Below are 57,671 nucleotides of genomic sequence, written 5' to 3' on the forward strand. Positions count from 1 at the left end.
ACCCCCGGCTTCGTAAGCTCCTTTGTTGGCGGCTTCCATAATACCAGGACCGCCTCCTGATATAACCCCATATCCCTTTTCCGCCAGCAATCGGCTGATTTCAACGGTCATTTCATAATATTTATGATCTGATTTGGTGCGTGCCGATCCAAATATCGAAACGCAAGGTCCTATCTTCGCTAATTTTTCAAATCCATCAACAAATTCTGACATGATTTTAAAAATTTGCCAAGAGTCTTTAACCTTTATTTCTTGCCATGTCTTGTTAGCAAACGAACTTCTAATTCTATCCTCTTTCGCCATATATGTTTATATTGTTAACAGGTCCAAGATAGTAATTTTTTGGGTAAAAAAGTTAAGCCAATAGCTGCTGTACGACGGTTAAAAGATGGAAGAGAAACTACAGGCATAGCGATAGGTAGGCATCTATCACAAAAGCGTTGAGATAGAATAAGTTGTTATGGGCAAACACATTTTCTTTCTTTTGTCCAATTTTTACGTTCAGTTATTTCGTTCATAGGGCACGCGCGTGGCGATAGATCGACCGAGCGTCAATTCATCCACATATTCCAATTCACCACCAAATGCTATTCCACGTGCAATAGTACTGATCTGTACATTAAAATCTTTGAGCTTTCGATAAAGGTAAAAGATGGTGGTATCGCCCTCCATCGTCGCGCTAAGGGCTAGGATAACTTCTTTTACCTCGCCAGTACGTAGGCGCTCTAAGAGCGCATCAATTTTCAAATCCGTAGGTCCTACACCATCCATCGGCGATATCAAACCGCCAAGTACATGATAAACGCCCTGGTATTGATTGGTATTTTCTATAGCCATGACATCTCGCGTATCTTCAACCACACAAATCGTTTCATGATCGCGCTTTGATGCGCTGCAGATCTCGCAGGTATCTTGGTCAGCAATATTAAAGCAGGTTCTGCAATAACGGATATGTTCCTTCAAATCGTTAATGGATCCAGTGAATCGGGAAACCTCACCATCGGGCTGTTTTAATAAATGGAGGACTAAACGTAGGGCCGTTTTTTTTCCTACACCGGGCAGCCGCCCAAACTCATCCACCGCCTGTTCCAGTAATTTTGAAGAAAATTGCATATCGCAAAATTATAAAGTAAAATATGAAAAATGAAATCCTTATTTTTCGTGCCGCGGATCGTGCTACCTGCTTACATCTTCTTTAAAATCCAAGCAAAACCTGCGCTGGCAAAGAGGAGTACCGCCGCCGTGCCGAACCACAAGATTTCATAACCATAATGTGCTGCCACATACGTCCCGATATAGGGCGAAAAAATGTTTGCAGCAGCAAAAGCCAAAGAATTGAAGCCCATGTAGGCGCCTTGGGTCTTTAGGCTAGCGCGGGATGCACTGATTGTGGCTGTAAAAGGCAGTGTTAGCATTTCACCGATGGACAATATAAACATGGAAATATACAGCCAAGGTAGGCCGTAGGGGACATTCAACATCAAATAGGCAACGCCGGCAATGCCCGTACCGTAAATCATCACCTGTCGTGGCGTGAAGCGATGTTCTACCGCATGTACCAACAACATTTCAAAGACTACGATACAAAATCCACTAAAGCCCAATAAAATGCCTATCTCGCCTTCGCTCATCATTCTAGCTTCTTTATAAAAGAGCGGGAGGGTACTGAGCAATTGAAAGAAGGCCATCGAGAATAGGAAGCAAAACACGTTGAAAATAATAAAGGGTGTGTCGAGGTATGCATTTCGGTCACCTTCAGCTTTATTTCTTGCCCCTTTTAAGAGTCGGCCTATTTTATTGCGTGGTGCCCTATTTCGGAACACGATAATAAAAACTATGGCAGCGGCCAATGCTGCGATTGCATTGCCGTAAAATATCCAGTCGTAAGAAAAAGTTGCTAAAAAACCTGCCAGTGCGGGACCAATGGAAAATCCTAAATTCACCGCCATTCTGTTAAGGGAATAAGCCTTCGTGAGGTTCTCGGGCTTTGCGTAGCGCGCTACGGAAACCGAGTTTGCCGGGCGGAATGTATCGGCGATAAGGGTTAAAAGAAAAATCATCCCCGCCAGGCTTTCGAAGGTTTTAAAGTTGGGAAGCAGCAGGAAGATCGGGACCGTCAAGATCAGGCTATACGCTTGCACGCGGTAATTTCCCAGCCGATCGGTAAGCCAACCGCCCAACCAGGACCCGCACACCGATCCGAGACCAAAGCACCCTAATACCATTCCGACCTGTGGCTTGGTAAAATGCAAGGCAGAAGACATGTACATACCCAGAAAGGGTATGACCATTGACCCTGTCCGATTGATCAACATCACTACCGCCAACAACCAAGCTTCTGTGGATAAGCCGCGATAGGAATCGCCGTATATCGTAATTAATTTCTTCATCTGATATATACCCTATGCATTAACACCTTTGTCTAATTCATAGTCAATTTCGTAATGCTGTGCGATAAAGCGTTTTTTTCGGGTGGTTTTATTGAAAACAACATCCAGTCTTCCTAATCTGATGCCCGCAAAACCCATTTGGTTGATCCAAACCTCTTCGCCGAGTAGATTCTTTACACGTGTAGGCTCTTCTAAAAATGTGTGGGTATGTCCACCAAGGATAAGGTCTACACAGGCCGTATTGGCTGCTAAGCGGAGGTCAGATACCTTATCGTCGTCATAGGTATACCCCAAATGAGATAGCACGATAACCAAATCACACTTCTTTTCCACTTTCAGCATCCTTGCCACGCGATTGACCACAGGGATGGGATCAAGGTACCGCATGCCTTGGTAGTTGTTTGGATCGACTAAACCATTAATATCAACACCTACACCGGTTAAGCCGATACGCAAGTTGCCTTTTTCAAGGATAAGATATTCCTGTGTTTTGCCCTCCAATGCGGTCCCTTTGAAATCATAATTGGCGGTCAGAAAAGGGAAGCTCGCCTTATCCAAATGTTTTACAAGCCCCGGGATGCCATTATCAAATTCATGATTACCGAACGTTCCGGCTTCATACCCAAGTTTGGACATCAACTCCAGTTCGAGCCGTCCTTCGAACATGTTGAAGTAGGGGGTTCCTTGAAACATATCACCCGAGTCCACCAGCAAAACTTGCGACTCCTCCTGCCTAATTTTTTTGATCAGCGAACTCCGACGCGCCACACCAGCAAGACCTTGGTAGCGCGATCCATCCATTGGGAAGGGTTCGATACGACTGTGTACGTCGTTCGTATGCAATATCGTCAATCGCGTATCATTGTTAGCCGCTTTCGCAAAATTGGGTAGATTAGCCAAGGTAGCCATGCCACCTAGTACCAAGGACTGTTTCAAGAAACCTCTTCTATTTATTAATGCGAACTCTTCCATCGATTTCTGCTTGAATGTGTTTTCCTTGTTTAGTTAATGTAGAGACGTATTCCATCAAAGTCTCACGCACACGTTGTGTATAATCCTTGCGGTCAATTACTTGGTCTAGAAAGGTCACATAATCACCGCCATTGGCGAGGTAGTCGTAGGTCACAAGTTTGTAGGTAGCATGCGGATCTATAGACTTGCCTTGCACCAAAAATTCCTTCACTTGCCCATCTTCGATAAGGAGCTGTATGCCGCTAGCCGGCTGGCCGGAAGTTTTTGCCATAAAATCTGCCCAGCGTAGCATGTCTTTGCCGCTTAGGGTCACGATAGTCACGGCATTTTCAAAAGGCATCAACTCAAAGATATTGCCTACGCTGATGTCACCTGCTTTCAGCTCGGAGCGAATGCCGCCTTTTGTCGCAAAGCTCACTTGAACGGCGGGATCCAGCTGCTGTCCTTTCCACAGTAGCGCATCGGCGAAGAAATTACCCACCAAACTCTCCGGATCGCGGCTTTTGGTGAGCGCAACATCGGCATGGCCAATAACACGGTTCATCTCTGCCTCCAACTTTCCTTTATAAGGAAGGTAGTAATTAACAATTGCGGTATCGGCCAGCAATGTGCTATCGATAGAATAATATTGCTCCTTACTGATGGTATGCTGCAGTTGTGTCTTGCAGGATGCAAGCACGGCAGTAAGCGCCAGTAAGCTCATGCCACGCACAAAACGTTTCATAGTTTATGAATTTTTATCAAAGGTAAGGACTATAATCAAATATTATTTCTTGACGCAAAAATATTGTTGATAAAATAACCTTTCGCTTACTGATGTATACAGGACCAATCTTTTGCTCAGTGAAGTTCGGGATGTATGGGATCGCGCAACAATGCCCCATGTGCGCGCCTGAGAAGTTACGAGTTTTTGAAGGTAGTCAAAATTTTGACGATGGTCATCAGGCTACTTGGATGGAAGAGGATGTCGATCTTTTCATTATCTACTTCTTAACCTGAGGCGTATAGATGATACGTTTTCATATGCCAAAAAGCGGGGGAGTGAGGGGAAATATGGGACGGCATGCTGAGTTTCAGATGTCTGTAAACGAAAAAGAGGGCATCCTTTTGAACGCCCTCTTGATGTATAAACGATGCGATTTATTTTTTGTGTATGGTATAAAGGCGCCCAGCATCGGTGATGGCAAAAATTTCGCCATTCTTACCTTGCGCAACATCGCGGAAGCGCTGGCCTTCACGATCTAAAAGACGCTCTTCGCCCACTACTTTATTGTCTTTGATCACTATACGCGCAATATGCGTACTGCTTAGCCCAGCGATAAATAAGTTGTTTTTCCACTCGGGTATGGCATCGGCGGTATAGAATACAATGCCACTTGGCGACAACACCGGATCCCAATAGTATACTGGTTGCTCCAAGCCTTCTTTTTGTTGTATCGGTGGATTACCTATCTCTTTACCGCTATATTCCAGGCCATAAGTGATGATTGGCCATCCATAGTTCTTGCCTGCTTCGACACGGTTTAGCTCATCACCACCTCTTGGGCCAAACTCCGTTTCCCAAAGATCACCTGTTTCTGGATGTACGGCCAAGCCCTGCACATTACGATGGCCATAACTGTATACTTCGGGGCGTGCGTTGGCATCGCTCGCAAAAGGATTGCCCTCGGCAGGTTTTCCATCTTTAGTTATGCGTACAATCTTACCTAGCGCAGATTTTAGATCTTGTGATTGTGGACGTGTCTCCAAGTCGGAGCGCTCGCCCGTACTTACCAATAAATTGCCGGCCTTATCAAAGATTATACGGCCACCGTAGTGCAGCTTGCCATCGTAGGTCGGCAACGCCTGATAGATTACTTTGGCCGCTTCGATACTTTTTTCATCTTCAGCCAATCGCCCTTTTGCTACGGCAGTATGGTTGCCACCTGCTACGGGTTCCGAAAAAACCCAATATACCATACGATTTGTGGCAAAATCCGGATCTAGTGTGATGCCGAGCAACCCACCTTGCCCTTGTGCATCTACCTTCGGAAGTCCGCCGATAGCTTCACTGAGTGTTCCATCCGCTGAAACAATACGAAGGTCGCCTTCTTTCTCGGTAATCAGCAATCGGTTATCTGGTAATACGGCAATGCCCCATGGTGATTTCAACTTGTCGGTCACCACCTTGCTTTCGTATGGCGTGGCTGTTTTTGCACCAGCGGCACGTGTCTGCCCCTCAAAAGCGGGTTTGTATTCCGTATTTGCCTTGTTTTTCTCCACAGCTGGATAGATACTATCCGTTGAGCCAGCTTGCTCCGTATTTTTGGTTGCTGCGCTATTATTGCATGCTGCCACGAGTAGGGTTGCAGATGATAACAGGAAGACGGGAAATGTCTTTTTCATAAATCTCTTCTTTAGTTTGATTTCGTTTAGGAAATTTAATGCAAAATACGATTTTTTGTTTTGATTTTTTGCAAAAAAGCTGGCTAAGTTGCTGATTTATTGTTGAAATAGGTGGTTCTTTGGTCTTTAATGCGAAATATATACGTTACGCTTGTTTTTAAAGAGCATACTTTTCCACCCAATAATCCAAAGGCTCATCGCTGCTACACAAGGCGGTGTGAAACCCAAGCGTTGTTGCCGATTGAAGATGCTGTGGGCTATCGTCAATAAACAGGGTTTCATCGGGAGCCATACCTGTTTGGCGTATGACTTCTTGAAAGATGGCCACATCGGGTTTGCGTAGTCCCATCTCATGCGAATAGAAAGTCTTCTCGAAAAATACGCTGTTATCGGCAACGCCGTAAACATCTTGAATATGCTGCATACAATACCGATAGTGGATTTCGTTATTGTTGCTCAACAGGAACGTGCGGTACTTGACGTTAAGGTAGGAGAGGGTCTCATGTTTTCCGGGCGGCACGCCTATCAGTAGCGCGTTCCAGGCCGCATCGATGTCCGCATCGCTTAGCTCGGGTTGACCGGCACGTTGCCGGATGCCATCGCGGAAGGTGGAGGCGCTAATCAAGCCTTTATCAAAGTCATCAAAAAGTGCGTCTTGAGCCCTATGCCCGAAAAATTCATCTACATTTTTGATACCCAACGACATAAACGCAGCCTTCACAAGAGTAAAGTCTATCATGAAGATAACGTTGCCATAATCGAGAATAATATTTTTAATTTTTTGCATGTAAAATTTTGTTTTCTCACCGCAAATATCGATAATTGCATCGTCAAAACGACGTAATAGCGAACTTTTGATGACATAAAAATAACCGCGCCTATAGCTCAGTCGGTTAGAGTAGAAGACTCATAATCTTTTGGTCCCTGGTTCGAGCCCAGGTGGGCGCACAAAATAAAAGCCGCTTTTCTTTAAAGAATAGCGGCTTTTTCGCTTTTTAGGCCACTTTAGAACCACTTGCCCTACATCGGAAAGCAAACCGCGATTCGGTGTGATTTACATAGATTTTTTTGAACTTCACGTAAAAGTGTTACAACGCTTTTACGGGATCAACCTCGATGACAATTATACCTTCAAAACTTATTTATGACGCAAAAGATTGAGAAAGGACCTTGACACAGAACCCTATGTAGTCAAGAAATAATTAATTAAAAGTCTCCAAATTTAAGATCCCTTATTTCGTATAATTGAACGCAGTGCGTCGGGATAAGAATAAGTAAACTGATTCTACGAGATACCTGATCAATTAGTGATAATCAAACTTGCTGCTGTATGATAATAGCTACGCCTTTGCTGCTATCGTTTTCAATAGTTATTTATATCAGAATCGAAACGCAATGAATAACGCTCGTATGCTGCCTTGACGGGATTATAAATTTCGATTTTTCGTAGAAGTAGTTGCTATGACACTGGACCATTTGATACCCATAGCATGGCAATCTAGACTTAGTTCTTCCCAAATCGGGAAAAATTATTCCCAAAATGAATCGATTTATTAGCTAGTTAACCGTTGTTTATTTACGTAAAACCAAGTTGTTCAGTGTTTTATGAATTCATTCTTTTAATTGGTACGTCTTTGGCATCAACGGATTTCAAAATTGGTAAAATGAAAAATTATAAAGTCAATTGGAGGTGGGCGCAAGATCCGCCTTCGTACCCAAAATGGTTGAAGTCTTATCACCTACTGATCGTTGCGATTACCGTAATGATGGTTCTTGGAGCTTTTATTAAACACGTTTGCAATTGATATTTAGAAATTATGGTAACTATCGTATTGGTTTTGGTGGGCTTGGTAAGCTTCTGGTTGTTTTTTAAAGCAATAGATTTTTTTGACAAGATTTAAAATGAAAACTAAAATAGCGAAGACAATCCAGCTTTGGATTCCCGATGCCATGCAACGTATAAGTACGGAAGGAATAAAAGAGGAGTTTCTACTGAATTATCTTCTTCTGCACGAGTTGGCGGCGATGTGCTGTGAGGGTATCCGTGGAAATAAGGAAGAAGATCTGGAAAAGATCGAAGATATCGCCAAGGTGGTTAACCTTCTTTATCAGGAAGGGGATAAATACACCTGCAATGCGATCGAGAATGAGTTCCTAATTCCCATTGCATTAGAGGAAAGTCCCGGAAGCTTGGCTTTGCACATGACCCTATTTCCGGCCTGTCTGCGGGCGGGGTATTTGAGCACGATCGTGGATAAGCTGGGCAACCTGTCTATTCTATTTAAAAATTAAGCTTTTTGACACATGCCGCGCGCCTTACAGATATCAAACAGCGGTATTAACGAACATACTCTTAAAACAGATTAACAACATGATCGCATTATTTATTGTCGCAATACTAGTCTTTGTCTACATAGGCTATGTACTGATCAGACCAGAGAAATTTTAGTCCATGGAAAGGTCGGAAAGATTAAAGAAAATGAACATCAAATATTGGATGCGTATCCACCTTTTTTGGATTATTTCTGATCGCAATCATCATCGTTGTGACGGCAAAGTTTTACAGCATGATTTCCATTTCGGCTTACTAATGCCCAATTATTAATGAATTAAATAGTTATATTAACAATGAACACAGAAATTTTAGGAATTACACTTATGTATGTTCTTGTGGTGGCGCTAGCCATACCATTAGGACGTTACATTGGCAAAATTTTCAATTATGAGGCTACTTGGCTGGATAGATTATTCAATCCGCTGGATAAGCTTTTCTTTAAACTTGGCGGTATAGACCCGTCCAAAGAAATGGACTGGAAGCAACATTTGGGAGCTTTACTGACCATTAATTTACTTTGGTTTGTGATCTCCATGTTTGTGCTAACCAATATGAGCTGGTTGCCTCTTAACCCAGACAAGAACCCTTCCATGACTGCAGATCTGGCCTTCAATACGGCGACAAGTTTCGTATCCAATACCAACCTGCAGCACTACGCTGGTGAGACTGGGCTGTCTTATTTTGGACAGCTGACCCTTATGCTTTGGCAGTTCATTAGTGCGGCAACGGGCATTGCAATCTGTGGGGTAGTGTTTACCGCGATGAAAGAACGAACTTCTACCACCTTAGGTAACTTCTACAGCTACTTTGTGCGTTCCAGCACGCGTATATTGTTACCTATTGCCTTTATTGGTGCTGTGCTTTTATTGCTTAACGGTACACCGATGACCTTTGCAGGAAAAGACACGATCACCACGGTGGAAGGTGTAGAGCAACAGGTAAGCGGGGGGCCGGTCGCAGCGTTTGTCGCCATCAAGCAGTTGGGTACAAATGGAGGTGGCTTCTACGGTGCCAACTCTACCAATCCGATGGAAAACCCAAATTACTTTACCAATATCGTAGAAACAGTTTTTATCTTCCTGATTCCCATAGCTATGGTTTTTGCCCTAGGTTACGTACTTAAGCGCAAGAAGCTGTCGTGGATGATCTATGGGGTGATGACGGTTGGTTTTGTGCTGCTGTTACTGCCAACGGTAAGTTTGGAAATGCAGGGTAATCCGGCCATTGCGGATATGGGCATACAACATCCGCTAGGAAGCATGGAAGGCAAAGAAGTGCGTTTTGGTGCAGCGGCATCTGCCTATTGGGCGATCAATACTACCGTAACCAGTAATGGATCGGTGAACGCCATGCACGATAGTTTGACCCCACTTTCCGGTGCTTTCACCATGCTGGGCATGATGGTCAACGCCTTCTATGGCGGTGTGGGGGTAGGTTTCCTAAATTTCTATGTGTTCATTATCCTTGCTGTTTTCATTAGTGGGCTAATGGTAGGCAGGACACCGGAATTTCTAGGTAAAAAAATCGAGGCCAAGGAAATGAAGATTGCGATGATCGTTGCTCTCTTGCACCCACTTATGATTTTGGGCGGAACAGCACTGGCAAGCCATCTGTACGCAGGAGATCCCGCAACCTATGCCGGCTGGTTGAATAATCCAGGTTATCACGGATTTAGTGAGATGCTCTACGAGGTAACTTCTTCGGCGGGGAACAACGGTAGCGGTTTTGAAGGTTTAGGTGATAATACGCCATTCTGGAATATCCTATGTGGTGTTATCATGTTTATCTGTCGCTACCTTCCGATCATAGGTCCGGTTGCCATCGCGGGCAGTCTTGCTGCTAAGCGCTACGTGCCAGAAAGTGCCGGAACACTGAAAACCGATACGGCAACATTTGGTTTGATGACTTTTGCGGTTATTGCAATCGTTGCGGCGCTGTCCTTTTTCCCGGCATTGACCTTAGGGCCCATCGCCGAATATTTTTCCATGAAATAATTAAAATAGAAATCCAACATGAATACAAATAAATCCTTGTTTCAGCGAGATATGGTGCAGCTAGCGCTGAAACAATCCTTTGTCAAACTGGACCCTAAGATTATGTTCCGCAATCCCGTGATGTTCACGGTAGAAATTGGAACGCTGGTGATGCTTACGGTCAGTCTGTGGACCCTATCGGGCGATAGTTCCCAAGGTAGTTTCGGCTATAATTTTACGGTCTTCCTGATCCTTCTATTAACACTTTTATTCGCCAATTTTGCGGAAGCAATAGCGGAAGCACGTGGTAAGGCGCAGGCCGACAGTCTGCGCAAAACGCGCGAAGAAACACCTGCAAGATTGCGTGATGGTAGCACGGTTTCTTCTGCCCAGTTGAAAAAAGGTGATGTATTCGTGTGTGAGGCTGGCGAGATTATCCCTTCCGATGGAGAGATTGTCGAAGGTTTGGCTACAATCGACGAGAGCGCGATTACGGGCGAATCGGCACCGGTTATTCGGGAAGCCGGCGGGGATAAAAGCTCCGTTACGGGTGGTACAAAAGTACTTTCAGACCGTATCTTGGTACAGGTGACCACGCAGCCCGGGGAGAGTTTCCTTGACAAGATGATCGCCCTTGTGGAAGGTGCTAGCCGCCAGAAAACACCCAATGAAATCGCTTTGACGATATTATTGGCAGGCTTTACCCTGGTGTTTATCATCGTCTCGGTAACGCTAAAACCCTTTGCGGATTATGCTAAGGTGACCATCACGATCGCATCCTTTATTTCGCTCTTTGTCTGTTTGATCCCGACGACCATCGGTGGTTTGCTATCGGCGATTGGTATTGCGGGTATGGACAGGGCATTGCGCGCCAATGTGATTACAAAAAGCGGTCGTGCGGTAGAAACAGCGGGCGATATCGACGTGCTGCTATTGGATAAAACCGGGACGATCACCATCGGTAACCGGAAGGCTACGCATTTCCATCCTGCCCAGGGAGTGGATGTGGATAGATTGGTTCGCGCTGCCGTGCTAAGCTCGATGGCTGATGAAACGCCCGAAGGGAAGTCGGTGATCGAACTTGCCGGTGTCGATCCGCTTAGTTTTAATACGCCTGATCCCGTGTTTGTGAAGTTTACCGCCGAGACGCGCAGTTCTGGTATCAACTTTTCGGGAAGCAGCATCCGTAAAGGTGCAACCGATGCCATTCGTGCCATCGTGATAAACGCCGGTAACTCTTTCCCAGCAGAGCTTGAAGAACGGGTGAAAGCTGTTTCCCAAAATGGGGGTACGCCACTGGTGGTTTCCGAGAACAACGAGGCGCTGGGTGTTATTGAGCTACAGGACGTGATTAAGCCGGGCATCCATGAACGTTTCGAACGTCTTCGTAAAATGGGGATCAAAACAGTGATGGTTACCGGAGACAACCCCTTAACGGCGAGGTTTATCGCCGAAAAGGCAGGTGTGGATGATTTTATCGCCGAGGCCAAGCCAGAAGATAAAATGAACTACATTAAGAAGGAACAAGCAGCAGGCCGTTTGGTAGCGATGATGGGTGACGGTACGAACGATGCACCGGCACTGGCCCAGGCGGATGTGGGCGTTGCCATGAATAGTGGCACCCAGGCGGCCAAGGAAGCCGGAAATATGGTGGATCTGGATAATGACCCAACCAAACTGATCGAAGTGGTGGAGATCGGAAAGCAGCTGCTGATGACCCGTGGTACACTAACTACATTCAGTATCGCCAATGACGTAGCCAAATATTTCGCAATTATTCCGGCGCTGTTCATTACGGCTATTCCGGCCTTGCAAGGCCTGAACGTGATGAACCTGCACAGCCCGCAAAGTGCTATCCTGTCGGCTGTTATCTTCAACGCGATCATCATTCCGATGTTGATTCCACTGGCCTTAAAAGGGGTGGCCTACAAACCGATCGGTGCGAGTGCGCTATTGCGCAGAAACCTGTTCATCTATGGTCTCGGTGGCGTGCTGATTCCGTTCGTGGGTATAAAATTGATAGATATCGCGATTTCCGTATTTTTTTAAACGTACCATATAATGAAAACAAATATCACAAAGGCCCTGCGGTTGACACTCGTATGTTTGGTCTTCTTCAGTGGGGTGTATACTATGGCTGTTTGGGCCGTAGCACAACTTGTTCCCGGCCAAGGCAAAGGATTTACGATCGAGGAAAATGGTAAGAAATACCACGTCAACGTGGGACAGGCATTCACGCAGGACAAATATTTTTGGTCGCGTCCATCGGCGGTAGATTACAATGCAGCGGGTTCGGGCGGTAGTAACCTTGGACCTAGTAACCCGGAGCATTTGGCCGAAGTTCAAGCTCGCATAGAACATTTTCTGGAACACAACCCCGACGTTACCAAGCCGGAGATTCCGTCGGATCTGGTGACCAGCAGTGGTGGCGGCCTTGATCCGCATATATCGGTGCAAGGTGCTAAAGTGCAGGCGCAGCGTGTCGCAAAGATCCGTGGCTTGAACCTCGAGTCGGTCAACAAATTAATTGACCGGCACATCGAACCGCCGCTATGGGGTATCTTCGGAACGAAGCGTATCAACGTGCTGCAATTAAATCTTGCCTTGGACAAAATAAAGGGCTAGCCGGATAAATCAAGCTGGAAGCTGCGCAACCAGTAAGCAGCATGCTACAGGTGCGCAGCGATTCCCAGCGATGTCTATATACCATACGTACTAATTTTTTAAGAGAATGAAAAAAATCGCAATGCTCCTGGCAGTGATGTCCGGAGTAACAGGGAGTCTTTGTGCCCAAGAAACAGAAACCAATCCATTGACAATCTCGGGTTATGCAGAGCTGTATTACCAACAGGATTTTCGTAATCCGCAGAAAAACACCCGTCCGGGTTTTGTTTATAGCCACAACAGGAACAATGAGTTTAGCGTTAACTTGGGGCTACTAAAAGCAAATTTTCAGAAAGACAATGTTCGCGCCAATTTGGGTGTAGGTGTCGGTTCGTACATGAATGCTAACTATGCAGCCGAACCCGGCGTTTTAAAAAATATATATCAAGCCAACGTGGGTTTTAAATTATCAAAAAATCACAACCTGTGGTTGGATGCAGGTATCCTGCCTTCGCACATCGGTTTTGAGAGTGCCATCGCTGCGGATTGCTTTACCTTGACCCGCAGTATGCTGGCAGACAACTCGCCCTACTTTGAAACGGGAGCAAAGCTTTTCTATGGTTCGCCCGATGGTAAATGGGATATGGCATTGCTGATCCTGAACGGCTGGCAACGTATACAACGTGTGGATGGTAATTCGACACCGGCCTTCGGACACCAATTGACCTTCCGTCCGAGTGATCGTGTAACGCTAAACAGCAGTTCGTTCATTGGTAACGACATGCCCGATGAAAACCGCTTGATGCGCTATTTCCACAATTTCTACGGTCAGTTTACTTTGAGCAACCAGTTTGCGCTCGTCGCCGGGTTCGATATCGGTGCGCAGCAGAAAGAGAAAGGCAGTAGCGATTACAACAGCTGGTATTCCCCGGTATTGATTGCTAAATACTCACCGAGTAAACGTGTTCGTATCGCAGCACGTGGCGAATATTATCATGATAAAAGCCAGGTCATCGTGGCTACCGATTCGGAGAACGGTTTCCAGACTTTTGGAGGTTCGTTGAATCTGGACTACCAGATTATGCCGAATTTGGTATGGCGTACCGAAGTAAAAACATTACATAGTGAAGACCGGATCTTTATCGATCGGGATGGTGCACGGAATAGGGAAAATACCTTGGCCATTACATCCTTGGCGATACGTTTTTAATCGTATATTTATCCATACCCTCTCTGGTTTTGCCATGGAGGGTATTATTAATTGAAACAACAGCATGGACGAAAGAAGGAATCCCGAGCATTTTTTGGATCTTATCAAAAAGTCAAAGCGAGGAAAGTTCAAGCTTTATATCGGCATGAGTGCCGGGGTTGGTAAGACCTACCGCATGTTACAGGAGGCACATAGCCTTCTTCGCAATGGAATCGATATACGTATTGCCTACATCGAAACGCATAGGCGAAAAGATACACACGCTTTGCTGGACGGGCTTCCGAGCATACCCCGTCGCAAGCTTTTTTACAAAGGGAAGGAACTGGAGGAGCTTGATATGCAGGGCGTGATCCGGTTGCGTCCCGAAGTAGTTATCGTGGACGAGTTGGCGCACACCAATATTGAGGGCAGCAAGCATGAAAAGCGCTGGCAGGATGTCATGGAGATTTTGGATGCCGGTATCAATGTAATCAGTGCGGTCAACATCCAACATATCGAAAGTCTGAACGAGGAAGTTCGCGAAATTACCGGAGTCGTTGTTGCCGAACGCATTCCCGATAAGGTTGTCGATCAGGCCGATGAAGTGGTCAATATTGACCTTACGGCCGAAGAACTTATCGAAAGGCTCAAGCAGGGGAAAATCTATGAACAGTCCAAGATCGCCCAAGCGCTACAAAATTTCTTTAAGAATGAACATATCCTGCAGCTTCGGGAGCTTGCACTGAAGGAAGTAGCGTCGCAGGTACAGCGCAAAGTAGAGACAGAGGTCGTTCAACATCGATTCATGAAAAAGGAACGCTTCTTGGCTTGCATCAGTTCCAATGAAGTTACTGCAAAAACGGTTATCCGGAAAACGGCAAGACTCGCAGGTTATTATAATAGTAACTGGTATGTGCTTTATGTGCAGCAGCCGCAGGAAAGTGTCGATCGTATCGCACTAGATAAACAACGCCATTTAATAAATAATTTTAAACTGGCTACCGAACTGGGCGCAGAGATCATCAAGGTGGAGGGTAGAAAGGTGGCTCGAGAGATTATGCTGCAATGTGAGCTTAGGAAGATAACGACGGTATGTATTGGCAAACCCCACCTGAACCTGGCCAAGGTTATTATGGCTACCGATACCTTTCGGACGCTTCTGAACAAGCTGTCTAGTGACAATATAGATTTGGTAATTTTATCGTAATGAAAATAAAAACGAAGTTGACCATTGGCATCGGCATGCTGTTCTTGGTCATATTCATGCTGTCGGCACTGAGCGGCTGGTATTTTAACAGACTAAAGAAAGACACGGCTAACATTCTTGCCTCCAATTATAGTAGTCTAGAACATGTGCGCGGCATGCTTGGCGCTTTGGAAGATCTTTCGGAGGATCCGACGGCTTTTCCCCGGTTTGAGAAGTATTTGCAAAAGCAATTGTCCAATATCACTGAGGAAGGTGAACAGGAAACTACAGGTACGCTTGCACAACATTTTTTAGCGTTGCAGCAGGACAGTAGCAGCATAAAGGTAAAAACGGCTATACGCCGTGATCTAGGTGAGTTGTTGGATATTAACATGGAGTCTATAGGTCGTAAAGAAAAGATTGCCGAAAAGAATGCGAACACCGCAATCATTGTGATCTCTTTCGCAGGTACGCTGGGTTTTGTTGTAGCCTTTACATTGCTTATCAATTTGCCTCCCGCCATTGCTAATCCGATCAAAGAATTGACCGGCAGTATTCGAGAGATAGCCAACCAAAATTATCGCGAGCGTGTGCATTTTGAACGGCACGATGAGTTTGGAGAGCTTGCGCGTTCATTTAACAGCATGGCCGAAAAACTGGAGGAATATACAGAAAGCAAGTTGGATAAGCTTCTGCGCAGCAAAAAGCGTATCGAGGCTCTCATTGAGCAGATGCATGATCCTGTCTTTGGACTTGACGAGTGTGAGCAGGTTATTTTCGCCAACCATGAGGCATTAAAAATTTCAGGCCTGAAGATTGAAGAAATCTTAGGGAAGAAGGTGCAGGAGATCGCCATGGGCAATGATCTCGTTCGGAATGTTTTCCAAGACATCGTTGGAAAAGACAATGCGCAGCAGCTGGATCGTGCAGCAATGAAGATCTATGCGGATAATAAAGAAAGCTATTTTGAAAAGGAGATCATCGATATACATGTCGTACCCACCGGTGAACGAAACGCTCAGTCTATTGGGCATGTCGTGCTTCTGAAAAATATTACGCCCTTTAAGGAACTGGATTTGGCTAAGACCAATTTCATTGGAACGGTATCGCATGAGTTTAAGACACCGATCGCTTCCATTCAGATGGGTGTCACTTTGTTGGAGAATGAGCGTGTAGGTCCATTGAATCAGGAACAGCAGGATCTAGTAAACGGTATTCGCGAAGATACAGAACGTCTACTGGGTATCACCGGTGAGCTACTCCATATGGCGCAATTGGAAAGTGGATCGATCCAACTTAATCTGCACCCATCTGAAATTGTTCCGATCATAACATATGCGGTTAACGCAAATCGGTCGGCAGCTGTCCAGAAAAACATCGATCTGCTGGTCAATATCGAGCCGGGGCTAGACCAAGTATACGCAGATGATGAAAAGACAGCATGGGTGCTGACCAACTTTGTTTCTAATGCGATTCGCTATTCGTACGAAAATGCATCCGTAAACATAGAGGTTCGACGTGTAAACGAAAAGGTTATATTTTCGGTCATTGACCGAGGACAAGGTATTGAACCCAAATATCTGGACCGCGTATTCGAGCGATATTTCCGCATACCTGGAGCCAAAAAAGGGGGAACTGGCTTAGGACTGTCAATTAGCAAGGAATTTATAGAAGCGCAGGGAGGGATGATTGGCGTTAAGAGTGAATATGGTGCAGGGTGTGTCTTTTATTTTGCGTTGAAAGGCGTCGGTTAGTTAATTGATCTGATGAGGCACGATCGAGTAGCATCAAAGTAAAGATCGAGTTTTATTAAAAATAGAAAATTTGTTCGCATTTTTTAGACAATAATTCCTTTTCAATGATTACTTTTCACGACGTTTTCTAAGCTTGTTTTGGCATGTTGATGCACTTGCTCTTCTAGGAAACATTGGACGGGGCATAATTTTAATCGAATAAAAATAAAAGAATGAGCAAAATTCTTATTGTGGATGATGAGGATAAATTAAGGACGCTAGTGTCGCGAATTATTGCCGTGGAAGCCGATGGTTACGAGGTTTTTCAAGCTGGCTCTTTGGCGGAGGCTCGAAACAAAATCGCCCAGGTTGATGTTGACGTAATACTCTGCGATGTTAAATTGCCCGATGGTAATGGTGTCGACTTTATCGTGGAGATAAAAAAGAGCTTGCCATTGGCGGAGGTGATTCTTTTCACTGCGCATGGCAATATTCCGGATAGCGTTTCGGCGATAAAACATGGAGCTTTTGACTATCTTACCAAAGGGGATGACAACAATAAGATATTGCCCCTGATCGGTCGTGCAGCGGAAAAGGTCAAGTTGGCTAAACGCGTGGCTCACCTAGAGAATAGAGCTTTTAGAAAATATTCTTTTGATAACGTATTGGGCAGCTCGCCGGCAATAAAAAAAGCGATAGAACTAGCCGGCAAAGTGGCTCCTCTTGATACTTCGGTGCTGTTGTTAGGCGAAACAGGAACGGGAAAAGAGGTTTTCGCGAATGCCTTGCATTTCGCAAGTAAGCGTAGTGATGCGCAGTTTGTCGCCATTAACTGCTCGGCTTTTAGCAAGGAACTTTTGGAAAGTGAACTTTTTGGCTACCGTGCAGGATCCTTTACCGGAGCACAGGGGGATAAGAAAGGACTCATCGAGGAAGCACATAAAGGGACCTTGTTTCTTGATGAGATCGGTGAGATGGGGGGCGATTTACAGGCTAAGCTATTGCGGCTTTTAGAATCGGGTGAATATCTAAAGATCGGTGAGACAAAGCCTCGCAGAGTGGATATTCGCATTGTTGCTGCGACGAACAGGAATTTGGAACAGGAAATCCAGAAAGGTAGTTTTCGTATGGATCTTTTTTATCGATTATCGACCTTTCAACTTGTCTTGCCGCCATTACGCAATCGGGTGGAGGACATCGATGAGCTGGTGCGGTCTTTTGCAAGCGGATTCGCCGCGAAAATCGGCAAGAAAAGCCCCGCTATATCGGATGAATTCCTAAATTCCTTGAAAATGTATCAATGGAAAGGAAATATACGTGAATTGAAAAACGTAATCGAGCGCAGTCTGATCTTGGCAGATGATGATTTGTTGGATACGCGAGATCTTCCCATGGAAATCTTGGAAGAAGCGGGACAAATTGATGAAACATCTACCATGTTTGCACTTTCCACGGTCGAGAAGAAACATATAAAAAAGGTGCTTGGTCTTGTTTCCGGCAATAAAACCGAAGCAGCACGACTGTTGCAGATTGGTCTGTCCACGCTCTACCGTAAAATAGAGGAATATGGTTTGAATAAACTATAACCTGAAAAAAGAGAGAGACCATCTTGCATTGGGCCTATGAAATAATAAGGTTAGCTTTCGAGATTTTATTTGTTAATGGCGCCTATTTGCTTGACTTTCTCCTCAAAATTTTCGATCTCTGGCAGCACTTTGTTTTTCACTTTACTTTTGTAGTTGTAAATAGTTTGAATGGAATATTTCAAAAAAAGTGCTATCTGGTTTACGTCCGAAATTCCTAGCCGCATCAATGCAAAGATTCTTAACTCTGTGCTTAGCCGGTTTTTTTCTAGATGATATTGTTCACCGGGACGCAGTAAGGTATTAAATTCTTTTAGAAAATTGGGATACATCTGAAAGAATGATCGATCGAAGCTAGCATACAGTTCCTCTGCATCTCTTTGCTGCGCACGACTAGAGATGTTCATGCGTTGAAGGTCTTCAATCTGTCCAGCTTTGATTTTTCGTTGGACACTTTTTCTGAATTCATCAAGCTTATCTAGATAAATACCACATTGATTAATATAATGACCAAGATAATGCTCACGAATTAAGTTCGCTTCATCCAAATGAATATTGACAAGTGTAAGTTGTTCATTGGCTACTTTAAGATGTTGTCGAGCTTCAGAAACCTTTTTTATCTGTTTGTACAGAAAGTATAAGGTTAACATAAGCCCAAATACAAGGATACTCAAACCTATTGCAAATTGTCGTAAGTTTTCACTTTGTTGAGCAATCTTATGCAGGTACGTCGCTTGTATCAACGGCTGCGATCTAGCTATTACCGCATTTCTAAAGCGAGAATTGAAAAAGTTAGCATCCTCCAACGCTACATTGATATAGGTATAAGCGCGGTCAGTGTCACCGTGGTTTTTCAAGTATATTGCCAATTCCAGCAATGCTTCATTTTCTTTTACAGCTAATTTAACATCAGTAATTGCTGCCAATAATAGGTAATACTCTTTGAGGCGGTCGTTTCCAAGCTCCTCGTAAACGATAGAAAGGGCCATGGCCGACATGGCATAACCATGCGTGCCCGGCCGTTCATTCGCAAACAACTGCGATTGAATATCTGCGGCCTCTGCAAAGGAACCCTTTGCCAATAGCTGGAATGATTTTTCTTTTTTATACATATCCGATCCTTTACCAAGTAGATGGATCAGCGTATCTCGATACCGGTAATTCTCTTCCTTATAAAATGTAGTGTATTCATCATTTGCTGTGTATTTGATCAGGTTTTCATTATAGCGAATAATGCTCCAGCAATAAAATATTTTCAAATGCGTAGGCAAACTATTGTATGAAATAGAATCTAGCATATCCTGACTTTGTGTAAAAAGGCCGGACATTGCCAACACAAACACCGATTTCAATTTGCTTTCTAGCAATAAGTGATGATTGTTAACGGAGGCTGCTAGATCGATATTTCTCTGGATGTAAACCAATGCCGAGTCACATTTGAAAGACTGATATGCGGAGATGAGGTCATTTTGCAAACGTAAGCGTTCTGTGGCTGACATTGTTTTGGAAATGAGATTTTTCAAACTGTCGATTTGATCTTCCTTCTGCTTGGTGTATACGCTCCGATCTTTAATAGCTTGATCTAGAACATGAAGAAGCGAATCGATAGTCGGATCTTTCGCCGTACCTAAAATTGGCAAAGAGAATAGAAGAATAAGTGTATGGGTTAGCAGTCGCTTTTTCACGAAAAACAATCAAAAGGTTTACAATAGATCTGATTTGAAAGGTAGATAAAAAGCAGGAAATTTTCAATAACGCATCCATTTTATTGCTATTTTTTTGACGATCAAATCTCGGTTTTCTGGGTTTTAACCCCGAATGTACTGTTCAAATATGCTACAGAAAGTTTACCAAATCAACCATTTATAAAAATTGTAATATTTTGATAAATAGCATTTTGTGTGTTTTTTCTTTCTATAAAATTTTACTCTGGCTATTCCAACAGACAAATCCTTGCGCATCCTTCTTTACATTTGCCATACCAAGTTTCAGACAAAGGCCATAAGACCTTTTGCTTGTGCACCATATAAATCTATTTATTGTAATAACGTCCGTGGATATGTATCAATACATACTATTTTTTCTTGCTATGATGCTACCGATTATGCAAACCGCTGCGCAGACCGCTTATTTTATCGACGGCTACCACGGTGGTAAGTGGGGACATTATCCGAAAGATTATACCAGTTTTATAGTGGACCAATTGGATAAATATCCAAATTGGAGCATTAATTTAGAAATAGAACCAGAAACTTGGGATTGGGCTAGGGAAGTGGATGCGAGGGGTTATCAGCGATTTAAGGATATCATTTCCAATCAGTCCGAAAATAGTCGCGTAGAATTTGTGAATCCAACTTTCGGTCAGCCCTATCTTTATAACATATCTGGAGAGAGTATTATTCGGCAATTCGAATATGGCATAGCATTACTGAAGCAGCATTTTCCAAAAGTGAAATTAGACACCTACTCCTCCGAAGAGCCTTGCTTTACGAGCGCGTTGCCTGGCATCTTACGTTCTTTTGGCTTTCAATACGCGTCGTTAAAAACTCCCAATACCTGTTGGGGCGGATATGTTCGCGCGTATGGAGGCGAGTTGTTGGATTGGATAGGGCCAGATGAATCCGCTATTTTGACCGTGCCAAGGTATGGTATTGAAACGCTCAAAGAAAACTCTACTTGGGAGACTATTGGATACTTTAATAAAAATGATTTTATACACGCTGCTTTGAAGGACGGCATTCGTCATCCTTTGGGCATGTGCCTTCAGGACGCAGGATGGGAAAACGGGCCATGGCTAGGTAAGCATCTCGGCGAATACAAACCTACGGAGTACACGACGTGGGCCAATTATTTCAACACCGTACGGGCAGCGGGGAGCAACGCTACCGAGAAATGGCGATTTAGTCAGGAAGATTTGCAAGTGAGCTTGGTGTGGGGCGCACAGGTGCTGCAACGCATTGCACAGCAAGTACGCCAAACCGAAAAACGCATGGTTTATACGGAGAAATCCGCTGCATTTGACCATCTGAAAGGAATTGCAAGCTACCCGACAGCAGATTTTAAACGGGCATGGCGACCGCTCATGCTGGCACAGCATCATGATTGTTGGATAGTACCCTATAACCGGGTAGATAGCTTGTCATGGGCTGAAAAGGTAATGCAGTGGACCGAGGAAACCCACGCCATAGCAGATTCGATTGCGTCTTTGCCGAAAAATAACTACGACCCAAAATCAACATTAGTCGTACGGAATTTACAAGCTTATGATCGCACCGATATTGCACAAATTACATTCCCGAATACACAGATCATCGACACAAATCAAGTGGTCGTAGACCGAAAGGGCAAACCCGTTTTGACGCAATGGGAAGTGGGCCAACAGGCAACGAAATTGTTTTTTGAAGCGCGTGTCGCGGCACTTTCCGAAGCTGTTTTTCGCTTAAAACCTAGTCGAAAATCACAAAGAAAAGTCGCTCGAATTGAAAATATAGGTTCCAATATCCGCGTCGTGATGCCGCATCAAACATTTGTAATTGATGTGCAGCGAGGAGGTGTATTAAGTAGTTTCAAGAGTGATGGTGATGAGCTGATTCCCGAAAATACCGATGGAGGATGGAATGAATTAAAAGGCTTTTTTTATGATCAAGGAAAGTTTAGAGCAAATACGGAGAATAGCGCTCAGGTAGAGGTTATTGAGTTAGGTAGTTTACAAGGAAAAATCAGGATAACCGGCAAGTTGGATGATCATACAATCACGCAAGATATCCTGATTTCAAAAGATTTGCCAGGTTACAGAGCGAAATTGAAAATCGATTGGGTAGGGCAACCTTCAATTGGCAAATACGATAATACGGATATGAAGCTGGCTGATCGTGAAAAAGCTTTTTACAATGACAAATATAAACTTCAATTGCTTTTCCCCACTAATTTCAAGTGCCAAAGGATTGCGAAAGACGCACCTTTCGATGTTACTGAAAGTCGTTTAGATAATACCTTCTTCGATAGTTGGGATAGCATCAAAAATAATGTGATACTGAATTGGGTTGATTTGACCGATAGCGATTCCAAAAAGGGCCTAGCACTATTTACGGATCATACAACGAGCTATGCGCATGGCAGCGATCATCCGCTTGGCTTAACGGTGCAATATGTCGGAAAGGGCTTGTGGGGAATGGATTACAAAGTAGATGGCTCAACGACCATGGAATATCAGGTATTTCCGCATGACGGAAATTGGTTTGATGGAAAGGTATGGGCCGAAAACGACCGACGTGAAAATCCTTTACAAGTGACACTCGGGAACGCATCCCTTGACAAACATTCCAAGACAGCAATGTTAGCATCACTCATTCAATTTGAACAACCGGGCTATGTGTTGAGTGCACTGCGCATCGATAATGATGATTTGATTATGCGCGTCTACAATTCATCTGGTACTGACTCGCCTTTGACAGCTCGCCTGGGGTTTGATATGGAAAGCGTAGTTTTAGAGGAACTTGATCACCGCTTTATTAAACCTGTAAGCATTGATTTCAAGCGATCTAGCGTATCGCTCCATATTCCAAAGTTCGGATTTCAAAATATAAGAATTACACTTAAATAAGACCATCTATGAGACCATTAATTTTCATTGCTTTCCTCATTTTTTGTGCTCAAAATAATTTTGCGCAGCAAGCAATCAAACCTTTTAAAAAAGGAGACCGTATTGTATTTGCAGGAAATAGCATTACGGAGGCAGGCTTATACCACAATGATTTGTGGTTGTATTATATCACAAGATTTCCGAATCAAGAGATCACCGTATGCAATGGCGGCATTGGTGGTGATGTCGCAAAAAACATCAATGATCGTCTTGAAGTGGATCTTCTCGGCAAAAAGCCTAATGTCTTGGTTGTCACATTTGGTATGAATGATAGTAAATACTACGAATATGGTGATCGGACGAAAACAGCTGAAACACGCAAAATCGCGGTAGACACCTCACTTGCTTATTTTCAGAAGATCGAAGCGACATTAAAGCAGCATCCCGGTATGCGTAAGATCATCATGAGTTCTTCATTGTATGATGAGACCGTCGAAAATAAGGACAATTATTTCCCCGGTAAAGCTGCAACAATGGAGGCCATAGCAGCATTTCAGCAAGAAACAGCTGAGCGTAATACTTGGGATTTTGTTGATCTGATGGGACAAATGACTGCTATAACCTTACAAGAGCAAGCCAAAAACCCGGCATTTACACTGACGGGCCCGGATCGGATTCACCCAGGAAGCGCTGGTCATTTTGTAATGGCTTATTTATTCCTCAAAGCGCAGGGTATGTCCGGAAAACCAGTATCCGTTGTGCATATCGACGCGCAAAAGTCAAAGGATATAGAAACGCTAAATGCCCGTGTTTCTTCTTTAAAGACTTCTTCAAACGCGGTATCCTACGACTACCTAGCTGCTGCATTACCATTCCCAATCGATACCGTTCCCAGAGTTTGGCAAAACTGGCAAACGCAAGCGGAGGCGCTTCAAGTTATACCGTTTATGGAAGAGATGAATCAAGAGCGTTTAAAAGTCACAGGCTTAGCTGCTTCTACTGATTATGAACTACGGTTGGACAACAATCTGATCGGAAGATTTTCTTCTGCGCAGCTTTCCGAAGGTCTTAATTTGGCGAGTTTGACAAATACTCCACAATACAAGCAAGCCGAGAAGCTGATGCACATCTTGGGAGAATACCGCGATCTAGAGCGTAAGTTCCGAAATTACACCTGGGTAAACTACAATTTCCTCAAAGAAAAAGGCCTGTTGCTGGATGATTCGCAAGCAGCCCTAGATACCGTGATGGCTAATCAAGATAATGTTTGGTTAAAGTCTAAAACAGAGGACTATGAGGCGGTACGAAATCCAGTATCCAAAAAGCTTTTGGACAAAAAAATGGCTGCAATCCGGAAGCAGCTTTACACGTTAAACCGTCCGAAAAAAATGCGTGTTACGCTTACAGCTGTTCAATAAAATCGTTTAAAAGGATCCATGAAATTCCTCACATATATTTTATTAGTTGGCATACTATTGATCGGAAAATCTTGCAAGCAAGATTCGCTGGTAGATCATGTAAATCCTTTCATTGGAAGCAGCACGAGTGTTGGCGTCGCCGGAATTTATCACGGTTTGGGAAAGACTATTCCAGGAGCGACTACGCCTTTCGGTATGGTGCAGCTTAGCCCAAATACGGTTACTGGCGGTGACAATGGTTCGGGTTACAGTTACGAACACCAAACCATAGAAGGTTTTGCGATGACGCAAATGAGTGGTGTAGGTTGGTTTGGAGATTTGGGTAATTTTCTTGTTATGCCAACTACAGGCCCACTACAGCCGCAGGCAGGCAAGGAAAATGCTCGCGCTGGATATCGTAGTCGTTACGATAAGCAATCTGAAAAAGCTTCAGTAGGCTGGTATGAGGTGCACCTGACAGACTACAATATCGGTGTAGAGTTGACGGCAGCACCGCACAGTGGCATGATGCGATTTACTTTTCCACAACACCAAGAATCGCGTATTCAGATCGACCTAGCACGGCGCGTGGGCGGTACATCTACCGAACAAAAGATTGAAGTGCTTGATGCGCATCATATTTCTGGCTGGATGAAATGTACGCCCGAAGGTGGCGGATGGGGTGATGGGGAGGGAAAGTCTGACTACACGGTGTATTTCTACGCAGAATTTAGTAAACCACTCAAAGATTTTGGCATTTGGGAAGCCCAGATACCGGATACTGCAAAACGGAATCGCGAAAATGTTCAGGCTGCTTATTACCAAGATTGGGTTGCTCGTGCCAAGGTACAGTCGGGACGTAAGCAGGCACAGGGCAAACATATAGGCTTTTACACCAATTTTGATACGCGGGCCGGCGAGCAAGTGATGATGAAAGTAGGCATATCTTTCGTAGACGAAAAGGGTGCCCTACACAACCTTAAATCAGAAATAGCAGATTGGGACATGGAGGCGGTGCATCAACGAGCACGAGGACTGTGGGCGACGGCGTTGGATAAAATGAAAGTCAGTGGTGGAACAAGAGAGGATAAAACCATCTTTTATACGGCGTTGTATCGAACTATGATGGATCCTAGAACGTTGCAAGACGTGGATGGACGATATCCTACCGGAAATGGCCAAGTTGATACGGCATACGGAATGCATACGCGCCGTACTATTTTCAGTGGATGGGATGTATTTCGTAGTCAGTTTCCTTTGCAAACCATTATCAATCCGCGGGTAGTCAATGATGTTTTGCGATCGCTTATTGATCTAGCTAACGAAAAGCAATTAAACTATTTTGAACGCTGGGAGATGATGAATGCCTATTCGGGTTGTATGATCGGAAACCCAGCTGTAAATGTCTTGGCAGAAGCGTACGCCAAAAATATCCGAGATTTTGATGTAAATAAGGCATATCTGTTGGCTTTAGGTTCCGTCAATACGTTTGGTAATGGCGATCAGCTTTTCACCCCAGGGAAGTTGGGCATTTCACTGACCTTGGAATATGCATATAGCGATTGGTGTTTGGCCATGCTCGAAAAACAACTAGGTAAGGCTCGCGCTGCTGCGAAAAGTCTGCGTAGGGCTCAGGCATACAAAACTATTTTTGATTCGGAGAAGAAATGGTTTCGTCCCAAAGATGAAAATGGCGCATTTCTGCCATGGCCCGCTAATGGTCGAGAAGAACATTGGTATGGTACGATAGAAAGCAATCCGTACCAGCAAGGTTGGTTTGTGCCACACGATGTGAATGGGCTAGCGGCGCTATTAGGCGGTAAGGATAGGATGATTAATGATTTAAACGATTTTTTCGAACAAACACCCGTTAATTTTAGCTGGAACGATTATTATAATCACGCCAATGAGCCTGTACATCATGTGCCGTTCTTGTTCAACAAATTGGGCAGACCATCGCTAACCCAAAAGTGGAGCCAATTAATTTGCCGACGGGCCTATAGAAATGAAGTGGAAGAAGGCTTAGTAGGGAATGAAGATGTTGGCCAGATGTCGGCATGGTACGTGCTGGCAGCTAGCGGCTTGCATCCGATAGCACCAGCGGATGGTACCTACGAAATAACGAGTCCTATATTCGAAAAGATCCAAATACAAGTCGGTACGTTGGATGGGGCAAAGCGCGAATTTCGAATCATTGCAAAGAGGCATGACGCAGATAATATATACATCAGCGCTGCTCGTTTAAACGGTAAGCCACTTCATCAGATGACAATTACGCACGCAGATCTATTGGCTGGTGGCGAATTGATATTGGAGATGTCAGACAAGCCCAAGGATATTTATGAATAGTATACCCTATAAAACAATGTTATGAAAGATTGGCCTAAATGAGAAAAAGTTAATAATGATAATTTAACCATTAAACACTACAATTATGAGAACCATTTTACAGCTTCCTTTGGTAAGCATGGCTATACTTATATTCTATTCGTGTAGCAAACAAGGTTTTTTAGATCAAACTGTCACATCTGATCTCGATAAAGAGATGGTATTTTCAGATAGTCTATTTACTGTTCAATTTCTCAATGATATTTATCGAGACATTGGATTCTCTGAACACCCCAATAGATTCGGAAATGGAGGGTTGGATGCAGCGAGTGATGAGTCACGTCCGCAACGTTCGATCAACGTGACCACATCGGTACTATTTTCGTCGGGCACAATCACAGCGGCTAGCATTGCTAAAGATGCTTGGGAAATTCCTTACGCAAATATCCGAAAGGTAAATCAGCTGTTGGCCAATATTCCTAAAGCACCTATTGCTGATTATCAAAAATCCGTGATGGTAGCGGAAGCTCGCTTTCTTCGCGCATGGTACTACTTTATTTTGGTGAAGCACTATGGCGGTGTGCCGCTGGTGGGTGATACTATCTATAGTTTTACAGATCATATACCTGCTGAAAGAGCGACTTTTGAAGCGTGTATTAACTACATCGTGAGCGAGTGCGATGCCATTCGTACGCAACTTCCATACAGACAGATTAGAGGTGAGTATGGGCGTGCAGGAGGAGGGGCCTGCGATGCGCTCAAGATGCGTGCCTTACTTTACGCCGCCAGTCCGTTGTACAATAGGTCTAATGCCAATCCATTGTTAGGATATACTGCTGGAGATTTGGAGCGTTGGCGATTGGCAGCAGAGGCGGCCGAGCGGATTATTGCATCGTCAACCTATAGTCTCTATACCTCCGATAATAGTTCACCAGGAAGATCGTTTTATACCATTTTTACCCTGCGGGAAAATACAGAATACATTATTGCTCGGATGCAGCCTACAAATAAGGAACTTGAGGAAATTTGGCAACCGCCATCTCGTGGTGCTGCCAAAGGGGGATTTCCCTATCAAGAAACGGTAGATGCATTTGGTATGTCCAATGGCTTGCCCATAGATGATCCAAATAGTGGCTACGATCCGCAAAATCCTTACGCGGGTCGCGATCCGAGGCTTGCGTATAGTTTTATAAAAGATCAAACCGAAATCGCCAATAATCAAGGTGCGATTGTACCGGTTAATATTTACCTCAATGCCGATGGATCGCCTTCTAGCCAAGACGCTATTTACTCAGGTACGCCAACTGGTTACTATACCAACAAGATGTTGAATCCAGAGCACGCCGCTAATTTTATCCACGGTGGTACGAGGAATTTTCCATTGCTCCGCTATGCGGAGGTTTTGCTGTCATACGCAGAAGCAGTAAACGAGTATAGCGGGCCTAACGAAAATGTTTATCAGGCTATAGAAGCGATTCGAAGCAGAGCGGGCTTAAATCCCTACACTATTCCTAGAGGATTATCGCAAGAAGAGATGCGCACGATTATACGCGGTGAGCGTCGTGTCGAATTGGCTTTTGAAGGACATCGGTTTTGGGATGTGCGTCGTTGGCTGATGGGCGATACGCAAAATATGCAAATGCATGGCATGGAAGTGACCAGAAGAGCTAACGTTCCTACGTATAAGATCGTAGAAGTAGATAAACATAATTTTAGACCGGAGATGTATTACTGGCCTATTCCACTATTGGAAGTTGGTAAATCTCCAGAACTCGAACAAAATCCGGGGTACTAATTTCATGATAGCTAACCAATTAATCTACAAAAAATGAAGACCAACATAGATCTAACCATTGCGAGGGTATCGGTTTTACTGCTGATATGCTTGTTTTTCTCGTGCAAGAGCCAAGAAGAATTTATCCCTGAAACACCGAAAGAGATTACTGGTGTCTGGCGAATTAGCAAAGCCGTAAGAAATGGGGCCGATATCACCGAAAAATTCAATTTTAATGATTTTCGTGTGGATTTTAAGTCGGATGGGACTTATCAATTGTCACAACCTATTCCGTTCATTGTATCTACTAACGGTACCTATACACTAGACGACCCGCAGTATCCTTTCGAAATCAAATTCGATGAGACATCCACTGGCTACAGCGTCAGTTCATTATTCGAATATCCGATCGTTCAGGGCAAAAGACAATTGTCTTTGACCTTTCATACAGGTTGTAACACGAATAGTTATACCTATACCCTAATCGCCGATTAACGAAAAACTAGATCGACATGAAAATAGTTAGAAAAATTTGCTTGACTACCCAACGCTTGGCGCATTGGTTAATCATTGCGCTAAGTAGCACACTGATTGTATGTTGTGTATTTTTAGATTCAGTTGACCAAGCATCTAGTGTTCAAGCCGGCGAAGTATTCGAGGCAACTTTGACTGCTCATGTCAACGCAGCGCAAGAAAGAAGCAATGTACGTTTTGTGATTGGCATACTGTTGCCGCGAAGTTGGCGGGCTGCTGCGAACACGAAGATGACCTACACTTCCGACTTTGGAAGTGGTGAATTGGTTCAAATCCCCAGTAGCGTACGTGCACCCAATTCCGGAAACAATCTGGCTTGGTCCCCGGCATTGATGAATAAGTTTGGCATTGGTCCAAATCTTATCGATGATATGGAATGGGTAGTTTTTTGGACGCGCGAGCAGTACAATATCGTCAATGGAGATCAAGTAGAGATCGATGCTAAAATTTCGATCCGCACCGGTGAACAAAATATGCGTTTTAAAGTCGGATATTTTGTAGGATCTAGCGAGGATGGCCTCAATGACTTTCTTGGCGGCCCCGGTGCTTTGTATAAATCTATGTTTAGCAGCTGCTTTGAAGTGACAGATGGCGAGGGAGATATCATAGATTTTTGTAATCCACCGCAAACCTTTTTAACACCCTTTCGCTCTTCCGACAATGATATCTTGACGCTCACCTTTGATCGTGAAATATTGCCTGGTCCACTTGGCGACGATATATTCTTATGCGCCACAGCGGAATTGGCCGATGGTACATTCAAAGAGGTATGCCAACAGGATGCGCATAGCCGATTGACTTTGCTAACCGGTACGCGCGGCCGTTTTGAGATTACTTTTTGGCCGCGACAACATTTTGCGCTAACAGCAGGAGAGTCGATTATTCGTCTGACGTACTATTTTACCGACGCATCTGGCGCCATAAAAGTTGGATATGCAAATAGTCCGGATGAGCCTTTTACACATACGTTTCGATGTGATTAATACCTAAAACTATGAGACAGAAAGCAAGCGTAAAACAGATCGTGTCCTACATAAGGACGCTACTGTGTATAATAAGTTTGTTCCCGATAGAACATGCTACAGCACAATTAGAGGTGCAACAGCCGGATACTTTAATCGGGTATTATAATGAGATCCCGCTTAAAACTTTTGTGGGTGCAAGAACTACATTGCAGAGTAAGCAACTAAACACCACGCCTGCCAACAGCTATTTGCCCGCGATGACCGGCAGGTTACCTGGTTTTTATACCCAACAGCATAGTGGATTCAGAGAGACCAGTACAACACGCAACTATGAAAGTGGGATACTTGGCAACGTTCCTTTGGCAGGCCAAGGTGTGCCCAGCGAAAATACGGAATACAGCATCGCGCTTCGCCGACAAATACCAGTCGTGATCGTGGACGGTGTGCAGCGGGATATATTTTCGATAGATCCGGATAATATCGAATCCATCACTTTATTAAAAGACGCGTTATCCACCATTGAGTTGGGACAGCGTAGTTCGAGAGGGATTTTATTGGTCACCACAAAAAGACCAGAAATAGGTAAAACAAAAATCAACTTTCGGGCGCAATTAGCGCTTCAGGAACCGCTCGCTTGGCCCGAGCCTATACCGTCCTACCAATTTGCCTATTTGCTTAATGAAGCAATGACCAATGTTGGCAACCAACCTGTATATGCTGCGGATGACTTTAATGCTTTTCGAGCAGGTAACGATCCATATCGCTACCCGAATGTAAATTGGTACGATGAGGTATTTCGATCCAATGCGCCGATGATGCGGTACAATCTATCGGCTAAAGGTGGTAATGCGGTTAGCCAGTACGCCATCGCATTAAATTATACGGATCAGCAAGGCTTATTTAAAGAAGATCCTCATGTTGCCTATAATACCAACGCCTCGCTGAAGCGGTATATGTTAAATACTAACGTCAATATCAATATCACGCCGAAATTCAAATTGGGACTTCAGATGACTGGACGGATCCAGGATGGTAATGAGCCGGGTATTGGAACGCAAAATGTATTGGAGAACGTTAAAAAAACACCGAATGGGGCCTATCCTGTACGCAATGCAGATGGTAGTTGGGCTTCTACCAATTACTTTCAAACCAATGTCGTTGCGCTAGCGACGCATTCTGGCTATCGCCAAGATAATATGAAAGACATTATGGCTAATATAAACCTGAATTACGACCTGGGCAACTTGTTAAAAGGGCTCAAAGCGCGTGCAATGACTAATATTGCAGTGCAATCGCTCACCGGCATTGTAAGGCAACGCGGTGAACCTACTTACAATATGGGTATCACTCCGGCGGGAGATACGGTGTATAACATTATGGCCAAAGCATCTGCTCAGACCAATGATTTCAACACGGTTTTCAATGCCAGGTTTTGGTTTACACAGCTAGCACTTGATTACGATAAGTCATGGTCCAATAATCATATTGTGGCTACCGTGCAGGCTGATCAACGGAGGACATTGTACAACTTTGATCTACCAGCTGTCGCGACCAACGCTACCACCAAATTGGTTTATGATTACGAGGGAAAGTATTTGGCACATGCAGCCTTGAATGCCAGTGGTTTTAATCGGTATCGCCCGGGTTATCAATATGGACTTTTCTATGCGTTCGGCCTAGGATGGGTAGCTAGTGAAGAAGATTTTATCAAGCACAATGCACCATGGATTAATCATTTGAAGCTACGTGGGGTATTTGGCAAAACTGGAAGTGGTGTTGATAATGCTGGATATTACGACTACCGCGCAACATTCACCGCTAGCAATGGTGGAATCGGTAGTGGCGCTTATGCTGCGGGTTCTTCGCGATCGGAGCTACGCGGATTTTGGGAGAATGGATTTCTGCCTAATATAAGAACATGGGAGGGCGCTTATAAGCTCAATGTGGGTGTAGACTTGAGTTTATTCGATGGTAAAATTGACTTTACCGGTGATGTATACTATGACCAATATTATGATCTACTGCAGTCTCGTGGTAAAAGCATTGAGTTGATAGGTATAAGCTATCCAGACGAAAATATTGGTAGATCGGATGTAAAAGGAGCTGAATTTAATTTGGCGTACCGAGGTGGCAGAGGTGATTTCCAATATTTCATAGCACCAAATCTAACGATTGAGCAAACTAAATTGTCCTATTTTGACGAGCAACGTCAACGTTTTCCTTGGCAACAAATGACTGGCCTGCCACTAGGAGTTCGCATGGGATACGTAGCCGACGACATCATTCAAAATCAACAAGAAGCAGAAGCAGCAGCTTCCACCATCGGGTACGAACTTGCTCCCGGAGATATTCGCTATCGAGATCTGAACGGTGATGGCATCATCAACCAATTTGATCGTACTGCGATATCAACCACCAAACCATTGATTTATTATGGAATAAATCTAGGTTTTTCTTACAAAGGGTTAAGCTTTAGCACACTAATACAAGGCGTTGGAAATAGAGATCTTTATCTCGACGACAGAGCAATCCATGGTGGATTTTTAGGATTTGGTGGCTTTGAGCAAGCTTATCCTGCTATTTTAGATCGATGGACTCCTGAAACTGCTGCGACAGCCACCTATCCACGGCTCACCATTGGTAACTCGCACAACTATGCAGAATCGTCCTTTTGGATTCGTAGCGGCAATTATGTCCGGTTGAAGAACGTTCAACTTGCTTATAGCTTCTCGCCGCAATGGATGAATAAAATGCGATTGAGTGGATTGACGGTATTTGCCAATGCAATGAACTTAGCTACTTGGTCAGCATTTGATGGCCAAGATCCGGAGGTTGCTATCGGAGCTTATCCAATACAGCGAGTTATAAATTTTGGTTTGAACCTAAACTTATAAGTATGAAAGCCTTTATGATCAATAAAATAAAATATACCATGTTATGGGGAGGAGTAGCATTGGCAATACTAGGGACAGCCTCCTGTAAAAAGGATTACGAGGCCGAACCATTGGAAAATGTGACAATCGATTACGTATTTGATCGCCTCGATTCGTTGGGCATCAACGCAGGTCGTTATCTCAATGGACTTTATGCCGATATGTTTCCACGGGATGTATCGATGAACCGTATCAGTGGCAATTTGCTCGAAGCGGCGACGGACAATGCCATTCCATCCAATTTAGAAGATAATCCAGCCGTACGTCTATTACAAGGGCAATATTCCGCATTCGATCGCATTGAAAGCGATATGGTTTGGGGTCTATTGTACGAAAATATCAGGTCTGCCACCATTTTCATCAATAACATAGATGTCGTTCCGCTAAACGATAGCAAATTCGAAGCGCTACCTACTGGACTTACAGTTAAAAGAACTTGGAAAGCTGAAGCACGTTTTCTGCGTGCACTAGCTTATTTTGAATTATTGAAGCGTTATGGAGGGATACCACTCATGGGTGATGAAGTACGTAGCCTAAACGATAAAATAGAGCTGCCTCGCAGCAGCTACAGCGATTGCGTAAATTACATCGTAAGCGAAATGGATGCTATCCGTGACAGCCTTTTGTATTATCCCGTACCAAATCCTTCTAGAAACAGTCATCGCGTCACGAAAGGAGCAGCAATGGCACTGAAAGCACGCGTATTATTGTATGCTGCTAGTCCACTATTCAATGGCGGCAACATCGATGGTGGTAATCCAGTAACAGGATATGCTTCATTCGACAATAATCGCTGGCAAAGGGCTGCCGATGCCGCCAAAGAAATTATGGACTTAGGTACTTACGCTTTGGTGGATGATGTGCGGAAAGTGTTTACGGAACAATACAATGCAGAAATCCTGTTTTTTAAACAATGGGGCAATAATCGTGATATCGAAAACACAAATGGACCTTTTGGTTTCGGGACGCAGATCGGTGGGCAAGGGCAAACTAGCCCGACGCAAGAATTAGTCGATGCATTTCCAATGGCCGATGGCGTGCCCATAGACCAGAGTAGCAACTACGATCTGAATAATCCGTATACCGGAAGAGATCCAAGATTCTACCAGACTATTCTGTACAATGGAGCACGCTGGTTAGGTACGAATTTGCAAACCTACATCGGTGGTCAAAATCGTCCAGGCGGTAGTGAGCTGCAAACGCGCACCAGTTACTACATGAAAAAGCTGATGGGAGATTTTGAAGAAGCTGCTCAGTACAGCGAGAGCCAGCGAGATTATATCTTGTTCAGATATACCGAAGTCGTATTGAATTACATCGAAGCGCTAAATGAGGCACAAGGATCAGTTCCTGAAGTGTTAGCACAATTGAAAGATTTGCGTAGAAGAGCTGGTGTGGATGCGGGCGATGATGGAAACTTCGGCTTACCAACGAATGCCGACAAAGCGACGATGAGACAACTTATTCAAAATGAGCGACGGATCGAATTGGCCTTTGAAGAGCATCGTTATTGGGATATACGCCGTTGGAAAATCGCGGAAAATAAGTTAAATCTTCCATTGCATGATATGCAGATTTTAGAAAATGGCGGACAATTTACGTACAGCCGAGAGGAGGTTTTTCAACCGCGTTTCACAACCGCTATGTATCTGTATCCGATTCCAGACAGTGAAGTTTTAAAAAACAACAATATGGAACAAAATCCAGGGTGGAATTGAGCAGTGTGTTTTACCAATTATCCGTTGAAAAATGAAAAATAGTATCATCATCATCATCATATACACCTGTCTGTGCGGTTGGTCGCAAGCCTTCGCGCAGAACCGTACTATCACAGGGACTGTGCGGGATCTTACGGGCGTGCTTCCCGGTGCAACAATACGGGAAAAGAATGTAGAAAATAATATGGCCTCTTCCGACCAACGTGGACGCTTTACACTTTCCCTTCAAGGGCAATCCAATACGGTAATCGTCAAATTATTAGGTTTTGCCGATTACGAGTTAGTTCTCGGTCGCGAAAACTATATTGATGTCACACTGCAACCTTCCAATCAAGGTTTGGATGAGGTCATCGTAGTCGGATTTGGTACCACCAAGAAGATTACAAATACTGGTGCGGTTAGTTCTGTCTCGGGTGCCGAAATACGAAATGTACCCACCGCCAATGTGCAAAATACACTGATGGGGCGGATGCCGGGATTTGTTTCGCAGCAAAGATCTGGTCAGCCTGGTAGAGATGCTTCTGACTTTTTTATTCGTGGTGTAAGCTCGTTGAATAGTGGCGGCAATAGACCTTTAATCTTGGTCGATGATATCGAATATTCTTACGATCAATTACAACAAATAAATGTAAATGAAATCGAGAATATAACCATTTTGAAAGACGCATCGACCACAGCCATATATGGTATCAAGGGCGCGAATGGCGTATTGATTGTCACCACCCGTCGCGGTAGCGCTGGGAAGCCACAAATCAATTTGAGGTTAGAGTCGGGAATTCAAAACCCCATCCGTACGCCGCAATTCCTCAATTCCTATGAATCAGCCAAACTGATTAATGAAGCCTTTGTCAACGATGGATTGCCAGAGCGCTTTTCAGAAAGACAGCTCCAGCTTTTTCAAGACGGTAGTGATCCGTACGGGCATCCCGATGTGAATTGGTATCGAGAGATATTTAAAAATGTGGCAGCGCAAACCAACGCAAATCTTGATTTGTCAGGTGGTTCTGAATCGTTGCGATACTTTATATCTGGTGGAGCACTCACGCAAGGCGGTCTGGTACGGGATTTTGATGATCCGTACAACGAAGTCAATACCAACTACTTTTTTCGTCGCTACAATTTTCGGTCAAACCTCGATCTTCGCGCAACGAAAACACTGCAACTACGCTTTGATTTAAGTACGCGTTTTGCCGATATTAACCAACCCAACTCGCTTAATGCTGTTGGAGAAATCTATGATTTTAGCAAGATAACACCATTTTCTGCGCCTTTTATAAATCCTAATGGTAGCTATGCCTACGCATTTTCTGAATTTAACCCTGATGCGCTGCCTACGCTCAACGCCCGGTTGGCCAACGGTGGATACAACCGTACTAAACGAAGCGATTACAATGCCTTATTGCAGGCTCGTCAACAATTGGATTTTATTACGCGTGGACTGGTATTGACAGCGCGTATTGCCTATGGAGGTATCGAAGAATATGCACGCGGCATTGCGCGCGGCGGATTGCCACCATCTTACCATTACAATAGTGCGAATGATTCCTACCAATTGGATCCGCGTGGACGTTACGTGTTAGAACCATATGGTGTATTTGGCAATACCAATCAGTATTACCGCAACTTGAATATCCAAGGATTTATCAACTATGATCGCGATTTTGGTGATCATCGGATTAGCTCCTTGTTATTAGTCAATCAGCAAAGTGTGTCTGCGCAAGCTAATGTACCCGAAAACTTTCGCGGTACATCCTTAAAATTGGGTTACAATTATAAAGAGAAATACCTACTGGACGTAAATACGGCATATAACGGTACGGATCGCTTTGCTAAAGATCAGCGATACGGTTGGTTTCCAGCGGTAGGTATTGGCTGGGTAGCCTCCAAAGAATCTTTTATTCAACAATGGCTTCCGAAAGTAAACCTGTTAAAGGTTAGAGCATCCTTTGGTTTGGTAGGCTCGGACGTGACCAGTGGTGGAAGATACTTGTATAACCAAATCTATGAAAATAGTGGTGGCTACGTTTTCGGAACGGGAGGAGCTGGTGTCGGTACCATCAGAGAAGGCGAACTGGGAAATATGAATGTGACCTGGGAAAAAGAATGGAAGAGAAACGTCGGCTTAGAGTTAAATCTGTTCAATCAGAAACTCAACCTGACTGTTGATTATTTCTATAATACCCGATTCGATCAATTGATTCGTCGTGGATCTGTTCCCGGAATTTTGGGTATTGGTTTTGCACCGACCAACGTAGCGCGTACGGTGAATCGCGGATTTGACGGTATTGTCAGTTACAGAAGTCAAATTGGTCAAGTCGGCATCAGCAGTGATCTTGTCTTTCAAGTATTTCGTAATAAGGTATTGTATCAAGATGAAGCTTCGCCAGCATTTCCTTGGTTGGCGCGTACAGGACAACCCATTGATCAACCATTTGGTTACCTCTTTGACGGCTTTTATACAAGCGAAGATATTGCTCAAATCTATACGGCCGATGGTATCGCACCGGTTGGTTCTCGTCCACCTATACCACTTTATGGATTATCGCCTACAGGTCAGGGTGGTATCCAAGAGGGCGATCTGAAGTACCGCGATCTTAATGGCGATGGTTTCATCGACGATCGGGACCAAGCGCCCATTGGGCGCCCAAATTTGCCCAGCACCGTGTTGGGATTGACCTTGGGAGCCAATTACAAAGGATTTAGCGCCAATATATTGCTACAGGGCTCGTTTGATTATAGTTTTGATGTCATTGGTACAGGTATCGAACCTTTTCAAAGTCAATTCCAACCTATACATCAGCAACGATATACGCCTGGAAACCCTCAAAGTGCAGCATTTCCTAGGTTGACGCAAAACCCCACTACCGTGAATAGTGCGCGTGCCTACCGGTCCGATTTTTGGCTGCTCAATGCGCAATACATTCGACTCAAGACCGTCGATCTTGGCTACCAATTCTCGGGTCGGAAGCTTCCTCTCGGCGTCAATAGCTTGAGACTCTATCTAAGTGCCTACAATCTATTGACATGGACTAACTACAATAAATATCAACAGGATCCAGAGATTTCGAGCAATACGAGCGGTGATGCTTATTTCAATCAACGGGCGGTTAATCTTGGTTTACAAATAGGCTTATAATATCAACTTCTACTAATCTTAAAATATGTATACTATGCTAAAAATAATCAATTTCTATATGTTAATCTTGCTATGCTTGGTCGGACAGATGCTTAGAGCGCAAGAGAAGAAGGATCCATTATCTTATGTGAATACGTTGCAGGGTACGTATTCCAATCCGCAATTATCCTACGGTAATACCTATCCAACGATTGCCCTGCCATTTGCACAAAATTTCTTCTCTGCACAAACGGGAAAAAATGGCGATGGCTGGAAGTATAAGTACACCGATTCTACCATACGAGGATTTCAACAAGTACATCAATGTAGCCCTTGGATGAATGATTATGCGGTATTCTCCCTGATGCCAGTAACTGGACAACTTAAGGTGTTGGAAGATGATCGAGCAAGTGCATTTAACCATGACCAAGAAATCGGTAAACCCAATTATTATCGTGTGAAATTTTACAACGGGATACAAACGGAGATATCGCCAACAGAGCGAGGTGCTTTCATGCGTTTTTCATTTCCGAAGAAAACAGAAGCTCACCTAGTTTTAGATGGCTACACCAAAGGAGCACAAATAGAGGTGCAACCCGAAAAACGACGTGTCATTGGTCGTGTCAGGAATGGTTATTTTATGCCAAATAAAATGTGGAGCCATTTTGTCATCGAGTTTGATCAAGACTTCACAACTTCTGGTACCTGGAGTGTAGCAAATCCTACACCCAACAGTGGCCAACGAACTATAGAAGGAGAGCAAGTAGGCGCGTATATCACCTTCAAGAAAGGTGCTATTGTGAATGCTAAAGTAGCCTCTTCCTATATCGATATTGAACAGGCGGAGCTTAATCTATCACGTGAACTTGGTACGCACAAAAATCTCGAGCAAGCGAGGAAAGCAGGTGCCGACGTGTGGAATGCCTTGCTCGGTCGTATCGAAATCGAGGGCGGTACAGAAGAAGAAAAAGCAACTTTCTACTCTTGTTTATTTCGCGCTAATCTGTTCTCACGGAAGATTTATGAAATCAACAAAGAGAATAAGCCTATTTATTTCAGTCCATACGACGAGAAGGTTCACGATGGCTATATGTATACAGACAATGGTTTTTGGGATACATTTAGGGCTCAATTTCCGCTAAACAATATTTTTCAGCGAGAATATCAAGGTCGTTATATGCAGTCTTTATTAGACGCATACGACCAATCAGGCTGGCTGCCGACTTGGTCCAATCCTGCTATGTCTGGCGTGATGTTGGGTAATCATGCGATTTCGTTGCTGACAGATGCTTGGATGAAAGGTGTTCGCTCCTTTGATCCAGAAAAAGCATTAGAAGCTTACCTGCACGAAGCGACTAACAAGGGCCCATACGGTGGATCCAACGGACGCGAAGGATGGGAAGATTACTTCACCAAAGGATATGTGCCATACGGCGGCAAGGTACACGAAACCACTGCTAAGACACTGGAGTATGCGTACAATGATTTTTGTGGTTATCAACTGGCTAAAGCAATTGGAAACGATTACTACGCCAATATTTTTAAGCGACAGATGTTCAACTACCGACACGTATGGGATAGTAAAGTTGGGTTTATGCGCGGTCGTTTGGCCGACGGAAGTTGGCGACCAGATTTTGATCCGATTGAGTGGGGTGGCCCATTCACCGAAGGCAATTCATGGCAATACACTTGGTCGGTATTTCACGATCTTGGTGCTTTAGGCAATATGCTGGGCGGCGCCGACAAGTTTGTGGCTAAGTTAGATACGTTCTTTACGATGCACTCTGATTTTAAAGTTGGAAGCTATGGTACGGAAATTCATGAAATGACCGAAATGGTCTTGGCCAATATGGGGCAGTATGCACATGGCAATCAACCGGTACAACACGTGGCTTATGCGTATAATTATGCCGGAGAACCTTGGAAAACGCAAGAACGTGTACGCAAAATCATGTCTCAACTGTACAACGCTACGCCAAAAGGTTTTCCAGGCGATGAAGATCAAGGTGGTATGTCGTCTTGGTATGTGTTGAGCGCCTTGGGATTGTATAGCGTATGTCCGGGTACTACCGAATACAATATAGGTAGCCCCGTATTCGAGAAAGCGACTATTCACTTAGAAAACGGAAAGAAATTTGTCATTGAAGCCGAAAACAATAGTGCAGCCAATGTTTATATCGAATCGGCATCCATCAATGGTAAATCGCTTGACAAAAACTATATCGATATCCAAGATATTCTGGAAGGCGGTACACTGAAATATAAAATGAGCAATCGTCCAAATACGAATCGCGGACGTACGAAAGAAGCTAGTCCATTCACCATTCACGAAATGAAACCCTAGTGTTATGAAATATACCTATTTTGCTCATTTCATTGCGGTTATATTGTTGTTGTTCTTCAAAGATGTATGCGCCTCGCCCAGCTCACTCAAGCTATCTTCTATGCTGCAATCTAAAATGGTTGTACAGCAGAATAGACCAATACGCGTCTGGGGAGAGGCTGCAAAGGGCGCCATGGTTTCGGTGAAGGCAGATTGGCTAACAACGCCCGTCATTGTGCAGGCTGATGATCAGGGAGCATTCCTCGCCATTCTGGATGTGCCAAGCGTTCAGGGTGATCCTTTTGCGGCACATTGGCTCCGTGTTGAATCTGGGGGAGAGCACATCCAGTTGGATTCTTTACTTATCGGCGATGTGTGGTTGTGCTCCGGGCAATCCAATATGCAATTCTCTTTGCAGGAGGATTACGATGCAGCGCAAGGTATTGCGAAGGCAGATCGGCCGGAGATTCGGCTGTTCAATGCATCATTAAATTTTTCAGATAGCCCACTCGATTCTCTTGGTGGTACTTGGGAGATTTGTTCACCTGAGTTCGCCAAAAAATTTAGTGCAGCAGGGTTTTATTTGGCGAGCCGTCTGTCCGATTCGCTACGTTACCCTATAGGCGTAATTTTTTCTGGGATAGGTGCTTCTGCCGCACAAGCCTACGTGCCGAAGTGGGAGCTGGCAAACAATCCGGTGCTCAACAAGCAGTATTTGGAACCTTACTTATCAAGCTCGCGATCCAAAGAAGTGATCGACGGTAGCTTTTCTTTTGAAAAGGTGACGCGACCGTATTTATTATACAACGCCATGATTCATCCGCTTCGTCATCTTGCTATCAAAGGTATTTGTTGGTATCAAGGTGAGAGCAATCACGAAGAACGGGAGCATTTTAGTCTATTGATGGAATCCTTAGTGCGAACATGGAGAACGTCGTTTAGACAAGGTGAATTACCATTTTACTTTATTCAAATTGCTCCGTATGGGCACGAAGGTAAGGATAAATCGAATCGGGTCGATGCATTTTTTAGAGAAGCGCAACAAAAGCTATGCGCCTTAAATAATGTAGAAATGGTGGTGAGCATGGATGTTGGTGACGCCAACGACTTGCACCCCAAACGAAAGAGATTATTGGGCGAAAGATTGGCAGATATCGCACTCAATCGTTTATATGGCCATCGCGATCAAACTTATCGCGGGCCTACGTATAATTTTGTGCAATTCAACAAAGGCAAAGCCATCGTCAATTACACGCCTACAGGTCTAGAAGGAGGGCTCAAAACCAATGATGGCTCGGTGCCAGCCTATTTTGAATTGGCCGGCGAAGACCGTGTCTTTCACGCTGCTACTGCGAAGATTACGGGAAATAGTGTCGAGGTATCCTCCAAGAAAGTCAGTAAACCCGTTGCTCTACGATATGCATTTACCAATGATGCCGTAACTAATCTGGAAAATGGGGCTGGATTCCCTGCCGTTCCTTTCCGGACGGATCAATGGCAAGAAGTTACCATAAAAGACAATTAATAGAAAACCGAAACAATTGTGGCTCTTAGATCTATGCTCATCGTGGGAATAGATCTGCTAGCTACAACAACCAAAAATATAAACTATTGAGATGAAAAAACATCTTGTATTGCTTACCCTCTTGATAGGTAATCTACTTGCCGTATCTGCACAATCTTTTGAATGGCTACTCACCGATGAAAATCCCGATATTGTTTGGCAAGTCAAGCCCAAGGCGGATGTGAAAGCATCGGGATTTGAAATATCCAAACCTGGTTACCAATTTGGCGAGGCAGTAAAGGCGCCTGTACCCGGTGTTGTATTTGCTGCATACGTGGCCGCTGGTCTTGTACCCGATCCAAATGTAGGCAACAATATTCATCAAGTAGACGAGGCGTTTTTTAATCGACCATTTTGGTATCGTACCACATTCAACACGCCAAAGAAATTGCAATCAGGCGAGCGGGTATGGCTTCACTTCGACAATACAAATCGATATGCTGATTTCTATTTTAACGGGCAAAAAATATCGGGCACGGACTCGTCTACACGTGATATTAGCGGACACATGATTCGTTCAAAATTTGATGTGACAGAGTGGATCAACCCCGATGGTTCGAATGCCGTTGCAGTGCTGATTACGGATGCGGATCAGAAAAAGACGAGGAATGCCGAAGACTCATTTGGCGTTGCTGCCAGTCCAACGTATCTGTCTGCTGCGAGTTGGGATTGGATGCCTTATGTACCGGGCCGTTTGGCTGGTATTACGGGCAAAGCTTATTTGCGTATCGTTCGCGATGTGCGGATGGAAGATCCGCACATTCGTTCGCAGCTCGAATCAAATGATATTGCTTATCTATCGGTCTCCAGTATGATCAGCAACGATGCCGATCAGGAACAGGAGGTGACCGTTTCTGGTACCATACAACCGGGAAATATTCAATTTTCCAAATCGATCAAGATTCCAGCTAATAGTTCTTCAATGATATATTTTGAGCGTAAAGATTTTGAAGAACTTATTGTGCACAAACCCAATCTATGGTGGCCTAATGGCTATGGTGAGCCTAATTTGTATACCTGTAAGTTGGTCTGCGAACAGGGAAACAAAGTATCGGATGAGAAGATTATCCAATTTGGTATTCGTGAATACAGTTATCAATTTGTGCCTAATGCGGCTGGATGGCCAGTGATGAATTTTTATATTAATGGCCAGAAAATCTTTCTTAAAGGTGGAAATTGGGGCATGAGCGAATACCTATTGCGTTGTTCGAAGGAGGAGTACGAACAAAAAATACAACTTCACAAGGATATGAATTATAACATGATTCGTTTGTGGACGGGTTGTGTGACAGATGATGTATTCTATGATTATTGCGATCAGTACGGGATGATGGTGTGGGATGATTTCTGGTTGTACGTCGCTTACAATGATATTGTAGATTATGACGATTTTAAAAGCAATGCGCTCGATAAAATTCGGAGACTGCGCAACCATCCAAGCATCGCACTTTGGTGTGGTGCCAATGAAACGCATCCAAAACCCGAGTTAGATGCCTATTTGCGCACAATTGTTGCTTCCGAAGATCATAATGATCGCATGTACAAATCCAGTTCCAATCAAGACGGTCTTTCGGGTAGCGGATGGTGGGGCAATCGATCACCAAAAGATCATTTTGAAAACTCCGGTAGCAATCTAGCTTGGAATAACCCACCTTATCCTTATGGATCTGATCGGGGTTATGGCTTACGCACAGAAATTGGTACAGCTACTTTCCCGACCTTCGAGAGTGTTCGAGAATTTATTCCAAAAAAAGATTGGTGGCCTTTACCTACTGATGAGGAATTAAAGGATGATGATAACCATGTTTGGAATAAACACTATTTCGGGAAAGAAGCTTCCAACGCAAATCCCACCGCTTACAAGGCGGCTGTCAACACGCAATACGGTGCATCAGATAATTTGGAAGAATTTTGTGCGAAGGCGCAATTTTTGAATATCGAGGTGATGAAAGGCATGTACGAGGCCTGGAATGACAAAATGTGGCATGATGCGAGCGGCCTTTTGATTTGGATGAGTCAATCCGCGTATCCATCATTTGTCTGGCAAACCTATGATTATTATCATGATGCTACTGGTGCGTATTGGGGAGCCAAAATGGCTTGTGAACCGTTGCATATTCAGTGGAATGCATCGACTAACAGTGTCAAAGTCATCAATACAACGGCGAAATCCTTGGAGAGCGCGTGGGCAAGCGTAAAAGTATATGATGTCAATGGACGAATTATCGAGAAATATAGTCAAGACGCGTCGATTAATGTTTTAGCCAGCAATCATGTAGAAGCCTTTCAAATACCTTTTTCGAAAGAAGTGAATGAAAGCGCTTTGCAATTTATCCGTCTTGAACTACGTGATGCCGATGGAGGTCTGATCGCTGAAAACTTCTACTGGCGAAATGCTGATCATGGTGATAATTATACCGACTTGCAAACTATTCCAGCTGCTGCGCTCGATGTGAAGTTATTACACAGGAAGCAATCCGGTCATCAATGTGCATTCCAATTCGAAGTAAAGAATAAAAGTAATAAACCTGTTTTTGGCAATAGATTACGGTTAGTATATACAAAGAGTAAAGAACGTGTTTTACCGATCATCGCATCCGATAATTATTTCACATTGATGCCAAATGAGTCGCGCTTAGTGACGGTGCAATTTAAGGCAGATGCTTCTGCCGAGGCTGTTGATCTATTACGGAAACAGTATGCATATGACGAAGAAACGATGCTTACAATTCAATTGGATAAGTCTCCCGTATCTGATACTAAAGTAGGGGCGGAGCGTGCTCTAGCGAAAAGGAAAGTGGCCGCTATGAATTGATGTGTTGTAACGAGGTTAAATCGTTCTGCTTTATCTGGAGCTTAATAAGTGAGTTTTAAGGTTAAATTAGGATGTGCAATCAGTATATTATTTTGCTTAGGTTTGATAAAGGTAGATGCCCCAATCTTAAAATGATGTATCAAGACATTTGTTTAGTGTAGTATGTATAGTGATTCCCTTTTTATCTAAAGAGTTTCGATGCATTTATATTGGATGGAAATAATGTAACATAAAATGATATTCGCAAAAAATAACTTTTCGGCAATAGCATCTAGATCCGATTGGTTTTTGACCTGTGCGATCCGTATCGTTTTGGGATTTTCGGCCGGGCTGCTGGTTTTGGCGCTTTTTGCTACGTCGGTATTGTTGTATAAGGATGAATCGATTTATGGCTTGGGAGCATTTTTGTTTTCGTATGTTATTATCCGTTGCTGATAGGCATGAGTGTTCTTGTAATCAAAACGATTAAGCGAAACAAACGGAAAGCGGTTAGAAAAATTATCGGCGACCGTCAAGGGATCCATTATGAACGGCAAGATGGTATAACCGATTCAATATTGTACACCCGGTTGGAAAGATCCGGCAGCACCGGAACTGGAGATATTTTCCTCCAATTTGTCGGGCATCGCTACAAACAAGCGGTGCTAAAAGCTATGGTGAATGGGATTGAAACCACTATGGCATTTGATAAAATAGATGTAGGATACAGCTATTAGGTAGCCAATAAGTAGGAGTTGCGAAGGCATTTCATACAAGGCGTTCATATTTTTCGGCCTGATTTAAGCATTTCGCCCGAAGTCTACGCCAACTTTTTTATTAATAAAATAACCTTTGAATTTAACAAGAACTCGTACTGGAGAATGATCGCAATTTCAGTAGTTATTATCACGTTGATTTTTTTGGCGATAATGTGGCATATTTGGTCTAGTTAAATAGATCTTTTAAGGAAAAAAAACTATGGTATTAACGCCGGTAATTAAGTATGTAATGTTGTCCTGTTCCTAAAGTTCGCATCATAGATGCATTTTTTTTCTACGCGATCCTTTTGGATACTAATGATATACAAAGTATCTTTGTCCAAATCAATGTGTCATGCGTAGGTTTAAAAAATTGATCAATGAGAAACTTTTGCTTTTGGTTTCCGATAACCAAGATGAAACATTTTATCTGATTTATGAAAGGTACAAAGCAGCTTTACTTATTTTTGCGATCAAACGGGTGGGTGAGCAGGTAGGCGAAGATCTGGTGCATGATGTGTTTATTCGTATGTGGAATAACAGGTATGCTATCGACTATCAAAATGATATCAAAGCCTATCTTTTTACGGCACTTCGGCGGCGCATTATAGATTATCTTGCTAAAGAAGACAACGCAAAGGACTATTTAGAAAATTTAAAATCCTACGCCAGTGAGTTTTCATTTGACCAGGCTGACGAGCATATCCGTGTGCAGACCTTTCGAGATGCTATCTTTGCTGTACTTCGTCGTTATGGTCCGCAATATCAAGCGATACTAAGATTGCGTCTGCAAGGTTATTCCAACCCTGAGATAGCGGCTCAGCTGGGCCTTTCTGAAAAGACAGTGCGCAACCAATATTCATCTACCTTAAAAATCCTTCGCTCTAAATTTTCCTCTATTTTCCTTTTTTTATTTTTCTGAGGACAATTGCGCAATAGGGCCGTTTACCTTATTATAGTGACATAGAGGTTGGGCTATACGTTATTTTTATGAAGATCAACGATTCTATTTTTGTAAACTACCAAGCTGGAAAATGCTCCGCAGCGGAAAAGCTTGTAGTCGAACGGTGGTTAGATCAATTGGATCGTTTTCCGGAACCAGAAGATAGATCAATGTTGATGTTTTTGGAGAATTTGGACGATAGCATGCCTTTTGTCAAAAGTAGGAAAAAGAAGCCTTCGTGGAAGTGGATGGTTGCTGCATGCATCTTTTTCGTGCTGTCGACCACGATCTACCTATATTGGATCGGGAGGGCTGATCGTTACAAGGATACTGCTATTGAAGCGATTAAGGCACCTATAAAATCTAATGCCATTGTTGTGCTGCAAGATGGTACGGAATACGACCTTGATAGATTAAAGCAGAATGATACCTTAGACGTTGCGGGATATCGTATCGTCCGGACGAGTGATGATCAAATTACTTACCTAACTGATTCTACCCAGAAATCAAAAACCATCTACAATACAATCCGCACGAAAACAGGTGGGGCGGCCCAAATATTGCTTGCCGACGGTACTAAAGTATGGCTGAATACCCATAGCGAATTACGATATCCGATTTGTTTTACAGATGGTATACGAGAGGTATCGCTACGGGGCGAGGGGTATTTTGAAGTTGCGAAACAAGAACTTGGGGGTAGAAGAATGCCATTCTTTGTACGCGGTAACGCACAGACGATCCAAGTTTTGGGTACAAAATTCAATGCGGATTTTAGCATTAAAAATCAAACAGCATTACTTGAAGGTGCAGTAGCTTTCTCTGATCGCGGATCAAGTTTGGAGGAGCGCGGAAACGAACAGTTTGCGGTGCGGATAGGGCCAAACCAAGTATATGATGGGCAGAAGATTATAGAAGCCAAAGATATTGCCCGTTACGTCGATTGGAAAGAAGGTTATTTTGATCTTAATGAACTGAATGTGGAGCAAATATCCGAAAAATTAAGTGATTGGTACGGAATAGAGATCAAAGTAGATGGTAGTTTGACGCAGGTAAAGCTATTCGGTCGTGTACGGCGCGACAAAAGCCTCAAAGAAGTACTGGACTTAATGGCGCAGGTACATCCTATGGACTACGCTATGAAGAATAATTACGTACATATATCAAATAGACGAAGGAAAAACTAACAAAACCAACTTCATGAAATGGAAATTTAACCACTTTGGAAAAAGGATGGCGGATACCTTTTTGCCTAAAGATTTCAGTAGCTGTCTGTCGATTTTGGCATTGTGCGGACTACTATTATCAGGATTTATCGGTACCGTTACGGCACAGCGCATTACCCTCCACGAGAAAAAAAGTTCCATGTACTCGATCTTGGAGAAGATCCGGAAACAGGCAAATGTTGATCTTATCGGTGACTTATCCCTATTAGAAAATAGCAAGCCAATTAATATTCAGGTGGAGGACATAGATATAGAGTTGGTGTTGCGCGAAATCGCTACCGGGCAAGATGTGGATTTAATTTTCCGCAATAATACAATCTTGGTGTGCAGGAAGAAACCATTGCCTAATTCCGCGAACAAAAATCAGCTTGAACCTGCAAAGCATCAAATAAAAGAGCAGCGGCAGCTGCGTGTAGAAGGGCGTGTTAGCGATGTCGTGGGAAACCCTTTAGTTGGTGTTTCCATAAAAATTATCGGAAGGGCACGTTACGACATCCTATCTGGTGAAAATGGCCAGTTTTATGTCACGGCTAATGAACCAGTGGAGCTACTTTTTTCGATGGTTGGTTATGAAAGCCAGCAATTCAAAGTTGTTAGGGAAGAATTAATACAGGTGACCATGCGGCAAGTCGAGCATAAGATTGATGAAGCCGTCGTAACGGGTTATACGCGCGTGAGACGCGATAATTTTACAGGTGCAGCAACGATGGTGACTCGACAAGAACTTGAAAAGTTCAATTCCACGAACATCTTTACGGTGCTTCAGGCTTTAGACCCTTCTTTTAAGGTTGACGAACGGGTAAATGCTGGTTCTAACCCCAATGTGATGCCACAGATCAATATTCGCGGTGTTTCCAGCGTGGGTGAATACGCCGTAAATGCGCCCTTAATTATCATGGATGGTTTTGAAGTACCGATCACCACGTTATACGATATTGATGTTAACCGTATCGAAACCATCTCCATTTTGAAAGATGCGAGCTCCACGAGTTTATATGGTTCTCGCGGCGGGAATGGGGTGGTGGTGATTGAAACCAGATTGCCCAAAGACGGTAAATTTACGGTAAATTATGATATGAAGCCATCAGTCTCTATGGTCGACCTTTCGGATTACAACCTAATGAATGCCGCTGAGAAATTGGCGTATGAAAAATTTGCTGATCTATATACATCAAAAAGCGGCGATGCCGCCTGGGATCTAATTCAACAAGAGCACTATGATAATCTATTGGCCAAACGTGAACAGAACTTGTTGAGTGGCGTGAATACCTATTGGCTGAAACAACCGATACGAAACACACTTTCTATCAATCACAGCCTGCGGATGGAAGGTGGGGAAAATGGAGTGCGTTATAGTCTTGAAGGTGGTTACTTTGATAATAGCGGTGTAATGAAAGAATCGGGTAGGACACGCGGAAATGCAGGCTTTACGTTAATCTATCGTATGCCTAACGCCTTGACATTCCGCAATGTAGCGACCTATCTATACACCAAGGCATACGATAGCCCCTATGGTAATTTTGAGAGCTATACCTTACTCAATCCCTATGAGAAGATTTATGATGATCAGGGAAAATACAACATCCGCTTTGGGGAACTGGGCCGGTGGTATAATTGGGGAACCACAATTTTCAACCCACTTTACAACGCGGGACTGGGTTTTCGTAGTGATCAAGCAAGCCAGACCTTGCAGAACAATATGTCGATTGAATGGTTTGCATGGCCCAAATTAACGATAAGGGCGTCTGGAACTGTCGTGAGAACTAGCTCCGACATAGATAAGTATAAGTCCCCATTTCACACGGACTATACAAATATTACCGAAGCCAGTCTGAAGGGGGGGTATACGTTTGGAAACCAAAATTTCACTAAATATGAAGGACGAGTAGATCTGCAATATTCCAACAATTTCGGCCGGCATCAATTCGTTGCAAATACCGTTGCCGAGATCCGCAAACAGAATGCCGTCGGGAATCTCCATACAGTGACAGGTTATGTCGACGATCGTTTTATGACACCACAAATGGCTTTGCAGTACGCCATCGGTTCGTTGCCTACGTCAACGTCATTGCCCGTAAGGTCTGTCGGCTTTTTGGGTTCCTTATTTTACACGTACCACAATAAATATAATGTCAGTAGCACGCTCCGTTCGGACGGAGCCTCGATCTATGGAACTCAAAATCGTTTCGGAACATTTTGGAGTGCTGGTTTTTCCTATAATATGCACAACGAGGAATGGTTTAAAAATAATATCCTGTCAAGATTACGCTGGTATCTGAACGCGGGTACCTCAAGTACGGTAAGTGAATTTAACGTGGGTATGGTAAGTACGTCGTACAACTTCTTATCGGGACGTAACTATTATAGTCAGTATGCTGCAATCTACAGTGGACAGGGAAATCCGGCAGTACGCTGGCCGGAACAGCAACAACGGAGCATTGGGGCGGAGCTTGGCGTTAAAGGTGACTTCCTGAAAGTTGATGTTTCTTTTTATGATCGGATTACTAACCGTATGATATCTACCGTGAATGTCGCCCCATCGTTCGGTTTTTACGATCATAAATTTTCTCAGAATTTGGGAAAGGTGCAGAACAAAGGATTTGAGGCGATGGCTAACATGCGGATTCTAAATAATTACGCAAAAGACTTCAGCTGGTACATTTCACTCGGTGCAGTACGGAACAGAAGCCAATTGAAGGAGATATCGAATGAACTTCGCACACTGAATGAATCGCTGGTCAAGAAGGACGAAAAGGGCCATGTCATCCAGCCTTCGCAGTTTTATCAGCAGGGGCAATCGCTTGGCGTTATACGCGCAGTGCCTTCTCTTGGGATAGATCCTGCCAATGGACGCGAATTGTTCCGCGATCGGAACGGTAACGTGACCTATGTTTGGGATGCCAATAATCAACAAGTTGTTGGCAATACGGAGGCAAGTGTATTTGGAAATGTTGGAACGTCGGTCAACTTTAAAGGGCTATCGATACAAATTATTGGTAATTATTCCTTGGGTGGGGATATCTACAATCAGACACTGATGAACAAGATTGAAAACAATATTGCTTATCAGAATGCTGATCGTCGTGTATTGGAAGAACGATGGCGGCAGCCTGGGGATAAGACGAGATACAAAGCTATCGATGATCAGTCTTTTACACAACCCTCGAGCCGCTTTATACAGACCGAGTCTTACCTCCGACTTTCGACAATCAATGTCAATTATTCATTTAGTAATGTCATCCTAAATAGGTTTGCGTTGGAAAGGTTGCGGCTTAACTTCTCCATGAACGATATGTTTCGTTGGAGCACGGTACGCATGGAGCGTGGGATAAGCTATCCCTATGCCCGGGAGTTTAATTTTGGTGTAATGGTTCAATTTTAGATTATGAGAAAGTTAATATTTGCATTCGTGATGCTCGGCACATTGCCGGGCTGCGAAAAGTTCTTAAATGTGAATCCAACGGATAAAGCATATGAGGAAGACCTCTTTACCGATCGCTCAGGTTTTAATGCGGCACTTGCCGGTGTATACGAAACGTTGAATACGGACACGCTGTATGGTCGGGAAATGAAATATGGTTTCATGGAAAGTCTGGTCGGATCATATAATGTGAGTAACTCGGCCCATAGGACTTGCTGAGCGCCGGAAAATACGCGGAAGAGGTTATTGACGAATTGAAAGCAACGCGAAGCATTAGGATGGCGCTTTCCAGTGAAAATGGATCCGTTGGTAACACACGTATGCCCATGGAAAATATTTTTGCCTTATTTTCCAGTAGATTAGGAGCAAAGGTCAGCCATGTTTTTCCGCAGGCGGATGCGTCAACCACAAGTTCGACTTCACCGTTTTTATTTCCGAATTACACTTGGCTGCGAACGAATCTCTACAACAACGCCATACATGGCTCGCTCAACGACGCGCGTCTAGCCGGCTGGTTTGTGCGACCCAATACATCGTATCCCTGGAAACTTTCCAAGTACCTATTTGAGCAAAACCGTCTGCCGTCAGATGCAAACTATAGGCCTTTGTATGAGAGCAAAGTCATTGGCTTGCACACGATTTATATGATTGCAGCGGAAAACTATGCATCCATCAACCCGGAAAAGGCAATGGATTATCTAAACTTTGTCCGGAATACTAGAAATATCACCATGGATCTTACGCTGAGCACTGATATGACCCCGCAGAACATCAAGGATCTGATATTTGACGAAATGCGTAAGGAAAATATAGGCGAAGGATATTTATTCACAGAATATAAGCGCCTTTTTCGACCCATAGATCGAGTTATTCCGGTGCAGCCAACGAAAGAAATCTTTAGGCTGCCGATCCCAGCAGATGAACTGCTGTATAATCCTCAAAACTAATCAATATGAAAAGCTATTTTCTTCTCTTTTTCACTTTGCTGATATGGAGTGCATGCGATACAAACAATGGCTTGCTTGAATTTGATACCGATCAAAGCTACATTTATTTTGCCTATCCAAATGCCAATACCCGAGCGGCAGAGAGATACATGGATAGTGTCTATTACAGTTTTGCGCTGGATGCCGATCTGCAACGCAAGCAAAAGACAATCGCGGTGCCTATTCGGGTGGGTGGCATGTCAAGTTCCTATAGTCGAACTTATGCTTACATCGTGGAAGATTATTCCCGGTATGACCCCCAGACAGTGGAATTCTCTTCCCCAGTGATCGGAGCAAATAAATTCGTGGATACTTTGTTTATCAAATTTCAGCGATCCAAGCAGATGGAATCTGAGCCAACTGTACTGTATCTGCGCATGCAAGGAAATAATGAATTTGTTCCAGGGAACGTTTATAATCAAAAGCTAAAAATTATCATTGATGACATCCTAAACGAACCCCTTTGGTGGAATACTTGGAAGAACTATTTTGGGCCATATCAAAAGGAGATATTTCAACAATGGATGCAGATTTACTACTTCGGAGCAGATCCATCGCCTGACCTTACAACAGCTGCTCCCGGGCCGGTATATTATTGGAATAATATGCCTACGTCAGCTTTTTCCAGTTGGTATCCGGTGACATTTAACTATATCCAAGTGCTCAAGCAATATTTTATCGACCATCCGGTCTATCCGGAAGGCGACCGGACAAAAGAACGAATTCAATTACCTTAACAGTTACGCTCATGAACTTAAAAAGTCTAATTTATATCCTGTGCCTATTCATTCCTTTAGTTGAAGGTTGCTCCACAGATTTGGGCAATTATGACTACAAAGACATAAATGCCATTGCGATAACCGGTTTGTTGGAAAATACTCATCCCACCGGTAGGATCTATGAAATTCCGTTTCATGATACCCTCCGATTAAACCCTACAGTCACAGGTTCTTTGTCAGGTAGTGATACCAGTTTGTTGACTTTTGAATGGAAGGTGGATGCGGTGACTGTAAGTAATACAAAAAATCTTTTTTATGTAGCGAACAAACGATACGGAAAGATTTCCGCAGAATTTCGGGTTACAGATAAATCGACGGGCACGAAGACCAGCTATAGTTGCTTCTTGAATATTGTGAATCCTTATAAATGGGGCTACTATGTATTGACGCAGAACAGAGCGAAAGAGGCCTCGCTCTATTGCTTATCCAGTATTGCTAAAAAAAACTCGTTTGATAAGGTTCTGCTATCCAACTTAAATAATTTGGGAAAAAATCCGCTTTCTATCTCCGGAACGAAAAAATACGGTGCCTCGTCTTCGGACTTTTTTAATGTTTTGACCATTGCTGTTGAGGATGCTGTAAATCCCGTAGTCGTTATCGATTCCCGCGAGTTCGTCCCCACTTTACTGTACAATTCGTCAAGTTACGTAGGCGGAGGGAATTTCGTGTTTCGGCCGACTCAGGTACAGGCCGATCTCTTCCATGAGGTTATCTATGCTGTTAATGAGGGTAAGTTCCATGTGTTAAGAAAAGGTACGATTGCACTGCCAGCGTTTATCAATGATCCTTCAGATTATAAAGTAGCTCCAAATGGGATTGCTACACCACTTGGAAACGCGCGTTTTTTTATGAGCATATACGACGAAAACAATAAAAGAGTGCGTGTCTGGGATAATGGCATAACCAGCAACGAATATAATTATGTAAATGACTATGAGGGAATTGCCGGAGAGGAATTGATGAACGGAAAAACTTTTATAGCCTGTAGCTACGCAAATATTCCATCGATCAACCAGATTTATCTCTTCAGTCAGGATCGTCAATTGTATTCCTATCGTTTGGATTATGGTGCAGATTATAAACCCATTGCTTTCAGTCAGTTGGGCACTGCAGTAGCGCCAACATCCAGCCGTATTGGTTATGTTTATTTTGACGGGCGCACAAGTAGATGGTACCTGGCAGCTGGCAAGACCATTTACATGGCTTCTTACTTGGGGCTTGCATTACAAAAATACGTGCAACTCCCATCGGATGCTATCGGCGATATTGTCAAGTTCAAGATTCTTGATGGAAAAGTAATGATTGCGACAAATGATACAGCAAACGGTAAACAGGGCTCCATCTATATCTACAATGCCAATACGATGGTGTTGGAACAAGCCCACAAACATGTTGTTGACGAAATTGTTGATGTGCATTTAGGTATACTGGTAGAGTGATCAGTTGAAGGGCAAGGTATGAGTATTTGCATGACCGATAAAAATCGAATTATTAAAAAAAATATGAACTGATGATCAATATTTTTACCCCCCTATGCAATGCCATGAGGAGAGTTGCTGATTTTCCAGCTGTAGGAAATGAGAGGCTAAACATTTACACCTCAAGGATTGTTTACTAGTGTCGGCCTATATCACGAATAGTCTATGCACAACAACCTATTTCGTTAGCGCTCGGCTTTAAAAGACATAATAATTTGTAGATTTGTTTCACTTTCATTCATCATGAAATTAAGTGATCTATGCACGACGAAAAAACCAGGGAGCAGCAACGGCTGGCTGCACTGAAGTCCTACAATATCTTAGATACCGAAATCGAGTCCGATTATGAGGAACTTACTGAATTAGCTGCTGCAATTTGCGGTACGCCTATTGCACTCATCAGTTTGGTGGACGAAAATCGGCAGTGGTTTAAATCCCATAAAGGGATTGATGCAAAAGAAACGGAAAGGTCCGCTTCATTTTGCGCACATGCAATCTTAAATCCGACGGAACTGATGCAAGTAGAGGACGCAAATCAAGATCCTCGTTTTTGGAACAATCCATTGGTTACCGGCGATCCGCATATTTCGTTCTATGCCGGTATGCCATTAGTTGATGATGATGGTTTCGCGTTAGGATCGCTGTGTGTAATCGATCAGCAGCCGAGAAAGCTTAATGATACACAGCGAAACGCGCTCCAAACACTATCCAAGCAGGTCGTCAACAAATTGTTGCTAAGAAAAAGATTACGGGAACTTGAAACAGCGAACCAAAACAACATACAGCTCCACGAAAAGAGTTTAGCGAGCGAACATAGCCTACGTTTGATCATCGAGCAATCGCCAACAGCTATCATTGTATTTCGAGGTAAAAACCTGAACATTGAGGCCGTTAATCCTGCAATGCTTACACTCCTCAATCAAAAGGCGGACATCACCGGCAAGGATTTGCTGACGGTTATTCCAGAGTTGGAAGGACAACCAGCTTACGAACTATTGCACCATATTTATAGAACCGGTGAGACCGTATACCGATATGATACGCCTGTTAGCTTGAATCGTAACGGTCGTCTTGAAACTGGTTATTTCAATTTTACCTACGCACCATTGATGGATGAGGGTAAAGTTGTCGGTATTGTCGATATGGCGGTCGAAGTAACCGAACAGGTAAGCGCGCGTTTGGCCATTGAGGAAAGTGCGCATCAGATGCGCGAGATGGTACAGAACGCTGCTATGGGCATGTGTATTATCCGGGGGCAGGAGTTGGTCATCGAAATAGCCAATGAGCCTATGCTCGCAATATGGACACGTACTGCCGAACAAGTATTAGGCAAGCGTCTTACGGATATTTTTCCCGAAGTAATAGACCAGCCCTTTCCGGAGATGCTACGCAACGTGCTTCGCACCGGCGAAACATTGTCCATACCCGAACTTAGTGCAGATATTGCCGACACCGATGGGAAAATCAATAGAATATACATCGATTTTACGTATAAACCGCTGCGAAATTCGGAGGGTAAGCCACAGGCGATAATCGCGACCGTAATCGATATTACCGAAACGGTTAATGCACGCAAAAGACTGGAGGAGAATCAAATCGAACTGACACAAACGAATAGGGAACTTGGTACCGTTAACGAGGAATACATCGCACTGAATGAGGAGCTGATGGCATCCAACGAGCAACTCCTATTAGCCGAAGAAAGTTTGATCGATTTAAATGAGCGAATCAGCATTGCCATCGATGCGGGCGGATTGGGATACACCGAAGTCGACTTAACTACGGGCAACATGCTCTGCAACGACACGTTTAAGAGCTTTTATGACCGTAAGCCCAGCGATGAGTTCACTTATCCCCAGATGTTTGAAATGATGCTCCCTTCTTATCGCGAGGAAGTTAGAGCGAAGGTAATGAAAGCGAGAGAGGAGGGGTCTTTATACCATGCTGTTTACCAGATACAATGGGCTGATGGATCTCTTCATTGGATAAGCGCATACGGGCGTGCGCGTTACGATAATAACGGGAATTCCGATCGCATGGTTGCTATGGTCTCTGATGTTACCGAGCAGAAGGAAGCACAGCAAGCCATAGAGAAATTAAATGAGGAGCTGCAGCAAGCATTAGCACATGCGAAGGCAAGTGAAGAGCGGATGAACACGGCAATCTCCGCCGCCGATATGGGGACTTGGTTTATCAATCTGGAGTCTAATGAAATGGTCGTCACAGAGCGTACAAAAGAACTCTTCGGTTTCCATGCACAGGATCGTATCACGCTTGAGGACTGTATGTCCCAAATTGCACAGACACATCGTCAAGATGTGATGGAGGCAATCCAAGCTACAATAACCGATGGCATACCCTATAATGTGGAATATCCAATTGTCGGATTTCACGATCAGCAGATACGATGGGTCAAGGCAATAGGGAAGCGATATACAACGATTGGTAGCAGTCCCGTCAGCCATTTTTCAGGTACAGTTATGGATATTACCGCTCGCAAGGCAAACGATCAACTGAAACAAGATTTTATCGGAATCGTAAGTCATGAAATGCGCTCACCATTGACTTCTTTAAAAGGTTACGTGCAGATTCTCGGCGCGAAATCCCAAAAAGCAAATGATGGCTTTTCTTCAGAAATGGCGACCAAGGCTGTTCGCCAGATAGATCGTATGGCCACACTGATCAGTGGCTTTTTAGATGTGGCCCGTGTGGAAGAAGGCAAGATCTACTTTAACAAAACCAGCTTTGACTTGCGCGAGTTGATCGTGCGAGTTGAAGAAGAATCGCAGGTGACCATTCAAACCCACCAAATTGTCTTCAGCGCGAGCGAAAGTGCATATGTGAAAGCCGACTACGACAAGATTGAACAAGTGGTTCTTAATTTTATCAATAACGCCGTAAAGTATTCCAGTAAAGATAGCACGATCCACGTTTCCTGTAGCAACCACGAGGGGAAAACGCGCGTGCGTGTCAAAGACCAAGGTATGGGAATATCATTGAAAGATCAAGCCCATGTATTTGAGCGATTTTATCGCGTAGTAGGAAGCCACACTGAAAATATAAGTGGCTTTGGCATCGGCCTTTATTTATGTCGGGAGATCATAGAAGGACATGGGGGCAAGATCGGTGTAGAAAGTGTGCCCGGCCAAGGGAGCGTATTTTGGTTCGAGTTAACGTTGCTAGCTGGTCAATCTTCACCCGAGTAGACCTTACCGCTCCCCACCGACGCCTTTGCTACTCATTTCGATTTTCTCAATCAACCCTGTATTGCCATAGGTAAGTGGTTCTACGCATACTGCCCTGCTGTAACTGCCTCCGTCGGGATTGATACTGCCGTTGTGGTAGAAAAAATACCAGTTATTCCGAAATTCCTGAATGGCAGGGTGGGTAGTATTGCTATTCCCAGCAATCTCGCTCAAAAGACCTTTGTAGTGATAGGGGCCTTCAAAAGCGTCGGCCATCGCGTATGCAATTTTTTCTGGAAATTCGGTAGCATAACTTAGGTAGTATTTGCCAGCCCGCTTGTGGATCCAAGGTGCTTCGGTGAACTCGAAGCCAGGGAAGTGGATTGTTTTTATCGGTCCTTCTATTTCCAGCATATTTTCTTTGAGCCGAGCGTAGTAGCACACTTTGTTCCCCCAGATAATCCAAGCCTGTTCATCATCATCTATAAATATGGCCGGATCTATGCAGCGCCAGGAATGCG

39 protein-coding genes and 1 tRNA gene (2 of these 40 only partly in view) are annotated in these 57,671 nt (G+C 43.9%); 31 read left to right on the forward strand and 9 right to left on the reverse strand.

Features of this window, described 5'->3' with window-relative positions:
- From IE165_RS09515 to IE165_RS09545, 7 genes are all read right to left on the reverse strand, one after another.
- A protein-coding gene (locus tag IE165_RS09515) for an LOG family protein (protein ID WP_189626380.1) crosses the window boundary here: on the reverse strand, nt 1-303 show its start. The gene continues 402 nt to the left of window position 1, outside the view; only the first 303 of its 705 coding nucleotides appear in the window; the start codon lies at nt 301-303; its stop codon lies beyond the left edge, outside the window.
- Between the two features lie 198 nt (nt 304-501).
- Nucleotides 502-1,113 (reverse strand): recombination mediator RecR, encoded by a 612-nt coding sequence (gene recR, locus IE165_RS09520; protein ID WP_189626381.1) that lies wholly within the window; start codon nt 1,111-1,113, stop codon nt 502-504.
- 71 nt (nt 1,114-1,184) lie between these two features.
- Nucleotides 1,185-2,390, reverse strand: a complete 1,206-nt coding sequence (locus tag IE165_RS09525) for an MFS transporter (RefSeq protein WP_189626382.1) — start codon at nt 2,388-2,390, stop codon at nt 1,185-1,187.
- Between the two features lie 12 nt (nt 2,391-2,402).
- Entirely contained in the window at nt 2,403-3,362 is a 960-nt protein-coding gene (locus tag IE165_RS09530; RefSeq protein WP_189626383.1) for a bifunctional metallophosphatase/5'-nucleotidase, read from the reverse strand.
- Complete coding sequence (locus tag IE165_RS09535; protein WP_229826486.1) at nt 3,337-4,086, reverse strand: 5'-nucleotidase C-terminal domain-containing protein; 750 nt, start codon at nt 4,084-4,086, stop codon at nt 3,337-3,339. Before IE165_RS09535 ends, IE165_RS09530 begins: the two co-directional genes overlap by 26 nt.
- A 416-nt stretch (nt 4,087-4,502) precedes the next feature.
- On the reverse strand, nt 4,503-5,747 hold the full coding sequence (locus IE165_RS09540; RefSeq protein WP_189626384.1) for a PQQ-dependent sugar dehydrogenase: 1,245 nt from the start codon (nt 5,745-5,747) through the stop codon (nt 4,503-4,505).
- Nucleotides 5,748-5,904: 157 nt separating this feature from the next.
- Entirely contained in the window at nt 5,905-6,534 is a 630-nt protein-coding gene (locus tag IE165_RS09545) for an HAD family hydrolase (RefSeq protein WP_189626385.1), read from the reverse strand.
- Between the two features lie 87 nt (nt 6,535-6,621).
- Between IE165_RS09545 and IE165_RS09550 the strand changes: the two genes are divergently transcribed.
- From IE165_RS09550 to IE165_RS09595, 10 genes are all read left to right on the forward strand, one after another.
- Nucleotides 6,622-6,695, forward strand: a tRNA-Ile gene (locus IE165_RS09550).
- Between the two features lie 954 nt (nt 6,696-7,649).
- Nucleotides 7,650-8,039, forward strand: a complete 390-nt coding sequence (locus IE165_RS09555; RefSeq protein WP_189626386.1) for a DUF7674 family protein — start codon at nt 7,650-7,652, stop codon at nt 8,037-8,039.
- 79 nt (nt 8,040-8,118) lie between these two features.
- Complete coding sequence (locus IE165_RS18640; protein ID WP_189626482.1) at nt 8,119-8,196, forward strand: potassium-transporting ATPase subunit F; 78 nt, start codon at nt 8,119-8,121, stop codon at nt 8,194-8,196.
- Between the two features lie 179 nt (nt 8,197-8,375).
- Nucleotides 8,376-10,076, forward strand: coding sequence for a potassium-transporting ATPase subunit KdpA (kdpA, locus tag IE165_RS09565; RefSeq protein WP_189626387.1), 1,701 nt, complete (start codon nt 8,376-8,378; stop codon nt 10,074-10,076).
- An 18-nt stretch (nt 10,077-10,094) separates the two neighbouring features.
- Entirely contained in the window at nt 10,095-12,104 is a 2,010-nt protein-coding gene (gene kdpB / locus IE165_RS09570; protein ID WP_189626388.1) for a potassium-transporting ATPase subunit KdpB, read from the forward strand.
- 12 nt (nt 12,105-12,116) lie between these two features.
- Nucleotides 12,117-12,680, forward strand: a complete 564-nt coding sequence (locus IE165_RS09575; protein ID WP_189626389.1) for a K(+)-transporting ATPase subunit C — start codon at nt 12,117-12,119, stop codon at nt 12,678-12,680.
- Between the two features lie 106 nt (nt 12,681-12,786).
- Entirely contained in the window at nt 12,787-13,869 is a 1,083-nt protein-coding gene (locus tag IE165_RS09580; protein WP_189626390.1) for a porin, read from the forward strand.
- A gap of 64 nt (nt 13,870-13,933) precedes the next feature.
- Nucleotides 13,934-15,055 carry a sensor protein KdpD gene (locus IE165_RS09585; protein ID WP_189626391.1) on the forward strand — a complete coding sequence of 374 codons (1,122 nt, stop codon included), beginning with the start codon at nt 13,934-13,936 and terminating at the stop codon, nt 15,053-15,055.
- Nucleotides 15,055-16,788: an ATP-binding protein gene (locus IE165_RS09590; RefSeq protein WP_189626392.1), complete on the forward strand. Its 1,734-nt coding sequence runs from the start codon at nt 15,055-15,057 to the stop codon at nt 16,786-16,788. The genes IE165_RS09585 and IE165_RS09590 overlap by 1 nt, the downstream gene beginning before the upstream one ends.
- Before the next feature lie 212 nt (nt 16,789-17,000).
- Nucleotides 17,001-18,353, forward strand: a complete 1,353-nt coding sequence (locus IE165_RS09595) for a sigma-54-dependent transcriptional regulator (RefSeq protein ID WP_189626393.1) — start codon at nt 17,001-17,003, stop codon at nt 18,351-18,353.
- A 65-nt stretch (nt 18,354-18,418) separates the two neighbouring features.
- Here IE165_RS09595 and susR read toward each other — a convergent pair whose 3' ends face one another.
- Entirely contained in the window at nt 18,419-20,035 is a 1,617-nt protein-coding gene (susR, locus tag IE165_RS09600) for a SusR family glycan utilization regulator (protein WP_229826487.1), read from the reverse strand.
- Nucleotides 20,036-20,409: 374 nt separating this feature from the next.
- On the opposite strand from susR, the gene IE165_RS09605 reads away from it, so the two are divergent.
- From IE165_RS09605 to IE165_RS09705, 21 genes are all read left to right on the forward strand, one after another.
- Complete coding sequence (locus tag IE165_RS09605; RefSeq protein WP_189626394.1) at nt 20,410-22,953, forward strand: glycoside hydrolase family 38 C-terminal domain-containing protein; 2,544 nt, start codon at nt 20,410-20,412, stop codon at nt 22,951-22,953.
- A gap of 8 nt (nt 22,954-22,961) precedes the next feature.
- Nucleotides 22,962-24,350 carry an SGNH/GDSL hydrolase family protein gene (locus tag IE165_RS09610; RefSeq protein ID WP_189626395.1) on the forward strand — a complete coding sequence of 463 codons (1,389 nt, stop codon included), beginning with the start codon at nt 22,962-22,964 and terminating at the stop codon, nt 24,348-24,350.
- An 18-nt stretch (nt 24,351-24,368) separates the two neighbouring features.
- Nucleotides 24,369-26,678, forward strand: a complete 2,310-nt coding sequence (locus IE165_RS09615; protein ID WP_189626396.1) for a GH92 family glycosyl hydrolase — start codon at nt 24,369-24,371, stop codon at nt 26,676-26,678.
- Nucleotides 26,679-26,763: 85 nt separating this feature from the next.
- The gene (locus IE165_RS09620; protein WP_189626397.1) at nt 26,764-28,452 is read left to right on the forward strand and encodes a RagB/SusD family nutrient uptake outer membrane protein; all 1,689 of its coding nucleotides are present in this window, start codon (nt 26,764-26,766) and stop codon (nt 28,450-28,452) included.
- A gap of 33 nt (nt 28,453-28,485) precedes the next feature.
- The gene (locus IE165_RS09625; protein WP_189626398.1) at nt 28,486-28,926 is read left to right on the forward strand and encodes a DUF5004 domain-containing protein; all 441 of its coding nucleotides are present in this window, start codon (nt 28,486-28,488) and stop codon (nt 28,924-28,926) included.
- A 17-nt stretch (nt 28,927-28,943) separates the two neighbouring features.
- Complete coding sequence (locus IE165_RS09630) at nt 28,944-29,948, forward strand: DUF4961 domain-containing protein (RefSeq protein WP_189626399.1); 1,005 nt, start codon at nt 28,944-28,946, stop codon at nt 29,946-29,948.
- Nucleotides 29,949-29,959: 11 nt separating this feature from the next.
- Nucleotides 29,960-32,824 carry a SusC/RagA family TonB-linked outer membrane protein gene (locus tag IE165_RS09635; protein ID WP_189626400.1) on the forward strand — a complete coding sequence of 955 codons (2,865 nt, stop codon included), beginning with the start codon at nt 29,960-29,962 and terminating at the stop codon, nt 32,822-32,824.
- Between the two features lie 2 nt (nt 32,825-32,826).
- Nucleotides 32,827-34,581 carry a RagB/SusD family nutrient uptake outer membrane protein gene (locus IE165_RS09640; RefSeq protein WP_229826488.1) on the forward strand — a complete coding sequence of 585 codons (1,755 nt, stop codon included), beginning with the start codon at nt 32,827-32,829 and terminating at the stop codon, nt 34,579-34,581.
- 31 nt (nt 34,582-34,612) lie between these two features.
- Nucleotides 34,613-37,717: a SusC/RagA family TonB-linked outer membrane protein gene (locus tag IE165_RS09645; protein ID WP_189626401.1), complete on the forward strand. Its 3,105-nt coding sequence runs from the start codon at nt 34,613-34,615 to the stop codon at nt 37,715-37,717.
- A 34-nt stretch (nt 37,718-37,751) separates the two neighbouring features.
- Nucleotides 37,752-40,040 (forward strand): GH92 family glycosyl hydrolase, encoded by a 2,289-nt coding sequence (locus tag IE165_RS09650; RefSeq protein ID WP_189626402.1) that lies wholly within the window; start codon nt 37,752-37,754, stop codon nt 40,038-40,040.
- A gap of 4 nt (nt 40,041-40,044) precedes the next feature.
- Nucleotides 40,045-41,544 carry a sialate O-acetylesterase gene (locus IE165_RS09655; protein ID WP_189626403.1) on the forward strand — a complete coding sequence of 500 codons (1,500 nt, stop codon included), beginning with the start codon at nt 40,045-40,047 and terminating at the stop codon, nt 41,542-41,544.
- Nucleotides 41,545-41,635: 91 nt separating this feature from the next.
- Entirely contained in the window at nt 41,636-44,398 is a 2,763-nt protein-coding gene (locus tag IE165_RS09660; protein WP_189626404.1) for a glycoside hydrolase family 2 protein, read from the forward strand.
- 440 nt (nt 44,399-44,838) lie between these two features.
- Nucleotides 44,839-45,114 carry a hypothetical protein gene (locus IE165_RS09665; RefSeq protein WP_189626405.1) on the forward strand — a complete coding sequence of 92 codons (276 nt, stop codon included), beginning with the start codon at nt 44,839-44,841 and terminating at the stop codon, nt 45,112-45,114.
- A gap of 376 nt (nt 45,115-45,490) precedes the next feature.
- Nucleotides 45,491-46,057 carry a sigma-70 family RNA polymerase sigma factor gene (locus IE165_RS09670; protein WP_189626406.1) on the forward strand — a complete coding sequence of 189 codons (567 nt, stop codon included), beginning with the start codon at nt 45,491-45,493 and terminating at the stop codon, nt 46,055-46,057.
- 68 nt (nt 46,058-46,125) lie between these two features.
- The gene (locus IE165_RS09675; RefSeq protein ID WP_189626407.1) at nt 46,126-47,262 is read left to right on the forward strand and encodes a FecR family protein; all 1,137 of its coding nucleotides are present in this window, start codon (nt 46,126-46,128) and stop codon (nt 47,260-47,262) included.
- A gap of 13 nt (nt 47,263-47,275) precedes the next feature.
- A complete protein-coding gene (locus tag IE165_RS09680) occupies nt 47,276-50,683 on the forward strand; it encodes a SusC/RagA family TonB-linked outer membrane protein (RefSeq protein ID WP_189626408.1) in 3,408 nt (1,135 codons plus the stop codon).
- Between the two features lie 3 nt (nt 50,684-50,686).
- Nucleotides 50,687-50,941 (forward strand): hypothetical protein, encoded by a 255-nt coding sequence (locus IE165_RS09685; protein ID WP_189626409.1) that lies wholly within the window; start codon nt 50,687-50,689, stop codon nt 50,939-50,941.
- Between the two features lie 107 nt (nt 50,942-51,048).
- Entirely contained in the window at nt 51,049-51,669 is a 621-nt protein-coding gene (locus IE165_RS09690) for a RagB/SusD family nutrient uptake outer membrane protein (RefSeq protein ID WP_189626410.1), read from the forward strand.
- 5 nt (nt 51,670-51,674) lie between these two features.
- Nucleotides 51,675-52,445 carry a DUF4843 domain-containing protein gene (locus tag IE165_RS09695; protein WP_189626411.1) on the forward strand — a complete coding sequence of 257 codons (771 nt, stop codon included), beginning with the start codon at nt 51,675-51,677 and terminating at the stop codon, nt 52,443-52,445.
- A gap of 11 nt (nt 52,446-52,456) precedes the next feature.
- Nucleotides 52,457-53,926, forward strand: a complete 1,470-nt coding sequence (locus IE165_RS09700; protein WP_189626412.1) for a PKD-like family lipoprotein — start codon at nt 52,457-52,459, stop codon at nt 53,924-53,926.
- Nucleotides 53,927-54,225: 299 nt separating this feature from the next.
- The gene (locus IE165_RS09705; protein WP_189626413.1) at nt 54,226-57,171 is read left to right on the forward strand and encodes a PAS domain S-box protein; all 2,946 of its coding nucleotides are present in this window, start codon (nt 54,226-54,228) and stop codon (nt 57,169-57,171) included.
- Between the two features lie 3 nt (nt 57,172-57,174).
- On the opposite strand, the gene IE165_RS09710 is transcribed toward IE165_RS09705, so the two are convergent.
- Nucleotides 57,175-57,671, reverse strand: the final stretch of a protein-coding gene (locus IE165_RS09710) for a family 43 glycosylhydrolase (protein ID WP_229826489.1). The gene runs 1,465 nt beyond the window's last position; only the last 497 of its 1,962 coding nucleotides appear in the window; the start codon falls outside the window, past its right edge; it ends in the stop codon at nt 57,175-57,177.

It is taken from the genome of Sphingobacterium griseoflavum (genome assembly GCF_014653155.1).
GTDB lineage: Bacteria > Bacteroidota > Bacteroidia > Sphingobacteriales > Sphingobacteriaceae > Sphingobacterium > Sphingobacterium griseoflavum.

Excerpts from the sequence above, each read along its gene's own strand:
- IE165_RS09535 (WP_229826486.1), bottom strand. The coding sequence starts at position 4,086 with ATGAAACGTTTTGTGCGTGGCATGAGCTTACTGGCGCTTACTGCCGTG.
- IE165_RS09640 (WP_229826488.1), top strand. The coding sequence starts at position 32,827 with ATGAAAGCCTTTATGATCAATAAAATAAAATATACCATGTTATGGGGA.
- IE165_RS09690 (WP_189626410.1), top strand. The coding sequence starts at position 51,049 with ATGGAAAATATTTTTGCCTTATTTTCCAGTAGATTAGGAGCAAAGGTC.
- kdpB (WP_189626388.1), top strand. The coding sequence starts at position 10,095 with ATGAATACAAATAAATCCTTGTTTCAGCGAGATATGGTGCAGCTAGCG.
- kdpA (WP_189626387.1), top strand. The coding sequence starts at position 8,376 with ATGAACACAGAAATTTTAGGAATTACACTTATGTATGTTCTTGTGGTG.
- IE165_RS09525 (WP_189626382.1), bottom strand. The coding sequence starts at position 2,390 with ATGAAGAAATTAATTACGATATACGGCGATTCCTATCGCGGCTTATCC.
- IE165_RS18640 (WP_189626482.1), top strand. The coding sequence starts at position 8,119 with ATGATCGCATTATTTATTGTCGCAATACTAGTCTTTGTCTACATAGGC.
- recR (WP_189626381.1), bottom strand. The coding sequence starts at position 1,113 with ATGCAATTTTCTTCAAAATTACTGGAACAGGCGGTGGATGAGTTTGGG.
- IE165_RS09635 (WP_189626400.1), top strand. The coding sequence starts at position 29,960 with ATGAGACAGAAAGCAAGCGTAAAACAGATCGTGTCCTACATAAGGACG.
- IE165_RS09675 (WP_189626407.1), top strand. The coding sequence starts at position 46,126 with ATGAAGATCAACGATTCTATTTTTGTAAACTACCAAGCTGGAAAATGC.
- IE165_RS09615 (WP_189626396.1), top strand. The coding sequence starts at position 24,369 with ATGAAATTCCTCACATATATTTTATTAGTTGGCATACTATTGATCGGA.
- IE165_RS09595 (WP_189626393.1), top strand. The coding sequence starts at position 17,001 with ATGAGCAAAATTCTTATTGTGGATGATGAGGATAAATTAAGGACGCTA.
- IE165_RS09645 (WP_189626401.1), top strand. The coding sequence starts at position 34,613 with ATGAAAAATAGTATCATCATCATCATCATATACACCTGTCTGTGCGGT.
- IE165_RS09630 (WP_189626399.1), top strand. The coding sequence starts at position 28,944 with ATGAAAATAGTTAGAAAAATTTGCTTGACTACCCAACGCTTGGCGCAT.
- IE165_RS09555 (WP_189626386.1), top strand. The coding sequence starts at position 7,650 with ATGAAAACTAAAATAGCGAAGACAATCCAGCTTTGGATTCCCGATGCC.
- IE165_RS09665 (WP_189626405.1), top strand. The coding sequence starts at position 44,839 with ATGAGTGTTCTTGTAATCAAAACGATTAAGCGAAACAAACGGAAAGCG.
- IE165_RS09655 (WP_189626403.1), top strand. The coding sequence starts at position 40,045 with ATGAAATATACCTATTTTGCTCATTTCATTGCGGTTATATTGTTGTTG.
- IE165_RS09605 (WP_189626394.1), top strand. The coding sequence starts at position 20,410 with ATGTATCAATACATACTATTTTTTCTTGCTATGATGCTACCGATTATG.
- IE165_RS09545 (WP_189626385.1), bottom strand. The coding sequence starts at position 6,534 with ATGCAAAAAATTAAAAATATTATTCTCGATTATGGCAACGTTATCTTC.
- IE165_RS09685 (WP_189626409.1), top strand. The coding sequence starts at position 50,687 with ATGAGAAAGTTAATATTTGCATTCGTGATGCTCGGCACATTGCCGGGC.
- IE165_RS09650 (WP_189626402.1), top strand. The coding sequence starts at position 37,752 with ATGCTAAAAATAATCAATTTCTATATGTTAATCTTGCTATGCTTGGTC.
- IE165_RS09585 (WP_189626391.1), top strand. The coding sequence starts at position 13,934 with ATGGACGAAAGAAGGAATCCCGAGCATTTTTTGGATCTTATCAAAAAG.
- IE165_RS09670 (WP_189626406.1), top strand. The coding sequence starts at position 45,491 with ATGCGTAGGTTTAAAAAATTGATCAATGAGAAACTTTTGCTTTTGGTT.
- IE165_RS09620 (WP_189626397.1), top strand. The coding sequence starts at position 26,764 with ATGAGAACCATTTTACAGCTTCCTTTGGTAAGCATGGCTATACTTATA.
- IE165_RS09575 (WP_189626389.1), top strand. The coding sequence starts at position 12,117 with ATGAAAACAAATATCACAAAGGCCCTGCGGTTGACACTCGTATGTTTG.
- IE165_RS09530 (WP_189626383.1), bottom strand. The coding sequence starts at position 3,362 with ATGGAAGAGTTCGCATTAATAAATAGAAGAGGTTTCTTGAAACAGTCC.
- IE165_RS09590 (WP_189626392.1), top strand. The coding sequence starts at position 15,055 with ATGAAAATAAAAACGAAGTTGACCATTGGCATCGGCATGCTGTTCTTG.
- IE165_RS09680 (WP_189626408.1), top strand. The coding sequence starts at position 47,276 with ATGAAATGGAAATTTAACCACTTTGGAAAAAGGATGGCGGATACCTTT.
- IE165_RS09695 (WP_189626411.1), top strand. The coding sequence starts at position 51,675 with ATGAAAAGCTATTTTCTTCTCTTTTTCACTTTGCTGATATGGAGTGCA.
- IE165_RS09705 (WP_189626413.1), top strand. The coding sequence starts at position 54,226 with ATGCACGACGAAAAAACCAGGGAGCAGCAACGGCTGGCTGCACTGAAG.
- IE165_RS09660 (WP_189626404.1), top strand. The coding sequence starts at position 41,636 with ATGAAAAAACATCTTGTATTGCTTACCCTCTTGATAGGTAATCTACTT.
- IE165_RS09540 (WP_189626384.1), bottom strand. The coding sequence starts at position 5,747 with ATGAAAAAGACATTTCCCGTCTTCCTGTTATCATCTGCAACCCTACTC.
- IE165_RS09610 (WP_189626395.1), top strand. The coding sequence starts at position 22,962 with ATGAGACCATTAATTTTCATTGCTTTCCTCATTTTTTGTGCTCAAAAT.
- IE165_RS09580 (WP_189626390.1), top strand. The coding sequence starts at position 12,787 with ATGAAAAAAATCGCAATGCTCCTGGCAGTGATGTCCGGAGTAACAGGG.
- IE165_RS09700 (WP_189626412.1), top strand. The coding sequence starts at position 52,457 with ATGAACTTAAAAAGTCTAATTTATATCCTGTGCCTATTCATTCCTTTA.
- IE165_RS09625 (WP_189626398.1), top strand. The coding sequence starts at position 28,486 with ATGAAGACCAACATAGATCTAACCATTGCGAGGGTATCGGTTTTACTG.